Genomic DNA, 57,671 nt, shown 5'->3' with positions numbered 1-57,671 from the left:
GTCGTTGTTTTAGGATCATTATATCCCCCAACAATGGCGTTTATTTTTTTAAAAAAAGGAGTGTCTTCCGTGTACATTCTTAATAATACGTCTCCAAAAGTAGGTTCGCTCCCTTTAGCTTTCATAAGCGTGTTCTTACAGCCTGCATACAATTCAGATATCCGAATTTTTTCACGATCTTGTTTAAATTCAATTTTTGTATTTTTCATCATATTCGCAACAGATCTTAAAAAATTATCATCCAAGTTTTTTGCTATTACTGTAAGTTGGCCACGTCGAGTCATATTTTCAATTGATTCGACTGATATCCTGGATAACATATGGTGTTGCTCAGCTGGTTGTGCTAATACATGCAGTAATTTTTGCATGGTTTGCTTCACTGCTAATTCCTCTTGAGCAAACTGTTTGGGTGGTAATGTAAATTTAGATGAAATTAGTTTTTCCAAATCTTTTTTAATTTCTTCGCTGGAGATTCCCATGATCCCACCTCGCATAATAGTTACTTAGTTTTAACTAAATTTAATTGTCCTTAATTAAATCTTAGCAACGTGAAGTGAACAGTAGCTTATATGCAAGAGAAAATTTGGAATACAGTTCTCCAATATGGAATAGTTTCCTACATGGTTTGAATGTCGTATGAAGATTAGTTTGCTATAAACCCTATTAGGATTGATTTTACTGCACATCGAGGCGAAAACCACTTTGATGCAGTTGAGTAGGGTAAATTGTCGTTAAAACATGTATTCATTTTTGTTATTTTGCCTTAGGGGGTAAAGATTAATCCTCCGGGAACTGAATATTGGTGTTGTATTTCGTTCGATTCAGACAAAAACTACTGCGAAACATTTTAATGTTCGCTTCATTTGCAAATACTCGGCGTGCAAATTCATTATAATGATTCATATCTGACACATGAATGATTAATAAATAATCAGTCTCACCAGAAACAAAGTAGCATTGCTTTACTTCTTCTTGCTCTGCCATTTTACGCTCAAAATGAGCTAATAAATCCTCTCTTTGTTTCTCCAAGGTGATATTAGCAAACACAATAAGACCTCGCCCTGCTTTAAAAGGATCAACTAAAGAAACATCTTTAACAATAATACCCTCGTCCCGTAATCGTTTTACACGTCTAAAACAAGGAGGGGCTGAAATTCCTACTTTTTCTGCTAAAGAAAGATTCGTAATTTGATTGTCTTTTTGTAGTAGATTTAAAATTTTTCGATCAATTTTATCCAAAAAGACTGCTTTAGCGGGTTCAGTTGTTGGCTTTTCCTCTTTATTCTTTTTCATATATTACCTAAACCATTAAATATCTAATTATAAAATGAAATAAAAACACAATAAATTAGAAATTTATTTATTTATATTTCGTGATAAATTACTCGTCAAATCAATAAGATCAAAAAGAGAGCAATTATGATAAGACCAGCACAGAGTGATGATATACCGCAACTAAATCAACTTATTGAACATTCAGCTAGAGTTTTAAGCTCTAGTGACTATACAAATATGGAAATTGAAGGAGCAATTCATGCGATTTTTGGTGTAGACAAAGAATTGATTAACGATCAAACATATTATGTTATTGAAAAAAATGAAGTGCTTATTGCATGTGGAGGATGGAGTAAACGAAAAACTTTATTTGGAGGTGATCAATGCAAAGCTCGTGAGGAGGGATTTTTAGATCCTCAGAAAGACTATGCCAAAATTAGAGCATTTTTTGTTCACCCCAATTATGCCCGCCAAGGACTAGGAAAAAAACTCTTGGAATATTGCGAACAACAAGCATTGGCTAATGGATTTACCAAGTTTGAAATGATGGCCACATTACCAGGCGCAAAACTTTATCAGATTTGTGGTTACCAAATGATAGAACCCAAATATTTCGCTCTTTCCAAGGACCAATCTTTTAAAATGCTACGAATGACAAAATATGTAATCTAAATTCTTATATAAAGACATGGAATAGCTTTTTTATTGGCTAAAACCATGTCTCTTAATATCTCTTTAAGCTTCATATCGTAATATGTTCTCAACGTAACAATCTATTATAATAATCATGCCAAAAATATATTTACTAACAGCACCATTTGATGAGGACGCAAAAACTGGAGATGGACAATATGCTGCTTCTTTAGAATTAGGTTTTGCAGAAAATTATGACATACCCTGTACCTGGTTAAAAAAAGACCAAAGACACTATAGCATCCCATTTCCGAGCGACACTACTTCTATTCCAGCCGACACCATCCCAAGTGCGATAGTCTTACAGCCAGTTGCCAATGAAAATACCCTAATTAGCGGTTATAAGTTAAAAGAAGCTCTTTCTTCAATAGAAGAAGCCCAAGAGGTGAATATTAAAACCGTTAGTCCCAGAACCCCAAAAGTTCTTGTAAAGCATGATAACAGCTTACAATCACTTACTATAATGGATATTTACTCCCAAAAACCCATCCAACTTGATGAAATAAACGTTGATAAAATAATTAACTCCTTAAAAACAAAAAAAACCAAGTTAGAAAAGGCCATAGAAGATAATAATGACGAGCTAAGTAAAATTAAAAAACCAAAAAGCAAGTTAGCGCGTTTAATTAAATTATATAATGAAAATAAAGAGAATATTAAAGATCGTTGTTCTTTAAATGAATATATTGAAGCCCATTTAATCCCCAAAGACTTTTCAACGAGACATATAAAAGCCCTCGATAATTTTTTATCCCTTAAAGAACATTTTGCAGGTCCAGTCAATTTAAAAGCATTGGAAAAATTAACGGATAAATTTACTGGAATCAAAGACTACACCTATGACTTTCACAGTAATAATTTGCCTTATGATTTAGAGCGAGATAAAAAATTTAGAAATTTTTATGGATTTGACGAATTAAAAGGCTCCATTAAAGGAATTATCACGCAGTTAGAAGAGCTTAGCCGGATCCGTCTTGCTGTAGCTGAACGATATGAGCATAGCTTTAAAGCAATTAATGAGGAAAATGAAGACTTACAAAGTAAATTAACCTTTATTAAACTTATTTTTAACGATGGCTTTAAAGAAGTCTATGACCAAGAAAAATTCATTAAGGCCTTATTAAATCCAGTTGAAGATGCGATCCGCTCTTATACAAACGTTAAAAACAAACTGGAAAACATTCAGGATATTTTTGCAAATAATGACGGCTATAGAGATAATTTAATCTTAGAATTACAAAACTTAATTTCAAATCAACAGGAGCCTTATCTTTCTGCGAATAAAATGTTGAGTGGTTTTTATGGCAAAAGAATTCTTTCCGCAAGCGAAGGATTTCATTTAGCTTATCAAGCAAACCGACGCGATCCAATCAAACCTGAAGTGATTAAAAGTATGATTGCCAGCATGCAGCCAATTGAAGAGGACACTCATCTTGATATTCATATACGTCCACCAGATTGTGGTGTATTTATTACTCCGGAAGATATCAAGAAATTTCAAGAAGCAAAGATCAAAGTCAATATCACGATCCATGAGTATAAGCAAAATTATACCCGACGTTATTTACAACAATATACCCATGACTTAATGCGCCAAGCAGATAGCGTGCAATTTTTTAACGAATCAGACCGAGATAACGCCATTATTGCCGCTACTTATGGTGATTGTGATAAGAGAAATACAACTGAATCTACTGGCGTTGCTAAAAAGATAAGAGAAGTTGGTGAAGAGTATACTTTAGATAAATATCCCGTTAAAAAATATGATTTAAAAGGAAAATCTGGATTAACCGTTGCATCGCAAAAATTAAGCACAACCCCTGATCACCCTTTGGATGTAGTGGCTAAAAAACCTAATATCTTATCTTTTGGTACGATTCGTCCAGGTAAAGGATTCGAAGAGGCCCTAAAATTGGCACAACTAGTAAAACAAAATGCATCTAGTATTGAGAAAAAAATACCGCAAATACCCATTGTAAAACTAGCAGGTGATCCACAAGATCAAGAGTTAATGCAACGAATAGTTGAAGAACGATTTGGTAGTGTTGCTGTCGAAACTTATCAAATAAAACAAGCCTATGATAGTAAATTTACTAACAGTCAACGTAGAGATTATTGGAAAAACCTAGTCAAGGAATTAAATCGACAAGTTAAGGAAGATGGAGCGACTCTTAATAATCCTTACATAGAAATACATCCCTGGTGTGAGGCACATGAGTTACTGCAATTAAAGCAAAGTTGCAAATACGTGTGTCGAATGGATGATATGGGTATGAGAAATAATGGCTCAGCAATTATCAGTGTATTAGACGTTGGCGTTGTGTATACTAAATTTGGTTCAGTTACTGATGATGTATTTATTAAAGGGGGCAAGTATGGAAATGCCGTTGATATTGGCGAGTATCGTTACGGTAAATTCAGTTTATTAAAAAAGGAAAAAGACTTTATAAAGGAACATGATAAAGAACCACTCCCCAAATGGCTTATCAAAAATCCGGATTCTGCCTATAAGCGTCAACCTGAATCAAGAGATCCACAAGATATTTTAAACTCAATTGTGGCTCGAGAAGAAAATCAGTTAGCATACAGTAAAGATATCATAAATTCAGAGAATTATAAGACCATAGTAGAAGCACAAAAGTTATTAACTGAACGATTTACACTCAAAAATGCAGTAGATCATTTATTAGAAAATGTAGGACTCCAAGATTTAATTATTAAAGAAAAAGTCGATGAGTTATTTGAGACAGAGGAACCACTCTTAGCACAAACGAATAATTTAGGAGAGCTGGCCACGATTCTCCCAGAGCGCCTTTATTTATCAAAGTCATGTCCTGAGCTTGGTTTTTTTGGCTCTCGCCGCAGTAAATTGGAAATTGAAGAAGAAAATAATAAACTTAAAAAATCAATAATAGTATTTTAATACAGGAAAAGGAAAATTTATGCCTGGCTCTATGAGAGATATTGAAGATTTAATTTGTGAAGATGGTATTACCGATGAAGTGACTCTGTTACTTTATAAGTTAAAACCAATTGACCTAGTAATGTTTAAAGTTACTGGCAGCAACACCCTCAAACAGCAACTTGAGTGTCCTGAGCTGGAACCATTCTGGGTCAACAAGTTTAATAAACTACGATTAGAAAATGATCATGCTTTTCAATTCAGAAACCCGGAATCACAATCAAAGGCTGATTTCTATTGTGGCTATGTTTTATATTTAGCAGCTTTAAAAGAAACCAAAATTAAAAACAATAATAAGTATAATGATTATCTTATTATTTCTCTGCTACAGTTTAATTGCTTTTATGCTGCTCAGGAACTTTTGACCCATCTCATTATGAATTGTAAGAATAATCTCAAACTCGAAAATGTAAATACTTTGTACGACTTTCTGATTCAGATAAATTCTCAATTACAACAACACCAAACACCAGGCTGTTTGTTACTCGCCAATACCTATTTTTATCTTGCAGGATTTTATCAGCGTTTAAATCTTAAGAGAGAAAGTATTGAATGTTATAAATCATGCTGGGAGCAACTTCATTTGGCGGAATTGTTGGAATCAACATCTGAGAGAGAAATTCACAATGCCTATTTTGGGCGAGGATTAATGCTGAGTAATGCCTTGGGATTAAATACCATAGCAGAAATTAAAGATCGCTGCAGTCAATTCAACTCGGAACTATTTACTGATGCTTTTCGACTTGCTGCTGAAGCAAAAGCTGAAAAAACGTTTAACAGTAAATTTAAAAGTAGTTCAAGTATAGATATGGAAGATACACGTCCCAATAATATTCCGTCAAGGTTCTAGCATCTAGTCCCTGCTTATTTTTTAGGATGATACTCGGGAATTTCCTTGGAATAACGCCCTTTTATCGTTCTAAAAAATCTAGAATGAGCGGAAAATCCTTGTTAATATCGCCTGATGGAAGAAATGCTTCATGAATTCGAAGTTCTTTAGTTGCATAATCAGGACCCACCATAACTATAGGTAGTTTTGCTTGGCATGCAATATGATAAAATCCCTCTTTCCAACGAGTAACTGGACTACGAGTACCCTCTGGAGTAATTGCTAACTTAAACGAATCACGAGAACGAAATAATTCAACCACTTGGTCAACCGTCTTATTTTTTTTGGAGCGATCAACAGGCGCTCCCCCTAATACTCTTAAGAGCAGGCCTAAAGGAAAAAAGAAAAGCTGATTTTTAGCTAAAAAGTGAATCTTAACTCCTAGTTCGAAGCGCGCAAATAAACCAACTGCGAAGTCCCAATTACTGGTATGAGGAGCGACAACAACCAGATACTTTTTATCTTTAGGTAGTTCACCTACAATCTTCCAACCAAATAGTTTTAAAATAAAATGACCAAGTCTTTGCATATTCACAATCTATAATTATTTTCATTAAGTATCGTTGACATCTGCATCGTTTGTCCGCTTTCATTAATGACCATTCACTTCGACCATTTTAAAATAATAACGATGTTTATTAGGTAAATCCTCTTAATCTTAGGCATAAACCTTGAGCGTTCTTCAAAAAATTTAAACTAGAAATGCTTTTGAGCCATTCGTTTCTTGCAACATTCGGACTGAGGATGCTCGAGAATCGGTCTCGAAGCCTTAGAGATAAGGCTTTCGCCCTTCCTCAGACTGAACAATTCTAAGTAGCGACTGGCTCCCAATGTTTAAATTTGCAAGAGATCTCTTAGGCATAGACCGCAAGATCCAGGTCACTTAAATAAATTGTCAACACACCTTAGTATATACAAATTATTATTTTGATACACCTGAAATACTTTGCATAAACACAATTTGCCTAAGTTATTCAAAATAAAAACTGCTAAAAATAAAAAAAACATTCTAGAGTTTAAAATTATACTAAAATGATACATATATAGGCGTAGCTATGGAGTGCTCAAATGAAAAACGAAGATCCCGCACTTACTATTTCGAATCCGCGTTTACTCGCCGCTGTTTACTATGGATTGCTCTCTGTTGTCGGCACCATACTGATAGACGTATTGCTTACCTCACTGGATATTATGGAAATTGTTCCTCTTTTCCAATCAATAGTCCTAGGAGTAATTGTTGCTGCAATCACTGGAGCAATATTTGGTGAACTTATCGTTCATTGCCCTAAACCTTATAAACTTAAAACCTTTATGTTAGGTTTCGTCATGGTTCTTCTTTCCTTACCTTTTTTTGATCTGGGCTTGATGTACTTCATCGAAGAATCAGAAAGGCCAATATTCAAAATAACCAACTTTCAGGATCTTTTTCTTTCTTATCTGTCAGTATTAGGCCACAGCTATATTTTGTTCGGATTTTTACTTGCCATTGCAGCAGGCGTTGCTTCTATGTATTTACGCGGCCTGTTCGTCTATCAAATCTTGCATACAGATAAACGCCGAAGTCACCGTTTACCGCGATATATAGGAGAATTAGACAAAGTCAAAGCAAAGCCCACCCCAAAAAAGCGTACTATGCAACGGAAAAAAACTTCAGTAAAATAATCTAAAATGAGGCATCTATGAAAGTGTACTCCTACATCTGACGACTATCATCATGTTGAGTAAGTAAGTAACAACAATATAAAATTCACATTTTCAGATCTCATAAGAACACTTGTAGCGATTATCAGCCAATGCACATTTAAGATAATCTTATTTTGTAATAGCCCAGCTACCTCTGTTGAATTTGGCACAAATGGTTATCTTGAGCTCAGGTTGTGAGAAAATTTTGACAAACCAGAGCAGCATGTCAGTGAGTATTGGTTTACACAATTTCTCGCAAGATGAGCCAAATACGGCCGTTTACTGAATGGGGTTGGGTTCTTACCTTATTTTTGGATATTTATGCTCCTCCATAATTTCAGCAATAAAGATCAACTTTTTTTTCTTTTAGCTCAAGGAGCAACTGTCCTCACACCTAATAACCGATTGAATGAATCAATAATTCAACAATATTTTGCTCATTGTAATACCCAGACTGTAGATAAACCCAAATGCATGCCTTATCGAACTGCACTAATCAAAGCCTATGAGCAACTTAATTTTATTCATGCAAATGGCTCTTATCCTATATTATTAAGTGATACCCAGTGCCAGTATTTATGGCGTAAGATCATCAAATCTGAACCATCCATAACCTACAGCGAAGGCTTACTCAAATCGATTATCACTGCCTGGGAGCATTGCCAACAATGGCAAATCAACCCCGAAAATCCAAAATTTCTCTATACTCAGCAAACACATCAATTTCAGCAATGGTGGCTAGAGTTTGAGAAACAATTAAAACAGCAACATTTGACTACGGAACATCAATTAATCCCCCACCTACTTAATGCCCAATACCCGCTGTTTTCTGATTCGATTATTTGGGTATGTTTTGATGACTTTACTCCTCAGCAATTGCACTTGCAAGAACAGCTAATCAATCAAGGAATTACCCAATACCGATATGATTTGAAAGAAAAATCTTCTAAAATTGAAATGCTGGCAGCTCAGGATGATAAAGAAGAATATCAACAATTAATGTTATGGCTGCATTTAAAAATACAAGAAGGTCATCATCGTATAGGCGTAGTCGTACCTAATTTAGAAAAAGAATCAAATTTATTACAAAGGATGTTAGCTCATCATTTTGATTCAACGTTCTTCAATGTTTCTTTAGGCCAACCTTTAAGTGATTTTCCCTTAGTTGCACATGCCTTGTGTTGGCTCAATTTAGATGATTTTACATTAACTCAGCACCAAGCAAGCCTGCTTCTCCAATCTCCTTATCTTGGTTATTCTAAAGAAGAGTTTATTGAGCGAACTGAATATCTGCAAGAGAGCAATCTACTCGAAAAGCAATTAGTTTTATTAAAAGATTTTATAGAGGAACTTCATTTTTATACCCCGAAACTATCTAAATTATTAAGTCTTCTAATCCCCTATCCGCCAATGGCTACCCCTCAAGAATGGGCAAGCCTGTTTCAAGATCGCTTAAAGACGTTAGGGTTTCCCGGTGGCTATGGACTTAATTCAGAAAATTATCAATGTCTTAATCGTTTTATCACCCTTTTTGATGAGTTGAGGCAACTGGCAGTGTTCAACTCTTATTTGACTAAGACTGAAGCCCTTGAAGCATTATACCATTTGGCCCAACATACCATTTTTCAAGCACAAAAAAACAACGCGCCAATCCAAGTTTCTGGTCTTTTGGAGGCATCTGGGTGCGAATTTGATAGTCTCTGGGTTATGGGGTTAACTGATCAATGTTTGCCACAAAAGGTTCATTTATCTGCTTTTGTTCCTTCATATTTACAACGGGAACTCCGTATGCCTCATAGCTTGCCCGAACGTGAACTGCAATTTGCGCGTCAAATACTCCAGAGACTACAAAGAAGTGCTGATTCTGTAGTATTTAGTTTTGCACAGTTACAAGGTGATAATCCTAATTTACCTTGCTCCTTAATAACCAAATTTCCCCATTTTAACTTATTACCTGTACCTAACTCGATATATAAACCTCAATATGTAACTGTAGAGGAACAATTTTCCCTACCCGTATCACCAGAAGAACGTATCACGGGAGGTACCGCAATTTTGGCAAACCAAGCAAAATGCCCTTTTAAAGCGTTTGCGGAACACCGCCTGCGTGCCAAAGCACCTTTGCAAACAACTGATGGTTTGAATCATAAGGAAAGAGGAAAGATAATTCACAAAGTGATGGAGTTATTATGGCAAGCATTGGAGACCCAAGAGAAACTCCAGCAGTTAGCGCCCCAGATTTTAGATGAATACATAGATAAGGCAATTCATACCGCTTTAAGTCATCTGAATCAAAGTACTAATTTCCTCTGTGCGCCAGTTCAAGAAGTTGAAAGTACACGGCTAAAACGCCTGATACACATCTATCTCGAATGGGAAAAACAACGAACCCCATTCACAATCGCAGCATTAGAGCACTCTTATTCCATTAATTTAGCCGGGCTTGATATTCAAGTACGAATCGATCGTTTGGATCAAGTAGCAGATAAAAAATGGGTTATTGATTATAAGAGCACCCTTCCAGCGAGTAGACCCTGGCATGAAGAGCGGCCGAAAGAACCCCAGTTACTTCTTTACGCGCTACTTGATGATCAAATTAATACCTTTTTACTGATGCAGTTAAAATCAGGAAAAATATGCTGTGCGGGCCTTAGTGAAGAAAAACAGACTATTCATGGAATTACTTCATTAAAAAAGATGAGACATGGGCTGAATGCCGAAAAACGTGGCAAAAACAATTAACTCATTTAGCAATGGAATTTCAACAGGGATATTGCCCACCACAACCCGCTCATCCAAACATTTGTCAGCAATGCGACTTTCAAAATTTATGTCGTATTCAAGACAATGAATAGATTCTCTTCCTTTAATCAAACAGCTTCACTCATAATTAAATAAATAAAAATATCATGATTTTTCTATGTAAATTATGTTATAAGACGTTAATTTAGCATGAGTTATAGTAAGGATTTTATTAGAATCAGAGTCTCTCTGACTTCCACTCGTGCTGGGAAGCGCTGCTATTACTCCAATCAACGTCCCAAACGCATCGCGGGAGCCACGATGGTGAGGGGAGTTTGGATCTCGCGAACAAGTTGCGGGATGCAGGAAGAAGAATAGACTATCCCGAATACACTTTAGTTTATTAATTGAAATGGTTTTAATTACATGTTTTCCTAAATAATTATAATAAGAGATGAATCATGCCTTATAATCATAGAATATTAGAACAACGTTTAAGCACTTGTGACGACCAATTATTCGCACTTTTCGCCACTGAAAAAGAACTAGACGACCAAATTAAGCAACAGATAAAAGCAGTCCAAGATTATTATAATCTCTCTTACACTAAAGCAACTTCAGCAAAAACTGTTGAAGCAATTGCAAAAAGTTATGAATCTTTTGTTGCATTACTCACTAAGGTAAAAAATAAGGAAATGCCCCCCAAAGCAGCGATGGATGCATTGATAAACACAAGCCAGTCTAGAAAAGTTAATGTCTTATTCAGCAATCTTACTAAAGCATGTGAACTATTATTTTGGTCCGCGACTGCATTTTCTTTGTATATGGGGATTTTTGGAATTGCTTTACCTGTACTTGTTATCCAACCTGTTCTTGGTATTGCGGTGTCAATAACCATTGTTGGTGCAATGCTTGCAGCCGCATATAAAGCGCTTTCATGTTTTAGTGAATTTAAATCATTGAGTAGGCATGACACCGAACATACTCACGAAGCAAGCCTGGTTTCATTTTTTAGGCCAATACCCCAAGAACGAGAAGTAATTAGCCCGATTAATGAGGAAATAAACGAACTAGAAAACATATGTTGTTAAAATAACGTGACGCGATATAAACGAAAATGATTTTTTATATCGCGCTGTTTTTATTCAGGGCTGATTCCCTTATCGATTGGACATCCACCACTTTCGCCAGGGAAATACTTTACAGAAAAAAGTTCATGTGAGTAAACATTCGCTATAAAGGCAGTTATTGTTGATCTGGGTCAAAAGATAAGTTTTCTTTATCCAGAGTATTGTAGATATACCTTAACTCTTTGCGTATGCTCATTTATATACTTTATAGATTAAGAAGTTACAATTGCGAAATTTAATCAGATGTTTAATAATGATTAAATCACAGAACAAGGGAGTGAAGATGTCACTCAAAATAACTAAAAGAAAAATTTTATATTGTGGTTTTATTACATGTTTACTTAGTAGTTGTGTTCATCCACCCTATAACAATTTCAAACCAGTACATCCTATGCCTAAAAGAGTTGTGACCGGGGCAGTCGTTGGCACTGCAGTGGGGGCTGCGACTACAGGTACAGTAGCCGGAGCACTTGTAGGCACTGCAGCTGGAGGGGTGGCTGGAGCCGTTGTAGGTTTTAACAAAACGAGTAGCCGCAGTATCATTAAAGAATTAAATAATGAAAATATTCAGTTTGTGCAATATGGCGATACCATGACCCTTATTGTACCCGTTGATAAATATTTTATGTTTGAAAGTCCACGCCTTAATGAAATTTGTTATCCTGGTTTGATTAACATCGTAAGACTATTGAAATTTTATCCGGTTAGCCCAGTCTATGTAGCAGGATTTACAGATGATGTAGGTACTAGATATCATAAAAAATCATTATCTCAAGCACAGGCAGAAACAATGCTTACCTTTTTATGGGCAAATAATATCCCCGCGCAACTGCTTAAAGCAGAAGGTTATGGTGATAAAAATGATGTGGGTGATAACAAACTCATTCATGGTAGTGCATTTAATAGACGCATTGAAATTCAATGGTTCAGCAGTTTAGGAACTAAAAGATGCGCAACGTGTCCTGCGCCGGTACCACCACCTAAGATTTATGCAACCAAGTAAGGCGATTTAATGCGTACATCAAGATTTATTGGAGGAATTCTTTTAATTGTTGGGACGTCCATTGGGGGCGGAATGCTTGCGTTGCCTGTTGCTAATGCCGCGACTGGTTTTTGGCAGTCCTCTATTTTTTTGTTTCTGTGCTGGGTTTTTATGACCTTAGGCGCTTTTTTTATTCTTGAGGCAAATCTTTATTTGCCTCGAGGAAAACATATGGTTTCCATGGCACAAGCTACTTTAGGTAACTTTGGCTTGCTCATTGCCTGGGTAAGCTATCTATTCTTACTTTATACCTTATTATCAGCTTACATTTCTGGTGGAGCTGATGTATTAAACAGCCTTCTTTTTAAAGTGGGATTGCACTTAAAAGACTGGCAAGCAAGCTTTTTATTCACACTCATTTTTGGACTTGTAGTCTATGGCGGTATTTACTATGTAGATTATGTAAATCGTGGCCTAATGTTTGGCAAATTAGCTGTTTATTTTTTGTTAATAGTGCTAATTGCACCTCATATAGAAATAGAGCATCTTCACCATGGTGATATGGGTTACATTGGAGGATCGATCATGATTTTGATTACCTCCTTTGGATTTGCCATTATTGTTCCCAATTTAAGAGATTATTTCGATGATGATATTAAGCAACTAAAAAAAGTAATCTTTATTGGTTCATTAATTCCGTTATTTTGCTATCTAGCATGGGATGCCGTCATTATGGGTGCTCTTCCCTCCGAAGGCAGCCAAAATCTAGAAAGCCTGATGAGCAATCCGCATACTACGAGCGCCTTAGCCAGTATGCTCTCAAATAAAGTACAAAACACAACTATTAGTGCCCTATTTAATTTTTTCACCTCCATTTGTATGTTAACTGCGTTCCTGGGAGTGTCCCTATGCTTATATAGTTTTCTTGCCGATGGTTTGAAATTACGTGAACAAGGGACTCATGGTTTAGGATTATTTTTACTCACTTTTACACCACCATTACTAATTGTCATTTATTATCCCGGCGCATACATTCATGCTTTAGGTTATGCGGGAATTTTCTGCATCATTTTGCTACTATTTTTACCCGCTCTTATGTGCTATTTTGGTAGAAAATACTATAGCCCTGCTTTTCGTGTACCTGGTGGTAAATTGACTCAGATTGGTGTCATTGCTATTTCAGTTGGGCTATTGGTGCATGAACTTTGGAAATTAATAGGCTAAACGTACAAAATCTCGAGGATTGAGGGCATATACCTCAATCCTCCCTATCATTTTCAGCCTACACTACTTGATTGTACTTGGTCATGATGCAATTGACTCAAAATGAATAATATTGTATCATATTGAATTATTTTTGAGCTGTTTTTTGGATTACTTCTTATGAACCATTCAAAGCTAATAGGTGGAATATTACTTATAGTAGGGACTTCAATTGGTGGAGGTATGCTGGCATTACCTGTATCCACAGCAGAAGTAGGCTTTAGTAATTCAATTTTTTTCCTATTTTTATGTTGGTTTGTTATGACAGCAGGGGCATTATTAATGTTGGAAGTTAATCTGCGCCTTCCTGCAGGAAGTAATATGATTTCCATGGCTAAATCTACATTAGGTTTACCAGGACAGATTATAGCCTGGATTACTTATTTATTCTTACTGTACACCCTGCTCTCTGCTTATATTTCAGGCGGAAGTGATGTATTCAATAGTTTATTGCATAAAATAAACATTAATTTACCTAACAGCGTCACAGCAATACTCTTTACCTTTTTATTCAGTTTAATCGTTTATAACGGTATCCGTTCGGTCGATTATGTTAACCGAGGTTTAATGTTTGGGAAGTTAGGTATTTATATTTTGTTAGTTGCGATTATCAGTCCACATACATCAACTCTCGGATTGACGGGGGGATCTGTACGTGCTTTTGCTGGTACTTTAATGATTCTTATTACTTCTTTTGGTTATGCAACCATAATACCTAGCTTAAGAGATTACTTTGGAGATGATATTCATAGTTTAAGAAAAGTCATTCTCCTTGGTTCTCTCATCCCCCTATTCTGCTACATTATTTGGGATGCGGTCATTATGGGTGTAGTGGCACGAGAAGGAGATAATGGATTAATTGCGCTTATGAGTTCAGATCACGCGACAAGTGGTTTAACTGAAGCGTTGAGTCAATCCGTTCAAAATCAATGGATAAGTGGTTTTTTTGGATTTTTTACTTCTATTTGCATGCTCACTGCATTTCTAGGTGTTTCTATAGGTTTATTTGATTTTCTAGCAGATGGATTAAAGCTTAAAAAATCAGGCCATCAAGGAAAATATACCTTGGCATTAACGTTCCTCCCTCCTTTGGCAGTAGTTTTACTTAATCCAGGGATTTACCTCCATGCTTTAAGCTACGCTGGAATTTGCTGTGTTATCTTATTACTGTTACTTCCCGCAGTTATGGCCTGGAAAGGGCGTCAATACCTGGTAAGCACCGATAGCCATTTGGTCCCAGGAGGTAATTCCAGCCTCGTCATAATTGGTTTTGTCGCTATAGGTTTACTCATCATTGCCATGATGTATTAATCGTTGAATGATAAGCTTGTATCAGAGAACAACGATATTTGAAACTTTTACGAGGGATATTGTTAATTAATACTCGCGCTGTGTTGTCATCAGCCTCTCATTAAAGCACTGTTTCGCATGGACATACTCGCATCATAAAAGAACAAAGTATCCTACAACCAATTGCTCATTCAAAAAAATGGTTAATTAATGATCTATAATATAGGAAGGAATAACTTGTATCTGTTCAAAGGGTATACTTAAACCTTGATGAAAGGCAAATTATCAGGTTGCACCAAATACAGACTTTCATCGCATGGGCCACGAACGGTTACGATAACTTTACAGCAATAAGTACAAGGAGGTTATCATGTTAGGTTGGGCTCTTACATTTTTTATTATCGCAATTATTGCTGCAGCTTTTGGTTTTGGAGGCATAGCTGTAGCTGCTGCAGGAATTGCAAAAATTTTATTCTTCTTATTTCTAGTTATCTTTGTCGTATTTCTTGTTATGGGTTTGCTGGGACGCCGTCCACCTCCCCCCCTGTGAGAAACTCATAAAAATTTTAATTCACCTGCGAAAAGGGCTTCTTTAAGCTCTTTTTTATGCGTGTCAATTTAAACACCCTATCTCCATTAATACTTTATCCTTCATTTGTAGTTCTATTTTTCTGATTCATAAATACTCTTAAAAACCATAGTAAATTTAATAAGTTAATATCAACTTGCTTAAATTGAAAACATAAATACTTCGATTTAAGAATTATTGTAAATAATAAAAATATAAATTATCCTAAACGCAACTTAAAAGTCTAAAGGAATAGAATGAAAACTATTTAATTGCCAGTACGCACATCTTATTGTTTTCTTTGGTGAGCTCAGGTTATTGTTCCTCAAACCAATTATCGATTCTCTATTCATTTGATAGTTATGGTGAAGGCCGTACAGGAACAAATTTGATTACTAATAATGATGGTTTAACCTTTTATTCTCATAGCGATTTTCATATTTTTAAAATTAACACTATTTGTATGGTATAACGACTTATGCTAGTTGACCTATCCCCAAAAAATAATGCCATGACATAGATGAGATTTCCGATAAACTAAACCAAAAGGAGATCTCAAAGTGAAAAAGCGTTACACAGAAGAACAAATTATAAAAGCAATCAAATCGCATGAAGCAGGTATAAAGGTCGAAGAGATATGTCGAGACTATGGAATTTCGTCAGGCACATTTTACAATTGGCGAAGTAAGTATGCTGGCCTTGAAGTGAATGAGGCCAAGCGTCTTCGTGAGCTTGAATCAGAGAATGTTAATCTTAAAAAACTGTTGGCAGATAAGCTCCTGGAGCTAGAGGCAATGAAGGATGTATTATCAAAAAAGTGGTGAAGCCAGCAGCAAGAAAGTCGATCATCGAGCACCTAATATGTTTCTTTAAGTTGAGTGAGCGAGTAGCTTGCAAGCTGGCAGGATTAAGCCGCACAGCATTTCGTTATCAATGTAAACCACGTACGGATGAGAAGGCCAGAACACGACTCAAGGTTTTAGCCGCACAATATCCGGCCTATGGTTATTTAATTCTTCATGGACTACTTAAAGCTGAAGGCTTGGTTCAGAATAAGAAGCATACTTATCGATTATACACTGAGGAGGGACTTCAAGTTCGAACAAAGAAAAGGAAAAAACTGACTCGTCCTCGCCAACCAATGGAAGTTCCTTCTGCACCAAACCAGCGTTGGTCGATGGATTTTGTATCGGATCAACTTAGCAATGGGAGACGATTTCGAATATTGAATGTAGTGGATGATTATTCTCGTGAAATGGTTGGCCAGCTAATATCTACCTCAATCAGTGGCAAACAAGTGGCTCGCTTTTTAGACCAACTTATTGAGCAAAGAAATAAGCCTATTAAAGTGATTTGTGATAATGGTACAGAATTTACTAGTAAAGCGATGTTTTTCTGGAGCAAAGAAACGAATGTCACTTTAGGGTTTATTCAACCAGGAAAACCAACTCAAAATGCGTTTGTTGAGAGCTTAAACGGGAAATTCAGAAATGAATGCCTTAATCAGCACTGGTTTCGAACAATGGAGGAAGCACGATTTGAGATTGAACAATGGCGTAAACACTACAATAATGTTCGACCTCATAGCTCTCTAAATTATATGCCTCCTGTTGAATACGCAAGAAAGGTGGCATAGGATAATGAATCTCATCAAAGAAGTGGTACTAATTTAGGGGATAGGTCATAGTGAACCTAATTATTGCGGTACTCTTTTTAGAATCAACCTGGACGAATCAGAAAATCAATTCTTTGAAACATTAAGATCATTTGATTGCTCCCAAGATCAACCAAAGCTAAACACACTGCTTATGAGCAAGGACGGTAATAAATTATATGCTACATCGACAGATAACTACGGCTCAGTTCTTCAAATCGAATTAAATAAACCCAATTATCCCACCACAGTGTTACATCGCTTCACAAGAAACACCCAAGGACAACATCCAATTGATCTTATATTGAGCCAAGATGGGCGAACTCTTTTTGGTGTAACAAGCGGGTTGGATAGCAAGCATTATCATTACCCTGCAAATATTTTTAAAATTTCTTTAACTGATGAACCTGTTTACTCAATTTTATATATTTTTGATGAAAACTTACAGCACACACCGAGATGGCCTAGAAAAATTACGTTAAATACTCATGAAGATTCTCTTTATGGAATCAGTGAATATGGTGGAAAATATGGTAATGGAACTTTATTTAAATTTTATTTGAAGCGTTAAACTCTATTTTGCAGGGGGAAGAAATTAGTACCTGTAGCCCGGATCAGACATAGTAGTAATCCGTTTTTTTGCCGCCCTCCCTCCAAATTACGACTTCGTCTAATCCGGGTTAAAGAAGAATAGGAATCAATTTTCCTTAAGTTAATGCTGTAATGTAAACGCTTATTGAGAACTCTTCTGCTTTGTGGAAAATGGGGGTATTTGGTTACATTAATCAAAAATTTTAACCTGAATTGTTTGCTCGGAACTTTTCCAAGCTCTTTTCATAATCTCTGTGTTAAATGAAATACCAAAATTACCACTTCGATTAAGCGCAATAACCCCCATCTCCCCATTTAATTCTTTGTTTCGTTCATGAATTACATAATCACAAGCTTGTTGCAAGGGCATATTAAATTCAACCATCATGGATATAGTATGACCTACCACATTTCTTATTAAATACTCTCCTTCGCCAGTTCCAGAAACCGCACATGTATTATTATTGGCATAACAACCTGCACCAATAACACAACTATCTCCTATTCTTCCAGGAAGGCAATTACTTGTTCCTCCCGTAGAAGTTCCAGCAGCAAGATTTCCATGCAAATCCAAAGCTACGGCACCTACAGTTCCAGTCATTTTCTTATTGTGGATTACTTCCCTTGTCTCTAATTCATTGAGCCTTTGAAACATTTCATATTGATGAGGGGTTATGAAATAAGACTCATTTTCAAGTTCAAGATTATATTTTTTTGCAATTTCTAAAGCACCATATCCAGAAAGAAAAACGTGATTTGTATGTTCCATCACTAAACGAGCAAGATGTATTGGGTTTTTAACGGTACGCACCATAGAAACGGCTCCGGCCTGTAACCTAGCACCACTCATAATAGATGCATCCATTTCAACGTCACCCTGACAATTTAATGCAGAACCTTTTCCCGCATTAAATAATGAATTATTTTCAAGAACTTTCACAGCCTCCTCAACAGCGTCTAAAGCCATTCCTCCTTGATGAAGCACGGCATAGCCTTTTTCTACTGATTCAATCAATCCTCGTTCAACGTCTTTCTGATATTTTTGTAAGAAAGGGTAGTTTTCACTGGCACCACCATGTACCGCAATTGCAATTTTATTCATGCTTTGATCCCAAATTTGAATTTTTTATGGGGATTGCTGGATTTGCAAGGGTTCGATCTGCAATTGAAAATTGACATCCCTTAACTAAAAGGTGCACTATTAAATTTTCAACAAACACCGCCTCGCCCTCTTCAACATCAGTAATATTAGTTTGATCTATATTTCTTCCATCAATAATCACCACCATACCTGAACCATAACATTCTGCTTCTGCTCCATTACGTATCACTAAGGCCGTATCTTCTCCTAAACCAATTCCTAGTTGTTCTGGATTCATAATAATTGCATGTGCAAGACGACTGAAGCGCCCGCGTTTTATAAAATGGGTATCAATAATACACGACTGCAAAATTCCTAAACCCGAGGAAGTTAATAAATTGCGATATCTTAATGCTTCAGATAATCCTCCACCCGTAATCATTACCGAGGCCATTACCATAGCCCCAGCACTTGTTCCTGCGATAATGAAGTCACTATCTTCTACGTATCGTTCTTTAATAATATCAACAATGGGTGTACCACCAAGTATGGTCGATAAACGAAATTGATCGCCCCCCGTAAAAAAAAAGGCGCCCGCATTTTCAGCTCGTTTTAAATACTCGTTATTACGCGCTTCGCTTCTGTTCTTAATGGGAATAAAACCTATATTGTTATAACCCATATTTTGAAAAACATTTTGATAAACCTTTTTCACTTCCTCCTGAATTTCTGAGCCTGTCGTAATAATTTCTATTTTCTTATTCGACGGAGGTAATAATTCACTTAGAATTTCATAGCGAGTAAACTCTTTTTTTTGTTCCGTATCGGTGGATGGGCCATTACCTTTATCCTCTGCGCCGCCGATAATCAGTAACTTAGCCTTGGGTACCATTATAAACCTCGCTGACCGACTTAAATTGTTTTTCCTTTTGCTTTAAAAAATGAACTGTTTCAAATACATCTTCAATGGCACAAAAGATAAAAGAATTCACATCCGCAACTTCTAATACATGCTCAAGAGCTGCCAGCTCATCTGAAATAATATTTAATGAAGGTTTAAATTCAGAGCGAAGAATTCCAGAAACAAGAAGACGATTAATTTCATTATGAGTTCTTCCTCTTCCATCTTTATCATGTCGGATCACGATCTCATCAAACATAGAGGCAGCATGGAAACCTAATTTTTCTATATCTTCATCACGCCGATCACCAACTGCACCAATAATCCCTATTTTTTTAGCACAATACACCGATTCAAGATAATTTTTTAACTCACAAAAAGCACCTTCGTTATGTGCATAATCAACCATAACCTGGCAATGAGGAAATTTAAAAAGGTTCATACGTCCCGGTAAATTTTCAAATGTAGGATAAAAAACATGTAACGCTTCTTTTATTTTCTCAAACGAAAACTGACTAATCACTCCAGCTAAAGTAGCAGCCAATATATTGGCTATCATGCTGGTAGCCGCTCCATGAAAACTTAGAGGTATTGATTTAATATTCGATAAAAAGGTTCGTTCCGAGCCTCTTTGCACCACGAGCCGACCCTGGTCCACATATGCCGCTAATCCTCCCTCCCTACAATGCTTTCTAATACGAGGGCTTTCATAGAGACTAAATAAAGCAATATTACAATCAAAATCGTTTTTTAAATCATAAGTTAAATTATCGTCTGCATTTAAAATGGCATACCCAGACTTTTTAGTACTATGAGCAACAACTGCTTTGACTTGAGCAAGATCCTCAAGTGTATGGATGTCATTTAATCCCAAATGATCACCACTGATATTGGTAATAATGCTAATATCACACTCATCAAACCCCAAACCCGAACGCAAAATTCCACCTCGAGCGCATTCTAATACAGCAAAATCAACTTCAGGATCATATAAAACGACTTGTGCACTATTAGGACCGCTGCAATCCCCACCATGAATCAGTTTATTATTCAAATAAACTCCATCGGTTGTAGTAAATCCTACATGATGATTTGTGTAACGTGCAAAATGAGCAATCAAGCGAACAACCGTTGTTTTTCCATTAGTACCAGTAACGGCGACGATTGGAATTCTTGCACTTAAATGGGAAGGGTAGAGCATATCAAGAATAGGTTTGGCAACATTTCGTGGTTTTCCTTCATTAGGTGATAAGTGCATACGTAACCCAGGCCCTGCATTAACCTCAATCACTGCACCATTATTTTCATTTAAAGGGATGCTAATGTCCTTTGAAATAATATCTATTCCACAAATATCCAAGTTCATAAGACGAGCTACACGCTCGGCAAGATGTACGTTAAAAGGATGAACTTCATCAGTAACATCTCTGGCTGTTCCCCCTGTGCTTAAATTTGCAGCTTCTTTTAAATAAAGAATTTGATTTTTGGGTAAAATACTTTCTAAACTCAAATTATTTTCATTTAAAATAGAAAGAGTTGCTTCATCTACTTTAATTGAAGTTAAAGTATTTTCATGAGACTCACCTCGATTAGGATCGTTATTGACCTGCTGAATAAGTTGGTTTATTGAAAGTTCCCCATCACCCACCACGTGAGCTGGAGTACGCTTTGCTACTGCAACTACTTTATAATTAATCACCAAAAACCGATAATCGTCGCCTGAAATAAATCGTTCTGTAATGATTTGATTTGAAATTTTTTTTGCTAACTTAAAACCAATATGGGCTTTTTGCTTATCAGTAATATGAGTCATCACTCCTTTTCCATGATTACCATTAAATGGTTTAATCACTAAAGGAAATCCTAATTGTTTGATTGCTGCATCGAGTTCCTCTGCAGATTCAATCATCAAACCTTCGGGAATTGGAATAAAATTTGCCTTAAGAATCTGCTTCGTCAGGTCTTTATCTGCGGCAATATCAACACCAATAGAACTTGTCTTAGAAGATACGGATGCCCAAATTTTTTTTTGATTGCGACCATATCCTAATGTAATTAAGGAAGTATATTCATAACGCCTATAAGGTATTTTTCTGCTTTGTGCTTCCGCAATAATTGCTCGAGTACTAGGCCCTAGACCTTGCTCCCTGAAAATTTCTTTTAAACGAGCAATCACTCCATCTAAAGAATATTCCTGACCTTCCGCTAGTGCGCTAATGAACTCCACAGCAGCAATCCCTGCATATAAACCAGCCTCTTCTATCTGATAGGCAAACAGTACATTATAAACTCCATACTCCTGGGTTCCATAAGTTCTACCAAATCCACAATCCATACCTGCGAGACATTGCAATTCTAATGCAACATGCTCGATAACATGTCCTAACCAAGTTCCTTCTTCAACTCTTTTTAAAAATCCACCTTCAAATCCCAAGGAGCAGCGATGACTTAATAAGCTGGGTAAATAACGAGTCAAGCGCTCCTGAAAGCCAACTAAGAGATTGGTAGGTAATTCCTCATATTTTCCGAGATCCAGCTTGATAACAATAAGTTCTTTTCTGGAGTTTGACCAATAATTGGGCCCTTTTAACACTTGGGTTTTTAAAATGTTCATCTGCATTCCTTGGCATAAAATGAATAACTAAAAACTCTTTTTAGAATAGGAGGAATTATTTAATTCTTCAAATTTAATCTTAAAATAACTGATAAATTATTTATTGTGAATTAGGGATGATCTTAATTATTTGAAAATTGAATAATATCGCCCGCGGTTCTAAAGAAAATGCGGGCGAACTGGGTTATCTATATCAAGTAGTACCAAACAACAAAAATTTGATTTTAAGATGTTTTATAACTTACCACCTGTATAAAATCCACTTATAGTAGTGGTAAACTCCGGAGCAGAAAAATTTGGCCAATGATCTTTGTCAAATCCCGGAGCATCTTTTAATCGTTGTTTGTCCACATTAAGAATAAAACAATCATCCTTATTGTCGTACAAAAACAAATTCCAAGGTACCGCAAAAAATTTATTTCCAAACCCTAAAAAACCGCCAAAATCAAGCACCAGATAATTCACTTTTCCAGATAGTTTATCGATAACAACTTCGGCAATTTCACCTAAATTCTCATGTGTAGGATTCATTACTTTGGTACCGGTAAGTTCCCCTGATTTAACAATTCCCTTGTTTTCCATGTCAGACTCCTTGTAAAAAATAACACAATGACTAATTATCAATGGTGAGTTTTACTTCGAAAGTCTTTTATTGCTTTCTCTACTTGTTCTTTGCTATAGCCATAGTGTTTTTGAAGTTTTCCGAAAATTTCTTGTTGATTCCCTTCAATTTGTTTTAAATCATCATCAGTAAGCTTGCCCCAGGTTTTTTTCATGTGCCCTTTAACTTCTTCCCATTTACCCTGAAAAATATCCTTATTCATTTCATATCTCCTTATTGTTGAGGTTTTAACTAATAAAAATTTAGTTATTTATTAAATGTAGTTCTTAATTTCAAAAAATTCAAAATTTGTTTCGTTTTCAAGAAAAGTTAAATATTATTTTTCACCATTCATTGAGCACATGATCAAGCACTTTATCTGCGAAATCTCTAGTACATTTTCCATACAACTTCTTTTACCAATCAGCTCAAATAGACTTAAATAAAAGTTAAGTATTATAATCATTTCAAATTTGTCCCAAATCCTCTATTTTTTATCTGGAATCATTGCATGAAATTTTCAACACTATTAAAAATGATGCGATTTTGGCCACCTTTTTTAGGTGCAGGAATTCGTGTAAAAAATTTCAATCCTGAGGGAACATCTATTATTGTCCAAATGAAAATGCGCTTTTGGAATAAAAATTATGTAGGCACTCATTTTGGAGGTTCTATATACTCCATGACTGATCCATTTTACATGCTCATGTTATTGAATTTATTAGGTAAGGGATATATCGTTTGGGATAAATCAGCCTCTATTCGTTATAAAATACCTGCTAAAGGTACTCTTTATGCACGATTTGAATTATCAATGGATCAGGTTGAAAAAATTCGACTCCAGGTAGATGAAGCTAAAAAAATTGAATCAGAATTTTATATACCTATTACTAATGAAGAAGGGAATACAATTGCCGAGGTAAAAAAAATTTTATCCATTGCTGCAAAATAACAATTTTAGATACAGTTAACCTAATTTCCAAAAGTAAAGGTATAGAGTTGAACGCCAGGATCATTAACAATCATGAGCAAGTATCCATTGGTAAATTTATTTTGTGCAACAAGTTGATAAATAGAATATTTATCGACTAATACATTATTCTCCTTTATTTTTTTGCCGTTCGAATCACTTAAAATGACCTTAACCTTAATCGGTTTTGCAGTATTATTTCCCATAACAGCATACACTTTACCTGCTTTGAAATGTATTTTTAGTGCCGCATTCACCTCTTCTGCACTTATATACTCCTCATGAACTTGCCATAAGCCCTCCAAACTCCAGGCATTAACAGATAACTTTGGAGAAAAATGATATTGCGCTGTTTTATCTTTTATGAGTATTGGACTGTAAGAGGTATCTGCTCGCCCATATCCTAAATAAGTTTCAGGAGTTTGTGTGAAAGAAACCGCATTATCTTGAGTAGATTCAAAAGTAGTTAAATCCTTCACACCAAGTAAAAAACGAATATTATTTTCGGTAATATCATAATCTCCTTCCCCAAAGTGCTTATAAACTACATCACCTTTTTTATTTATTAAATAATGGGCTGGCCAGTAATGATTCTCATAGTTACTCCAGGTAACATACTTATTATCAAGCGCTACAGGATATAAAATTCCATAGAGCTTTACAGCAGCTTCCACATTAGTTAGTTTTTTTTCAAAATCAAATTCGGGCGTATGAACGCCAATGATCACCAATCCTTGCTTGTGATAGCGCTTATACCAGTCTTTAACGTAGGGTAAAGTACGTAAGCAATTGATACACGAATACGTCCAAAAATCCACTAAAACCACTTTTCCCTTCAAATCTTTAATGTGTAAGGGGGGAGAATTTATCCACGCATCGATACCCTCTATGGGTGGGGCGGGGTAAGTAAGCCACAATCCATCAATCAATGAAGTTGAAGTTTTAATACCTGTTTGCGGCGTAACAGAAGTAGAAACAACGACTCCCTCAAAATAAAGCATGTAGACCACGCTTGCAATAATCAAACCACCTAGAAATTTACGAAAAATAATCGACCTAGTTTTAAAGAAAGTAAAAGTATTAATTAATTTTTTTCCATACAGAGAAATAATCAACATCGGGATTGCCGCGCCTAAAGCAAAGGCTATAAGAGTTAAAAAGCTAACGAATGTTGCTTTTTGCAAGGCTGTTTGAACGATTATTGCCGCCAAAATAGGTCCCGCACATGGTGTCCAAATAATTGCAATTATGCATCCAAATAACAGCCCATTCCAAAATCCTCCTTCAGAATTATTTGCCGTAGAAAAAAAATTTCCTATGCGGGTAAATCCTTGGGTTATTTTGCTAAATTGTTCTGTTAAATAATTAGAGAGCATAATGCTCCCCAATAGTAACAAAATAGCATAACCAAAATCGCGGACCCAATTAAAATCAATATCAAAGTACTGAACTAATTGATGTGAAAAAAATACCAAGAGAGAAAAAAATAAAGTAAAACCAATAATGATGCCTACAGGCCTTTTTTTAGAACCCGTCAGAGATCCTGCCAGAAAAATAGGTAAAATGGGCAAAATACAAGGAGAAATAATCAGGCCAAAGCCCTCAATAAATCCTAATATTATATTAATAAAATGAGTTCCCATTTTTTATTTCCAGGATAATACACTTACCCCCATTTTTTCTACATGCGGACATAAACACCACTTTCTTGTAGACGCTTGGCAACAACTAACTGAATGTTGTCACGTGCTCTTGCAGGAAAATATTGATAGACATCTAAAAAATCTTTGGCATTAATTGTAAGAAACTGACAAGCAGTAATTGTGACAATCCGCGCCGTTCTGCGTATATTACGTAAGATAGCAATTTCCCCGAATACATCTCCTGGCCCCAGGGTATTGACGCGTTTCCATCCCTTAGAGTGTGTTTTCACAGAAACTTGTACCGTACCTTTGATAATAATATAAAGCCTATCCCCAATTTCTCCTTGCTCGATAACAGTCTCTTCAGGTTTATAGGCAACAACAGTACATTTATCAGCAAGCATTTTTTGCTCAATAAATCCAACACCTGTAAAAATGGAGGCTCGAGAAAGTATGGGTATCTTATCTATTTGCGACAAACTATTAATCGTATCCATATACTTTCTCCCTATTAAGATAAATAATGTAGTATGACGTACTTAACTTATAGTATAGATTGTATTTTTTAAATTTTAAGAACTTGTTTTATCCAAAAATAATAAAATAACTGCCTCGGTGACTTTTCAATTTCTGACGAACTATAATGCCTATTTTTAATACAACTATTTCCTAAGATATTCTCAAGATTTCATGAGATAAACCTATTGTATGCAATATAATTCGCATTTGGTTATTACTAATTTATTACTTTAAGTGAAACAAAGACATGAAGCTGAAGATTTCAGATTGCTGCAAAGTGGTGAATTTTTCAACATAAAACTATAAAAATATGCCCTTTTTATATTAACCAGAAAGGCTAATTTATATTATGGGCATAGATCTTCAAAAGCTAAATCAAATGTATTCAGAGCCATCTATTGATGGAGGATGGCTAATTATAGGTAACTCGAAATAAAATGTTATAGAATGGAGAGCTGGAGCAGCCGAAGGAAGCAATGGACACCCCGATAATGTATGGAAAATTCATATTAGTATCGATCCCAATAACATGCCTAAGTCTGTTGCACTTATTGGAGAAATTTTAAATGATAGTCAATCTCCTAAATTAACTATAAAAATAGCTCATCCCGAACAAGCACATACTGGCCAACCAAGTAAACAAGTTGCTTTAAAATTTTATTCAGAACATTTACAAGATAAAGTTTTAATAAAAAATTTCCTAGAAAAAATAGATCAAATACTTTGGGAAAATGGAATAGGCCAAGATCCAAGCTCCATAAATTCTGATCCAAACAGTGTAAAAGCAAAATATGATGCACCGATTTTACATGAAAATACTAGGGTCTGTTGACAATTCACCTGCCGCCTCGTGCTGCTTCTTGTCCGCGGCATCCATTCGATCTAAATCATTGGCAAATTTCTTCATACAGGTCACGCGATTGAGGGTTTAGTTTCTCTATTAAATTTATTTTCCATTGTCTTGGCCAATTTTTGAAACGTTTTTCACGTCGTGCTGCTTCAACGTATAATTCACATGCTTCATGATAGACCCGCATATGTACGTTATACTGAGCAGTGAAACCAGGACTGACTTTATTTTTGTGTTCCCAAGTCCGTTTAATGATGTCTGACGTAGACCCTACGTAAAGAGTACCATGATGCTGACTCGCAAGAATAGAAACATAAGCCAGACTCATCGTACTTCCTTGGATGTTGGGCAAACACTGAGATAATACCGGAAGCTGCGCTACATAGGTAGCCATAAAAATGCGCATGCCATAGCAACAACAGAAGCATCGTTTCGCTTTAATTTATCAACTCTTGTGGCGATTGCACGAACGTGTTTTATTCTGACAAAAAAATTTTCAACTCGATGTCTGTATTTATAAATACCCCAATCCATATCTGCATTACCAGTTTTAGAATTGCTCTTTCCTTGAATCACGGGAATGGATGATTTTTTTCGAATGGTATCTCGAACCTCTTCGCTATCATAACCTTATCTGCAATAGTATGTTCTGCAGCAGGTAACTTTTCGATAAATTCTGGTGCCACTTTGCAATCATGCACTTCGCCACCTGTTATTTCAAAATCAATAGGTAATCCGTGAGCATCAACGGCCATATGAATCTTCGTTGTATTTCCAGCAGCCGACTTACCAATGCCTTGTTCTTCCTTATTAGGCGCGCCAGCACTATGTTGATGAGCTTTGACAATACTGCCATCAATAAACTCCCATTCTAAATCGGGCTCTTGCACAAGCGTTTTAAAAATTTGAATTAACTTTTTTGAGATGACCATCGATTAAATTGTTGATAAATTCAATTCCAGCATCCAAAATCTATCGGTAGGTCACGCCAAGGACACCCAACCCGCATGCGATATAACATTGCCTCAACTATCCTACCAAGATTGGGCTTGTCATAAATTCTGTGCTGTAGCATGATCTCCCTCAGCTTTGACCAACGCTCGTCATTGAGCATAAGTCTAAGCATTGCAAACTCGTTTTATACTTGGTATCTGAGCCGTTATATTATGAGTTCGCTTTCATTAATCAATCAATTAGGTTGTTCAGCTTTTAATTTGACCATCTACTGGATGCCGCGGACAAGCCGCGGCACGTAGGCGGCAGGTGAATTGTCAACTGACCCTACTCAGTAGTTGATTTAACTATAGATTCGAAAATGCAATTGTGATGGAGGATGCACTCTATCACGAATGTGGTGGCCAAAACGATATAACTAGAGTTAACAAGTATGGGTGAAGCAAAGCTATTATGAGCAGTTGGACAATAAATATAAACACAATCCATCAGGTGAAAATGACCCATTTAGCGCATTGGGATTACGAAATATAAATCAAATAATTGAAGTTGAGTCTAACTCTAATACGGTGGCTACTGCGCCATGGGGTTCTCTTGAGAATGATTTCCAAGCCTATATTTCTACTAGAGAGGTGCGAGTTGGCTTTTTTGATCATATGGCAACCAGTAATTACTGGTCAATAATAGGTGAACCAGAACGATTACAATTACATTCTGACTATTTAGCTCAAAAAGATTAAGGTAACCGAGTCCAAAATTCATCAACCAAAATTTTGGGATTATTTTCTAACGCAGAATGGCGATCATTAGATAATGATTTTAAAGAATATGTTTCAGTTTCTACTCGAGATGTGCGTCATGGCTTACTCGATGGTATTGCCACTAGTGATTATTGGAATATGATGGGAGAACCAGAGCGTAAAAATTTGATGAGTGAATACTCAAAGCACACAGCAGGAAATTCGTCCTCATTTCATTATTAAAAGATCCTCAAAAGTTATTCAAGTGGCTTTCTGCATTTTGCAGAAAGTTCATGGCAATTTCATTGATCCTAAAAAATGCTCCAAAAAAGCGCTTATATTCCAAAAACGACTTACCTTACTAAGCTCTCCTTTTTAAATCTTTATGCGTGATGGAGTCCGCTGCTAGGCACCTTCATTTTAAAAAATCGAATATCTCTAAAAGACTGACAAAATAATTGCCCAAGAAATAATAAAACACCAATCAAATCAGCCACTCCACCAGGACTAATTCCTATTTCTGAAAAAAGCTGATGTAGTTCCAAAGCCCTTTGTCTTCGAGTTTGCAAACAGGGGATGGCCAATAATTCTGTTACTTTACATTGCGCATAATCGAGTCCTGTTTTCCCTTTTTTGTAGAGAATGTTGGTATCATCGATCCGCCCTAAAAGCGCTCCATAAGCAAATAAACAGACTGTGTCTAATGATTTTGTTTTAACAAAAAGCGCGATAAATTCTGGAAGTAATTGAAAAAGCAGATTATAACCTTGGATGGCCATTTGCATCGCATCCACCACCTTATATTTGCGACGTACTTCGGCTCCATGACTTTCAAGATTTCCAGCATGATTTCTTAAATGTATTGGCCAATCGCTCAATAACTGCAAATGTACATCAGCAGGCGTAAAAGATTTTTTTTTGTGGGCTAATCGCATCACAGAGACACAGAGAAGACCTAAAGCAAAAATAGCACCACGATGGGTATTGACGCCAAAGGTTTTTTCAAGCATCCGCTGCTCAGCTTGAATCGCTATTTCTTTTAACTCCTCAAAAGAATTGCTTGTTAGCCCTTTTTTTGAGATTTGATAAAAATAATGGCGTAAGGTAAACAAACTACGATAAAAAGTTTCCCCGTTCATGTCATGGTGTGCTCCTGAATCAATAAAACTCACTAATCCAGGTTTTGGATAAGCCTTAACCTCAAAATAAAGCGACCTAATCGCCATTCTCGCTAGAGTTCGTTCACAACAAGGAATAATGTTCATAAAGTTCTGTTCTTGATAATAAGATCACCTGGTCCTTAGTCTTACACAATACATTTTTTGTGGTTGTATTGAGTAATTCTTTAATCGAAATATCTCCTAGTCCTTGAAAACGTATTTCTCCATCTATAATTCGATTAAATTTTTGAGTTAAAGCATCCAAAAGATCCTGCAAGTGATTTAATGAATATTCGTGATAATGAATAAGCAAATCAAGATCGGAACTTTCCGTGACAAAATCATATCCTGATAAATATTGGGACAAAAATGATCCATATACGGCAACATCAGATATTCCATGTGATCCTAGAACCCTATTTAAATCCTCAACTCCATAATAATGTAAGAAGAAATCCTGCATTTCTAGAAGTTGTGGTGGAGAGTTGGTCTTTTGTACCGCTGAGGGGATAACGCGAAGACCCACTCGATGTTTTTTATTAGCATACCAAAGTGGTAACCCTAAATTAATGAATTCGTCATCAGGTAATTGTTTTGCATAAATACATGGCAACCCTAGTGCCAGCCAGTTAGAAACCTGCTCTTTAATTAATCCTTTCTTTTCATGACAGGACACAAGAAAAAAATCAGTACCCGGCTCAAGATAAATTAAATGATGTCGTTGTAGGATCATGGATGAGTGGCGACTTGATTAATAATTGAAAAAGCCAACTTTCTTCCTCCGCGTGTATTCCCTAAAAGAGCCCTATCATCGGAGATATTTTTCTTTTGAATTGCCAAACTAATTTTTTCAGCAAGCTCTGATGGAACCACAATCTCATGCAACCCTCCAAGCTGATAGAAATTTTGCACTCCTGGTGCAAACACAGGAAATGTTTTGCTAAGCTCTTTTAGCTGCTCCAATTCTATCTTGGTCACTTTAGAAATACCTTCCAACCACATTACCGCTAAAGCTGCGTCCGGCAATGCTAAGATAGTATCCGCCATCAATCCATAGGCAATAAAAGCACCACCCAATGCTTGATTATAAACCAGTGATATCAATGGATTTCCCTGGTGACGTAGACATTCAAGACATTCAAGCAAATGACCAAAGTATTGCTGCATAGCCAACCATTCATCACGCATCGATAATTCTTGTCCTGCAACATCCACTAAAAGCAATACGGGATCTTTAGATTGACTTTCAAGAATTTCGATTATATGTTCCGCCATAATCAACGCTTGTTCAGCACCAAGAAAAGTTGATTCTTTAACTCCGAGAATATGGGTAAGTTGGTTATTTAATCTTGCTTGTCCATAAATCACAGATTGATGCTCACTAAACTCAATTTTCTGAGAAAAAATTAATTGTAAAATATCATTTAATGCAACCATTTCTATTTCCTTCTTCGCAATTCATAGAACCAAGACTCGATAGGATTCATTCTAAGTATCATAAGTTTGTTTTTATTTCTTTTGCTGCCTCTAAAAACTCATCATCCTTCATATTAAAAAGAGTTGCAGCATACTTTGGCGCAACGTGACTTAAATAAGTGCCTTCTTCCTGATAGCCTACTGTATCCTGAAATCTTTTTTTCAAGAGATTATGTTTTTGTTTGATTGAATTAATATCTAGAGGAATCTTTTTATCAAGGGCAGTAATAAGCTTATCACGAATTGCTGCGATGTCCGAACTTACATAACTTTGCGCAACATCTTGCAAATAGCGTGTTTTTCCTCCATATACGCGCCATACCAATCCCCTATCTAATGCATTAAAAGCTTCTATACCTGCTACTGCTTGAATCACTTCCGGACCAGAAACTCCAATACGCCCCACTTCATTTATAATCAAATAATCCAAGCAAGATGAAATAATGCCCATACCTCCAAAAGCACCATTTTTACCGCAAACCACACCCACAGTCATTATGCCGTTATGTCTTGCGTCAAAAATAGCACGAATCGTCTCGGAAATAGCTATTTCTCCGGCATTAGCTTCGTGTAAACGGACTCCACCACTATCAATGAGCAAAATAACCGCTTTAACTTTGCTTGCCACAGCTGCTTTGAATAAGCCAGTGAGTTTTGCTCCATGAATTTCGCCAACTGCCCCACCCATAAAATCTTTTTGCTGAGAAGCAACGAGCACTTTATTTTTTCCTAGAACAGCAGAACCAATGACAACGCCATCATCAGCCTCTCCCGGCAAATTTAACGCGGCTAAATAAGGACTATAATGTTTTTCTTCAGCAAGCCACTCGACAAATGAATTCGTATCAAAAAGAGCTTGAATTCGTTCACGCGCGCTTAATTCCTGGTAGTTATTACCTATTTTGTAATTACCCTGGAATTCTTCAAGGGCTTGGGCTAAACGCAACAGCACTACAGCGGGCATTGCTCCATTATCATTGAGTGTAAATTGCAAGCCTATTGGTGCGTGTTGTCGTACAAAATCAGCGATCACCATTTTCCATACAGGTTTATAATGATCCACTGCTGTTTGAATCATAAATAAGGTTTCAGAAGTGTGATTTTCTTCAATAATCACTTCCAGATTACCTGAACCCACAACGCCACAAACTGTTCTTTTACCCCGTAACCTATTGCCGGAAAGAGTAAAACGAAACTCCATATTTTCCATAGTTATTACCTCTACCAATTTCTAAATTTTGCGGGTGGCTCATATAAACCATGAGAACAATCAACTAGATCTCGAATAGACTTGGCAGCTAAAAGATCCCTTGTTGCATCCGATACCTTAATGCCTAAATCTTCAGGACGTGTTATGATACCTCGCTGACGCAATTCTTCAACTTTTGTCTTATTTCTTTTCATTCCAACTTCTGTATAACCAGCAATCCCACGAATTGCCTGCTCGCGCTCTGCCATAGTCCGACACATTAAGAGGTTTGCAATACCCTCTTCAGTCACAATATGACTTACATCATCTCCGTAAATCATCACCGCAGGCAAGTCAGCATTCATTGCTTTTTGTAATTCCCATGCATCCAATTTTTCTACAAAAGTAGGCCGTGCTGAACTTTGAAATGTTTCAACCATTTGAATCACTAGTTTTCTTCCTCGAGGCATTTTCGTTGTTAATGCTTCACCACGCTCTTGGCCTGCTTTAAGCCAAGCATAAGAGGAATGGCGGCGTCCAGGAGCATCACAACCCATATTTGGAGCACCACCAAAACCTGCAATTCGACCTTCAACAGCAGTTGAACTATTTCCCTCAAGATCCATCTGCAATGTAGCACCAATAAATACATCGCATGCATAATGGCCTGCAAGCTGGCCTAACATGCGATTAGAACGCAAACATCCTTCTTTACCTGTAAAAAACACATCCGGGCGAGCAGCAGCATAGCGATTCATACCCACTTCCCCACCAAAAGGGTAAATGGATTTTACAAATCCAGCTTCTATAGCGGGAATTAAAGTAGGCAAGGGATTCACAATCCAGTGCTGTGCTATTTTACCTTTTAATCCTAATGATTCTGCATAGGTAGGTAAGAGCAATTCTATCGCGCATGTATTAAAACCAACGCCATGATTTAGAATATTTACTTGATAAGGCGCATATATTCCTTTAATGACCATCATAGCCATTAAAATCTTGATCTCATCTATTTGCGCAGGATCTCGGGTAAAAAGAGGCTCTATATAAGAAGGTTCCGGACCTTTAATAATAACATCAACCCAATCGCCTGGAATATCGACTCTAGGTAAACGATCAACCACTTCGTTTACTTGAACCACAACAATCCCGTTTCTAAAATTTGTTGCTTCAATAATTGCAGGGGTTTCTTCAGTATTCGCTCCGGTAAATAAATTACCTTGTCGGTCAGCTTGATCTGCCATAAGCAAACAAACATTGGGTGTTAGATCAGCAACCAATCGACCAAAAAGTTCATTATAAGTATGAATATTTCCGATCTCGATTGTTTTATTTTTAACCATATTAGCTAAGCGTACTGATTGTGGGCCGGAATAAGAAAAATCAATTCGCTTAGCAATTCCTTTTTCAAAGATATCAAGATGCTCAGGTAATGCAATAGCAGATTGAATCATATGCAAATGATTCACCTGGTTGGGATCTAATTGGGACAGCGCAGCAGCTAAAAAGCTGGCTTGCTTTTGATTATCGCCTTCAATACATACTCGGTCGCCGGAACAAATCAGTTTTGAAAGCACGGCTACTAAATCATTTGCTTCAATAAACTTGCCCTCTTTTAGATACTCTTTAATCTTGAATACACGATTTAAATATTCTTTTCTATTGCTATCCCACATTATTGCTTCCTAAAGTGTTTCTTTTTATTTATATCAGGTTTTATAATGTATATGAAACGTTCTTAGGCTCTTAATTTATGATTCAGCTTGGCTCTGTGCGATACTTCAACAACCGAATCAATGATGAAGAATTTAGTATTCTTTGCCATCGAGCTATCAAAAAAGCACGCCCTGAATTGGAAACCCATAGAGGATGGAAACAAGTATTGGGCAACTTGGCTCTCGCAATTATCGGACTTGGTATTGGTTATGTAGCTGCTGGCCTGATTAATTTAGCATTTACTGGACACTTCCTATTCTTTAATACAGATTCCGCTAATAAGCTGAACGATATGGAAAAAGTAGTGAACCAAACTGTTCCTGTAGTTGCTTAATCATTGATATTCCAACCGGGATAACAAGAACTGAAATCCCGGTTTTTTTTGCGTACTTTTAAACTTGATAAGATATTCATACCCAAATACTTTCTTCGCACCTTACCTATTCAATTTTCTTTAATGACAAATAAACCTGCGCGCTTTTGAACCCAGATTAGGCTAACACCCTCAAATTTTTATTTTTTTTGAGCGTTATAGTCTATTCCTATGTTTCATAAATTGGTAAGTCCCTGGTAAGGCGCTAATTAAACAATAAGAGCATAATTGAATCACAAGCCTATTTGGAGATTAATTATGCCAATTGAAATCTATACTTGGAAAAGCGGTTCAAAAGGTGTTGGATTTAGCAAACCAGTTAAATCGATATTGCTAGGAGGAAATGTTGGACATGCTGCAATTGAGTTAACCTTTCCTGCTGATGCCAAAGGGAATGAACTCGCAAAAAAATATCAAGATGTTCCTGGTCTTTCAATAAGTAAACGCACAGAAATTGTTCCTGAAAAAAAAGCAGATGGAAATTATGCTCCTAAAGAACAAGTAAGCTATTTCGTCTATTTTAGCTGGTGGCCTGGGCATACTAATGGCCATCATATTAACAGCCATAGAGATGATTTAGAGGCAGAATGGCGCCATGAACCTTCTCAAAAAATTAAGCCTCACGCACATGATCATATATTTGGCGACGAAGTTCCTGAAAAAAATAAAACTAATGTTAAAGGCGCGTTTATACGAGAGAAAACAATTACTAAAATAAAAGAGATTTCACATACAGTACTTCAAAAAAATATTGGCGATGATCCCGCTTATAAAGAGTTAAAAGCTGACGAAACTGCATTAAAAAATGAACTCGAACAATTGAAGAATAAGCTAAAAATTTATAAGGATGAAGTTTTCAATGCTCGCCGTGAAAATAGGGAACCTAATAAAGATCTTGATTTAAATGAAGCCGAAAATGTTCGCTATCATGAGATTCATAAAGATATAGCTAGAATAGATGCACAAATTAAATTATGCCAAATTGATTTTGAAGAACGACATCTCAGTGTAGGAGAGCGCCCTTCCTCAGTCATTAGAATCTCTACCTCCAATGATCATAATGCACCTGTTTTTGCGCTTGATGCTGAAAATGTTCTTGATAAGATGGCAAGTTTAGCTCAAAGCAATTCCGCTTATAGTTTTTATAAGTTTAATTGTTCTACTACCGCTACAGAAGTACTCAAAGCAGGGATTAGTAATGAGTTAAAAAGTACCATGAAAGCTGATGGATTTAATGTAGAAAACGCCTCTAAGGCGACTATTTCTACACCTACTTCCTTTAGTAACTTTGGTCGACAATTGCAAACAGAATTGATTCACCTTAATACAAAAAATTCTACTTTAGAACTTGACACAACAGCCGCAGAAGCAACAGCGATAGCTCGTATTTCTGAAATATCAACTTTAACAACACCATCTTTTAAAGAAAGATTCCAAAATGCAGTTAAAGAGCGGGATAAAACAATAGATATAGATGAGAGCCATAATAGTAATTTGAACTTCAGTATGGATTAATAACGATGCAAATCACTAGAGCATCACATTCAATAAGTTGGTGAAATGCATTTGCAAATCACCAATTACTTTAGAACATAACTTCAGTTTAATAACTTAGATTACCGTGAGTTATGGATAAGAATGAGCACTCCCGGGCTCAGCAAGCGCAAAACGCCGTCCGAAGCCTTGATATACTCGTGTTAAGGCTTCGTGATGATGCTAACGCATCTTTTCAGCTCGAGCAGAGTCGGTAAACTCTGGTTATAATATAATCCTTATCCTTAAACTAACATCTACACTGCATTCTAACGAGATGAATAATGCCGAAGATTCCAGAATCTTCTATTCTTTATCTCAATAAATTTTTATTCTTCTACCGTAATGTCTATTTTTTTCTGAACTGCCGTTTGTTTCTTGGGAATCGAGATCTCGAGCACTCCTTGTTTGTATTTCGCGCTTATTTTTGCATCGTCAGCTGTTTGAGGCAAACTAAAACGACGATAAAACTGTCCTTGCGAACGCTCTATACGCGTATACCCTTCTTTTTTTTCTGTTTTTTCGAAGTGGCGCTCACCACGAAGCGTTAATACATTATGTTCTAAAGATATTTGTATGTCTTCCCTATTTACTCCAGGGATATCTGCAAGTACTAAAAAGCGATCTTTTTCCTCTTTTATATCTACTGGAGGAGCCCATGAACTAGTGTCAACAAAAGAAGCATCTAATTGTTGCCCTTTAAAAAATTATCTAATAAAGAGCCAATTTCATTATATACAGGAAAATAATCACGTCTAATGGTACTCATATTCACATTCTCCTTTTAGTGGTTGCGATACATAAGAAAATAGAGGCAATTTATTAAAATTCAAGGTCACAAAAAAATTATTTTTAGACGTGTGCGATCATTTTTATTACGTTATCATTAAGAAAAGGAAGATTTCTCATTTAAACGGAGCATTGTAATGCAACATCTCACTAAAATTTTGATCTTAGTCTTCATAAGCCTTTTGGGTAACTACACCTATTCTGCAAATGAAGAATCCCTTCTTCTGGGTAAAACATTAAGTCAAACAAAGCAACAACACATGACACCCAGGCAAGCACTGCAACGTTTAAAAGATGGAAATCAACGTTTTTTATCGAATCAACAAATAACTAGAGATTATTTAAAACAAGCACATCAATCTTCATTCGGACAATATCCTTTTGCAGTAATTCTAAATTGCATGGATTCTCGAAGTGTCCCTGAATTATTCTTTGACCAAGGTTTAGCTGATTTATTTACCTTACGTGTCGCAGGAAACGTGCTTAATGACGACAATTTAGGCAGTATGGAGTATGCAACCAAAGTTATAGGCGCTCGTCTTATCGTGGTCTTAGCCCATACCTCTTGCGGTGCTGTAGCAGGAGCTTGTGATGGCGTTCAATTGGGGCATTTAACTGATGTTTTGCATAAAATTGAACCTATGGTTCAACCCAGCATGCAAGAGCAAGGAACAAAAAATTGTAGCGATTCTAAGCTCATTGATGCCATCGCCAAAGCTAATGCCCTAAGAGTAGTTAAAGAGATACAAGAAAGAAGTCCTATAATTCAAGATTTAATTCATAAAAAGCAGATAGGAATTGTCGCTGGACTCCATGATATAAAAACGGGGCAAGTACATTTTTTTGAAGAAAAGCGTTCTATCCCTGATTAGGGCGCTCCGGTGAATCTAGCCTGGATGAAACGAAGCGAAGCACGAGCTTCGCTCCATAGAGTCTTTGTCCTGGCCAATTAGCTCATTAATCAAGATGTAGCCTTTAATGTATTCATTAAAATATGTTCCAATCGTTGCTTATCTACAGTAGTACAGACGCGAATATTATTGCCATTTTTATCCACTACTGTAGTACCCGATTGCTCCTCCGGACTTAATAACACACGTAATTTTTTATTGCTTGCCTGGACGATTGAATCATCGTAAGCAACAATGGCGGAAAGAACATCCCAAAAATACCATTTGTGATCGATTATTTCAGCTTCATTTTGATGAAAAAGCTCATAAAAAAATTGATTCGCCAAACTGTTTTGATTTTGCTTTAATTTTTGATAAAAAGCTGGAGTCACAGGAACTTGATTGGTCACATCTAATCCTACCATGGTAATTGGTACCCCAGAACGAAATACATTGTCCGCTGCTTTAGGATCCACATAAATATTCCACTCTGCGGTAGTATTTTTAATAGTTTGATCAACCTCAATTAAATTTCCACTACTTTCCACCGCCCCACCCATAATATAAATCATTTTAATTTTATTTTTTAACTCCGGAGCTTTATTTACAAGTGCACCGAGATTCGTTAATGGACCAATTGCTAAAATCTCAACAGGTTCATTGGCACTACGTAACGTGGATTCCAGTAATTGCACTGCCGTTTGCGATGTTTTAACGTCCACTTTAGGCAATAAATCAGCAGCCCCTGCTAAATTGTCTGCTTGTTTACGTAACCAATCGGGAAAATGATGCTCTCCAGATAATGGAGTAACACGTCCACAGGCCAAAGGAATTTTTTCTTGATGCATTAACGCTAATAATCCAGCAACATTTTTTAATCCAGCGGGGCAGTGAGACTCTCCGGTACCCACTACAGTAATGGCCTTAATATCAATATCCTTTTGTGCCAATAAATAAAGTAGCGCTAACTCATCATCAGTTCCAACATCCGTATCAATAATAAAAGAGCGGGTTGCATGTGCTATAGAAAATAAAAATGAACAACAGATAATTAGATATAATTTCACAGCAAACCTCATGATTGGATCTCCGATTCTAAATAGAGCTTCTTAATGGTTAATACAGCTATCAAACAAAGTACAGCGCTTAAAATAAGATAAAAGCTTGGGGCAAGATTATTGTTATATGTTTCAATAAGGTAAGTAACGATAAAAGGAGTTAAGCCACCGAAAAAAGCAAATGCAAGGTTATAAGAAATAGCAATCCCCGTATAGCGAATAGAGACAGGAAATAATTCCACTAATAGGCTGGGATACACCATAATAAAACTGCTTAAAAAGCCTAAAATAGATAAAGCAATGATAAGTGACTGTGTTGTTTGCTGAGACAAAGTTGCGAATAAAAAATAACTCAATAAGATAAAACCTATAGCACCGATCAACAGAATAAGTTTTCGTCCATATCGATCACCACACCAGCACAGAAAAATTAACAATAAGGAATAACAAGCTAAATTGATTGTATTAAACAAAGTCGCTTGTTGTAGAGGATAAGCAAGAATCGAAGAAAGATAAGTAGGCATATATAAAAACACAAGATTAATCATGACAGAACCTAAACAGGTTAAGCCGACACCTTGCAAAATTTTTCGCCAATACCCACTGATAGCCTCAGCAAAAGGAATTCGTTTACGTTCTGCAGTATGTTGAAATGCAATAAATAATGGGCTTTCTGATAATTGCTTACGTATATAAAAACTAAATATACCAAGACATCCACCAAAAATAAAAGGGATACGCCAGCCGAAGCTTAATAATTGTTCATTTGAAAGTTGTTTGGTTAAAATTAAACTAATTACTGATCCAAGAAAGATACCAAAATTGAGGAAAGAAAAGATAACACCACAAGCCAATGCTCGTGAACGTGGGGTTACATGCTCACAGGTAAACGTTAATGCTCCTGGAATTTCACCCCCGATGGACAATCCTTGCAATAAGCGTAAAAAAATTAGCATGATGCTGGAAAAAATACCAATATGTTGATACGTCGGTAAAAATCCAATAAGTAATGTGGGAACAGCCATTAAAATTACGGAAACAATAAATGTCTTTTTACGCCCATATTTATCGCCAAAATGACTAAACACAATCCCACCTAAAGGGCGAATTAAGTATCCAATCGCAAAAACAGCATACACACTCATCAATGATGCGAGTTTATCTGTTTCTGGAAAAAAAATCTGACTCATTATAGGTGCAAAAATAACGTAAATGACAAAATCATAAAATTCCAAGGCACCACCTAAAGAGGCAAGAAAAATAATTTTTCGCTCATTAGCTTTTAACTGCAACTCAGGCACTCTAAATCCTTTTCTAATGGAAAAGAGCTAAAATAGCATAACTTTTAGCACTCATGAATTTTTTAGTTATACACGTAAGCTCGACAAAAAAGGCATGATCGTCAATCAATGAGATCGCGAGTACACGTTGAAGATATAAATGAAAATCATAACTTAAAAATATAAGTTGATTGATTCCAAGATGCGTAGCTCCTTTTATTAAATTTTAGTAACATCAACAAAATTCTTTACATTTTCTCATGGAACATGCACTCTCATTTTATTTCTCAAGAAGTCCTGCAACGTGTTAAAAAATTCGTAACTCAGGCACATGTTGATGCTTATAAAAAAGATGGGGCGATCTGCATTCGTCAAATTCTAAATCCTGAAGAAATTACATTACTTCGTGAAGGCATTGAGCTGAATCTGAAATCACCTAGCCAGCGGTCAAAAATTGCAAGTAAGAGTGAGGATCCAGGGCAATTTATAGAAGACTTTTGTACTTGGCAAACCAATCCAAATTATCAACAATTTATTTTTGAGTCACCTGCTAGTGTGATTGCAGGAACACTGATGGGGAGCAAAAAAACACGGCTTTACCATGATCATCTCCTTGTTAAAGAACCAGGAACACAACAGCGTACGCCATGGCATCAAGATCAACCCTACTATAATATTGAAGGGTTTCAAAATTGCAGTTTATGGATACCAGTGGATCCCGTATCCCGTATTTCCAGCTTGGAATTTGTTGCAGGCTCCCATTTAGGGCCTTGGCTTATGCCTCGATCTTTTATGGATAACCAAGCGAAATGGTTCCCAGAAGGAAGTTTAACCGAGCTTCCTGATATCGAAGCACAACGTGGAGCCTACCCTATTCTTGGTTGGGAAATAGTTCCTGGGGATGTGATATGCTTTCATATGTTAACACTTCATGCGGCATCAGGCGTTCCTGGAACACAACGACGCAGAGTTTTTTCCGTGCGTTTTTTAGGCGATGACATCACTCATGCCCCACGTAAATGGGTAACTTCACCTGATTTTCCAGGATTAATCAACGAACTTCCAGAAGGAGCTCCTATGAATCACTCTTTATTTCCTGTGATTTGGGAAAGTTAATTTAGCGCAACTAAAAAATTCATGAATAAAACCTTCTAAGCAGAAGGTTCTGCATCATACCAACATGCTGCAATCCTATAAATTTAGACTCCTATTCTGACTAATAAGCTCTTCCAAAACCCAATAACCCATTAAATGCAATCAATTATTTAATAATCTTATATGTGAGCTCAAAATATTTGATTGGATATCATTTAAACAAGATGGTTAATATATGGAGAAATAAAATGTCAGAGTAACTAATTATGAAGAAAGGCATAGCGATAATCCAAACATGGGGAACGAATAGCCAAACTAAATATCTTGACAAAGATACTGGCCACGCGTCTATTGAGTTAAGATTACCGGCTACTGAGGAAAACTATAATCTCATAATGAACTATTGTGCACCAACACCTCATATTCCCTGTGACATGGAGACTGAAAAAAATAAGGATGGTACAGAACAAGAAATATACAGAGTTCGATTTAGCTTCATACCTAATGAGCTTAATGTTATAGAGCCTTTCCGTCTTAATTCTACTTATAAAGCAGATGCTCTTTATGCAGGAGACATACACCCTGATCCATTCTTTACTACATGTACCTTAACAGAAAAAGGTCAACGGACTGCAGACAATAATACAGTTGAGGGCCAATATATTAAGAATCTAAAAGCTATAGCAGATTATAAAGATTTAATAGATGCAACTGTTGAAATAACGCATAAAACAAATAACTTACTTCAAAGAGCCCCTCTATTACATCGTCTTTACCCTAGTTATAAAAAAATTTTAAATGCCATTGAACGATTGGATCAAGAGTTAGGTGGAAACAAGATATTAGCTGAACCATTAAATAACTTGTCTGATAGATTAAGCAGTATTATATCTACACTAAGTGGATCAATCGTTCATTTAGAATTTAGTAACGATCAATTAAGAAGAGACCACCCTTACAATTTTGAAACTTTTGATGAGAATGAATATTTATTCTATGGTAGACCCTGTGATAAGCAAATAAAACTTTCTATAGGTTCTGAGGAAAATGAATTGAACGCAGCTTGCATGCTGGAGCAAATGCGTAAAATAGTCGATACGGCTTCTGACTCTCATACGCCTAATGGGGCAAATACAATACTGAGCATCCTAAGTGCAGGTAATAAAGGGAAAACACTTGAATTTTCTTTTTCCAAAAATTTCCAGAATGATGCTACCCCTCAAATGGTGTACACTACAGCGATAGAACTTAAACATAAATCTCACACAGACTCCGCAAAAATCAGTCAAGCAAATACAGGAACAAATCCACAATCCTCCTCACAACAAAAATTGCTTATTGTCGGTTTATTGGCAACAGCAGGCTTGGTGATCGGAGCAGGTATCGGCGTGACATTAGTTGCCACAGGTGTGTTTGCACCTTTGGGGGTTGGCTTATTAGGACTAGTTATGGTCGCGGGAACAATGGGAGGAGGTTTGGCATTAATTAGTGGAGCTTTGGGATTAAGTATCACGAAATCAGATGCGCCGTCGGCAATAGCAACTCAAACATCCCAGAATATAGAAGTAAGTGGATCTCCAAGCTATTTATTCGCTACAAATAGATTGAGGGAGCAAGGCGCAAATGCGGACAACTCTCAAAAGCGCGCCAACACTCACGTATTAACTCCGATGCCATCAACACCATCTATTACAAGTGACATCATGAGTCAACCCAATCTCTTCTTTCACCATAGGAATAGCAGCCCTAATAATCAAGCGGATTTGTCTTTGGAAGCAGATGATGACCACATTCGGAGCTCTGTTTAACTCAACCCCATCAAGGACATAAAATGCCGTTGATGACGCCAGCCAAACTATATAAGGCAGGTAATTTATACACGAAGATTCAGTGCAAATACAAACAGTCCAATACAAAAAAATTCTGTTTTTTTTCTTAAAAATAAGCAATACTTCCTCCTGAATCAATCGTGGTACTCTCTATGATTAAAATAAGACCTTTCCTAAAATGGGCAGGTAGTAAATACAACTGTTTGGAAAAAATTATTCCTGCTCTCCCTCCGGGCAAACGCCTAATTGAGCCGTTCACTGGTTCTGGTGTTGTCTTTATGAATACAAATTATCCTTCTTATCTCCTTGCCGAAAGTAATCTTGATTTAATCCATTTATTTACTCTATTACAACAACGAGGTGATCCATTTATTGAGTATTGTGAATCTTTTTTTAACCCTGAATTCAATCGTAAAGAAAAATATTATCAAATAAGATCTGATTTTAATGCCTCTCCTTATTCCTTACAAAAATCGGCTTACTTTCTTTACCTCAACAGACATGGTTATAATGGCTTGTGCCGCTATAACTCTAAAGGCATCTATAACGTTCCTTTTGGACTTTATACAAAGCCTTATTTTCCACACAAAGAAATGCATCTTTTTCATCAGAAAAGTCAATGTGCTGAATTTATTCATAATGATTTTAGAAAGACTTTTGAGCTTGCAGAGCGCGGTGATGTAATCTATTGTGATCCTCCTTATGTACCACTTTCAGAAAAAACGCCCCATTTACCCTACAATCAAAAATTATTTACTAATGAAGATCAGATTGAGCTCACTGAGCTCGCTAAAGAATCAGCAGCAAAAGGTATTCCAGTTATTCTCTCCAACCATGATACAGAATTTACCCGCCATCACTATAGAAAGGCGGAAATCAAAAGCTTCCGAGTCGCCCGTTTTATCAACTGCCAGGGATCGATGCGGCAACCCGTCAATGAGTTAATTGCCATATTTAATTAAATAATCTAAGCATGACTAAGCATCACCCAACGCTGGTCTTAAATTGAATAATTACTCACTTTTGAAATAGAAAAACATGTTTTTTAACTATTAAATCAAGATTTTTTACACATAACTTTTTGAAATAAAATAATTATTGAATCGTTTCATATCATATATAAATCCAATGAATTGGACTGGTTGTGTTCAAAATGATTAAATATGATTATTACTTGAGCGCTATCAAAAATTCGCACTCTATTGAACCAAAGCAAAATATGTGGAGAAGCAAATGGTTACTACAGCACAAGATATACAAAAAGAACTAAACCAAAAACAGCACAGCAACTACAAGAAAACAACCAAAAAAAGATGGAGCAAGATCTAGCAAATATGTCAGCTAACAACCAAGGAATGCTAAATCCAAACCAGGAAACGGAACAAAATACAAAAATTATGGACGTTAAAAAGGATCCTAACAAAAATCTTGATCTTAACCAAATGTGTGATGACTGGCTTAAAAGATACAAAAAACAAAAACCTGATTTTGATGAAGATGAAAATAAATTTAAAGTAGACCAAGCTAACGGCAGGATAACGCTGCAATTTAAGAATTCTCAAGCAGAAGAAGATTTTCTCAGAGATTTAGCAAAACAAGGAGCGGATGGAAGAGTTTCCATGGGAGGTGATGTAATTGCGCTTACTAAAAATGGTGAACTGATTGATCCAAGAACCAACAAAGCATTCCCAGAAGGTGGGTATAAGGAGCTTGTTGACCAACTGAAAGCAGGAAAAAATTATAACGATATCCCAATACCAACCCCTTCTAAGAATTCAGCTCAATTCACAGAGAACGCATCTAAATTAGAGAACTCTCCTAAGGCAGCGAAGAACTCTCCGGAACCTGTTGCGACATCACTTGATAGTGAGCCCTCCATGACCGCTCCTCGTTCAAGCAAATCTAATATGGAAATGCCAGAATCGCCCCAACAAGAAATAACAGACAATGCTCACTCAGAAGTCAATGCCCCATCAATGTCACCCTGCCAAAACTCATAATGCTACTTATGTGCTTTGTTGGGTGTGGCTTCACAAAAGCAGAATGCAAAGGCATGAAATAACGAGTCACTCAATTATGAGCTCCCATGTCGCTTTATTCTCAATTTCGAAAAAAATCACCCTCCGCAAAAGCGGAGGCCTAAAACAAAAAAATGTACTAGAAACCTCGAGTTACAATATACATCCTGGAAACGATCCTCTTTAAAACACGGCCATATTGGCCGTTTAACCAAGAGTCGGCAGGTTACCGGACATTTTACTTAAACAATTGGGTGATCTTTATGATCTTTAATAAAAAAAGCAAGAATAGTAACTAATAACAATGAAAGGGGTAATATGGATAAAGCCACTTGATAATCTACGACAGTGTAAATATGTTCTCCCTTAACAATACCGCTATCCCCAAACGTATCCAATAATTTACCCACTAAAGGTTGGAACACAGCCCCAGCGAGAGAAATTATCATATTAGTCGCTGCAAAAACAGTACCTGATAATTGAGCACCGCTGCATTCTTTAGCCATAATAAACACGATAATTTCTGTAGCGCTAAACACGCCATATAAAAATAATAAAACATTGAGGCTAAAATAAGACAAACCTGGACAATACAAAACAAGACTAATACAAATTAAAGCAAAAATAGCACCTAAAACCAATGGTAATAAACGTTTTCCCGAGCGATCTGATAAATATCCCGCTACAGGAGCTCCAACTGCCCAACCCAAAAATACTGCAGAAACCGTCTTCGCTGCTTCAACCTTAGTTAAATGATGGGCTTGTTCCAAATACGTTTTTCCCCATAACTCACCAAACACGGATAAAGAAGTATATAAACACGCCCCCACAAAACCGATAACCCAAACTTCAGGAGCCACAAGTACTTTAAGCACATTTCGAAAAAACTCCGGTAAAGGATGGTTATTCGATTGATGGCCTTCTGGTCCATCACGAACCACAAGCAACATCAGTACACTTAAACCAGCACCAACAATGGCGATCAGGATTAATACTTGCTCCCAACCTATACTCTGAGACCATTCAGTAATTTTTACTTCACCATAAACAAGACCTAACATTCCAAGAGTAGTCATTAGACCCGCAACTAAAGAAAAATAACGTCTGGGTAACCAATGCAATGCAAGGGAAAGCACACCAACAAAAGCAAAAGAAGAGCCAAACCCTACTAAAAAACGTCCTGATCCTACTAAAAACATAGATGAAGTTAATGTAAACATCCACGAACCGACGGTACAACATAGACATGCAAACGTTAAAAGTCGTCTTGGGCCAAATCTATCCATTAACATCCCAACAGGCATCTGCATAGGGGAATATGCAAAATAATACAGGGCAGATATTTGACCAAAAGTTGTGGCTGAAATATGTCCCAAAGCAGTACTAAGCTCAGTCTGTAACACGCCTGGAATGATGCGTAAAATAAACTCATAGCAATAAAACACTGCCCCAACAAAGCAGATAAACAGGCCTAACAGCAGCTGTTTTCTTGAAACAATTTCATTTAGGTGCATGAGCGTGTGTTTCCTTTAAGAAGAACGTTAATAAAGCAGCAATACACATACCGATAGGTATAAATGCCAAAGCAATACGATAGTCAGTCATGTTATAAAGTTTATGTACATTCTCAACTGCTAATGCCGTTGAAAGAGAAGCACCACTACGTAAAGAATAACTAAAATCTAATAAGTATCCGACTAAAGGCTGCAATAACATACCGCCTAACATAACGATCATGTTAGTTAAAGCCATTGCCGTACCTGCGGCTTCACCTGGACTCAACTCCCGACCGACTGCGAATACAATCGCTTGTGCACTATAAAACAGTCCTAAGAAAAACATGAGAATCTGTACATTACTCTCGCTCAAACCAGGAAAATACAGAATAACTACCATCAATACCGTGGCTACACTAGACCCTAAAAGCATAGGCAATTTTCTGCGCGCGATGCGATCAGAAAAGTATCCCATCAATGGGGCTCCTAAAGTAAACCCTAAAAAAAGCAACGAATTCGCTAAACCAGCGCCATGTGCAGATAATCCATGAGCATGCCTTAAGTAAGGAATTCCCCACAATTCAGCAAAAACTGTTGTAGGTAAATAAACCAAACAGCCAAATAATCCGTTCACCCATATTTGTTTATTACGCGCAATAATACCTAAGTCAATCATACCGTTCTTAAAAGAAGAAACAGTGCCACTCTGTCTGTAACGACCTTTCTTATCATGGATACCTAACCACAAGATAAAGGTTAATACAATACCAAAAAAGGCGGTCATATTTAGAGTCCGGATCCAACCTAATCTATGAACAAATATTTCTAAAAAATTATCACCTAGCATCGCACCAACAGTTCCTAACGCCGAAGTAATTCCTGAAACCATGGCAAGCTTATTTTCCGGCAACCAGATTGTTGCTAGCTTTAATACACCGACAAATGCAAATGCGGATCCTAACCCAACCAAAAATCGCCCCGCAGCTGCAACCCAAAATGAGGTTGTTCCTGTGAATAAAAAAGTTCCGATGACACAAATGAAACATGCAAAAGTTAATAAACGTCTTGGACCGTAACGGTCCATCATGATTCCCACAGGTAACTGCATGGGAACATAAGCATAATAATAAACAGATGAAATATTCCCAAATCCTGTAGCTGACAAATTAAAATGTTCACGCAGTGCCGTTTCCATCGCACTAGGCGCGATCCGCAGCAAATATTCGTAACTATAAAACATGGCTCCAAGACCACAGATAAGCCATCCAATTAATGCGTAATTTCTACGGTTTTCAGAAAGCAAGGTTATCTCCTTAACATTGGTTAAGCAAAAGCATCTACAGTCTTAATCTAAGGCGGCAAATACTCTTTTATTTAATTCACCTATTTATCCTAAACGCAATCACTGCCATTAACTTAAGGGTTTGTCATTTTCGCGAAAGAGGAAATCCATTTTAGGAGTATTGTACCTCCATCAACATGGGTCCCTCTTATGCGAGGACGACTACAAGCTTCTTATATCAATGGTAATGAGGACATCTCATACGGCATACATCTACACCCAGAGATCCCTTATTGCATATGGGATGCTACTTTTAAATTTAAATTACATACAACTTATTGACTTACGCCACTTGCTATTGCAGCTTGGGCTACAGCAGCTGGAACTCGCTCTCGCAAACGAGGATCTATAGGCTTTGGAAGAATATAGTTAGGACCAAACTCCCAATACGTAACACCTGGGTAATTATCCTTCACTACCTGGGGAACTGGCTCATGCACTAATTGGCGGATTGACTCAACTGCCGCAATTTGCATGGATTGATTAATACATTTAGCACGCACATCCAAGGCGCCACGAAAAATATATGGAAAACATAATACATTGTTTACCTGATTAGGATAGTCACTACGTCCAGTAGCTATGACTATATCATCGCGTACCCGATGAGCTATTTCAGGTCTGATTTCAGGATCCGGGTTGGATAATGCAAAAATAATGGGTTTAGCTGCCATCAGTTTTAATAAATTAGCATCTAATAAATCTGGTTTCGCAACACCGATAAATACATCTGCGTCAACTAATGCATCAGCCAAGGTTCTGCATTCGGTCGTACGCGAAAAAGCAAACTTATAAGCATTTAGATCGGTGCGGCCCGAATGAATGACGCCTTTAGTGTCCAAAAGCAACATATTTTCTTTAGGAGCACCCAAGGCAGCAAGTAAGCGCATTGAAGCGATGCCCGCAGCACCAGCCCCTATACAAACAATTCGTGCTTCAGATAATTTTTTGTGTTGTAACTCAAGAGCATTTAGTAAACCCGCAGCAACTACGATAGCAGTTCCATGTTGATCATCATGGAAAACTGGAATATTTAATTGTTCGATTAAAGCTTGTTCAATTTCAAAACATTCGGGAGCTTTCAAATCTTCTAAATTAATCCCACCAAATGTCGGAGAAATTCGTTTTGCTGTAGCAATAAAAGCTTGGGGGTCATGGGCATCAATTTCGATATCAAATACATCAATACCAGCAAAACGCTTAAATAAAACTGCTTTTCCTTCCATAACAGGCTTACTAGCAAGAGGCCCAAGATCGCCTAGACCAAGAACCGCGGTACCATTAGTCATTACTGCCACTAAATTTCCTTTATTAGTGTAACGATAAGCGTTTTCAGGATTTTCTGCTATAGCAATTACAGGAGCCGCGACACCTGGTGTATAAGCCAAAGATAAATCACTCTGAGAGTCTGTTGATTTGGTCACATGAACACCGAGTTTCCCAGGGGTAGGAAATTCGTGATAATCCAATGCACATTGTTTCAAAACTTCGTTATCCAAAGTACTTGCTCTCTTAAATAAAATGAAATTTATTTTAAGTAAGATTCGGAATCTTACAACCATTATCAATTCATCGCTTATTCCAAGCTCTTAGACATAAGCATTCGAGCCACTCCTAATTCTAAGAGAAATAGCTAAGGAATAATATGGACTTAAACAAGAATTGAATTATCTAGACTGAACAACCAACAAAAATTTACAACGAAGGCAGCAATCTGTCAATAAGTTATACTTCGAGTGAAGCATAAATAAATAAGGCGCAAAACAATGCGCCTTATTTACTTTCTTCTTTATTAGATGCAGAACGTTGGCTGTAACGATCACGAAACTTCTGGACTCGTCCACCAGTATCTACTAATTTTTGCTTACCCGTATAGAAAGGATGACATTTTGAACATACTTCAATGTTCAAGTCTTTACCTAATGTTGATCTAGTTTCAAATTCCTCACCGCAACTACACGTTACTTTAACTTTTTTATATTCAGGATGAATTGATGCCTTCATAATACGACTCTCTATAGTTATGAGTATCGCCACCTGATCCACTGCCAGGCACCATACTCGACACAAATGACGCGAAACAATAGCAGAAAATCTTCTTTAAAGCAATTTTTCTGATCATCATCCCCGTTTTAACCTTTCCCAGCCTTTAATTTTTGTATTTTCAACACAGGACGTACAATATTTAACTCATTACTCATAATAATAACCTACAATTCTTAAGATAACCTAATTAAAACCAAAGGAGCTTAAAATGAAAAAAATGGAGCTTTATAAACTAGATACTCCCAATGATCTTGATATTAAAGATAGGCGGAAAATCGCTGAAGCGATTAATCCACTTGTTGCTAATACTTTTGCCTTATTTGTCAAAACAAAAAATTTTCATTGGCACATGACTGGACCACATTATCGCGATTATCATCTTTTGCTCGATGAACAAAGTGAGCAAATTTTTTCAATGATTGATGTTCTAGCAGAACGAGTCCGAAAATTAGGAGAAAAAACAATTCAATCTATCGGACAAATCAAAGAACTGCAGACAATTAAGGATAATCATGAAATATTATCCGCGGAAGAAATGCTTCATCAACTCTTAAAAGATAACGAAGATTTCTTAAAAAGTATGAGGAAAGCGCACGAAATATGCAATAAAGGAAATGATTTTGCTACAACTAGTATTCTCGAAGAGTACATAGACGAAACAGAGAGAAGAATTTGGTTTTTATTTGAAACACTTCAAAATAAATGAAGTAAAACAAATAAATACCTTTTTCTATAACTCACGTTTATGACTTATGCACCAAAACTAAATTTGGTGCATATTAACATTCTTAAGGAAAAGTACTGCGCCATCCACTAAGCAAGGAAAGCAAGATGAAGGAGTATACTAAAATACATGACTGAATCGAACAAGCTTGCAACGAGATATAGAACTTAGGAGCACTATAGAATATACAATTACAAGCCTCAACGTAATTAAACCTTATTTAACTCCAATGCAACCCAAACAGGAGCATGATCCGAAGGTCTCTCTACTTTTCTAGGTTCCTTGTCAATCACTGATTGTCTGCATAACTGATTCAGTTCTTTATTTAATAAGATATGATCAATACGCAAACCCCGATTACGTCTAAAAGCCGCGGCACGATAATCCCACCAACTAAACGATTGCTCTTCTTGAATGAAGTTTCTAAAACTGTCATGAAATCCAAGCTGTAGCAGCTGGGTAAAAGCATTTCGTTCAGCGGGACTGACCAATACAGAACCTTCCCATGCAATAGGATCATGCACATCTCGATCTTCGGGAGCAATATTAAAATCTCCAACTACTGCAATTTTAGGATAAATACTCATTTGTTGTTGAATAAAATGAGTAACTTTTTGTAACCAATTCAATTTATATTGATATTTATCTGAGGTAAGCTCAGAACCATTAGGGACGTATAAATTGATCAAACGAATTCCAGCGACAGTTACGATCAAAATCCGTCGTTGGGGATCATCTAAATCAGGAATATCTGTAAGAATATCAGAAAAAGGATATTTACTAATGATAGCAACACCATTGTATGTTTTTTGCCCAGAAAATACAACATGATACCCTTTTTCTACAAATACAGCCCTAGGAAAATTCTCATCGATTAATTTTGTTTCTTGTATTGCAAGGATATCCATATCAGAAGAATCCAACCAGGACACTACTTGCTCTAATCTAACCTTAAGTGAATTAACATTCCAACTAGCCAATTTAATCACACCAATCTCCTTTATATTCAATTAATAAAGGAGCGTGATCCGATAAGCGTATGTCACGAAAAATATGACTATGAACCACATCTTCAATAAATCCGGGAGTCACCACCTGATAATCAATTCTCCATCCTACATTTTTCTCCCAAGCTCGCCCTCTAAAAGACCACCAAGTGTATTGTTCTTCTTCTTGATTATGAACTCGAAATGCGTCTATAAATCCCATATTCCCAAACAACTTATCCATCCAAGCTCGTTCTTCAGGTAAAAAACCTGAATTTTTTCGATTGCCTTTCCAATTTTTTAAATCAATTTCTTTATGCGCGATATTATAATCCCCACATATAATTAATTCGCGTCCTTCATTTTTTAATTGCATTAAATGTTTAGCGAATTGCTCTAAAAATTGATACTTCACCTCTTGGCGTTCTTCACCACTTGTCCCAGAGGGTAAGTAAAGTGAAACAATACTAAATTTCGGATAATCAAATTGAATATATCGCCCTTCATTATCGCAATAGTCGAAACCTATTCCTTTAATAACGCGAATGGGCTTATGACGGGCATAAATTGCTACCCCACTATATCCTTTCTTTTGAGCTGAATAATAGTCACAAAATAATCACGGGGATAATATGTTTCTTCTGGAATTAATTGATCCGGCTGTACTTTAGTTTCTTGGATACAAACAAAATCTGCATCTTGGGTTACAAGCCATTCATAAAAACCGTTGCGTGCCGCCGAGCGTATCCCATTGGCATTAAAACTAATAACTTTCATTTATCTTCACTCAATTTTAAAGCGGTTCTAGCTAATCGTTCACCCAAATGCTTCGCTAAATTAATTTCATCCTGGCTTAAAGGGCGATCATTTGCTACACCTGAAACATGGGTTGCACCATAAGGTGTGCCTCCACTGATTGTATCATTTAATGCAGGCTCAGAATAAGGTAATCCTACTAAAATCATACCGTGATGCAGCAAAGGTAACATCATACTGCACAGGGTTGTCTCTTGACCTCCATGCATACTCGCAGAAGAAGAAAATACACAGGCGGGTTTATCCACTAAATCCCCTGCCAACCACAATGAAGATGTGCTATCTAAAAAATACTTCATAGGAGCAGCCATGTTCCCAAAACGAGTTGGGCTTCCCAACGCCAAGCCATGGCAATAACGTAAATCATCCAATGTGGCATAAGGTGCACCAGTATCTGGAACCGCCTTGTCTACTGCTTCGCATGTTGCAGAAACTGGGGGAACTGTTCTTAAGCGTGCTTCAATACCTGTTACATGCGCTACACCACGTGCGATATACTGTGCTAATTGCGCAACAGAACCACTGCGCGAGTAATACAAAACCAAAATATAAGGATCTGACATCAAACAACTCCATACTAATAATTAAAATAATACCTTAGATTCTCTTCTAATTTCATTTCAATAAATTTAATTCGTTGATATAAAGATCCTCCTATTTCAGGTTTTAGTGCTTTTAAATCTGCAACAACATCATCAGCTGACTCATAATAATTTTTCACAGAAATATTTGCGATGATTTTACTGACTGCACTAACATGATGTCTATTCCAATGCCCTGAAATAATAAGGCCAATAGAGGAACCCAATAAAAAATTCTCTTTGGTGTAATCTATGAGCAATGATTTGATTCTTCGTATGTTTGAATTTTCTTCAACCCTACTCCAGAGTTTGGAATAAGAATCTGGAAAAACCAAATTAGCTTTTGAGCGTTTAAAAAATGAGTTTGTGGTTAATCCAATACACGAAAAAGGAGAGCTTATCGAAGAATCATCAGCCTCTTGCAAAAACTCAACATCTCCACTTTTGATTGTAGCAATAGAATCCGATCCATGTGACATTTTTTCTCTCCTTGAAGACATATAGTTTTTATTTGACACAATTGAGTGAAAATTGCAACCCAGGATTAGAGTAGCAGAGCACAGAGGAACGTGCCTAGTAGAATTATTTCGAGATCCAAAGCATAGGTTATTTCTGGATGGCATCAGAGTGTTATTCAGAATATCAGGTCAATCATTTTAAATTAACCTGAGATTCTTAGAAGAGTGCATGGTTTTATTTCGAACCGTTCGGGCTGAGAAACGCGAGCAGTTCGAAGTGGAGACTGGATTTAAATAGGCACTTTATCCCAAACGCCCCCTCATTAACTTATGATAATACTTAAGGCAGCGGGTATCTTGTTGAACTATTAAATTTTAAAGTATATAACGAGCCAAATCTTCATCTGCCACAAGCTGTCCCAAGTTTTTATCTACGTAGGCCTTATCAACATATACAGATTCGCCTGATTTGTCTGTAGCTTCAAACGAAACCACTTCCAGTAGTCGTTCCATTACTGTATAGAGTCTGCGCGCGCCAATGTTTTCTGTGCGCTCATTCACTTGCCATGCTACCTCTGCAATACGTCTGATGCCTGATTGATCAAAAGTTAACGTGAGACCTTCTGTTGCCATCAAAGCACTGTATTGTAATGTTAAGGATGCCGTAGGTTCTGTAAGAATGCGTACAAAATCCTCAACGGAGAGTGCGGATAACTCAACGCGTATGGGTAAACGCCCCTGCAATTCAGCGATCAAATCAGATGGTTTCGCTACATGAAACGCTCCGGATGCTATGAATAAAATATGATCTGAGCGAATCATGCCATATTTAGTGGTAACTGTAGTGCCTTCAACTAAGGGCAACAAGTCTCTTTGAACTCCTTCACGAGAAACATCTCCGCCGCCTCCATTTTCAGCACGTCTGGCTACTTTATCCAATTCATCAATAAAAACAATACCATTTTGTTCTACATTTTCTATGGCGCGGGTTTTAATATCATCTTCATTAATCAGTTTAGCAGCTTCTTCTTCACGCAATATTTGCATTGCTTTAGCAATAGTCATTTTTCGTGTTTTTGTTCGATGACTACCCACCTGTTGGAACATTGATTGTAATTGGCTTGTCATCTCTTCCATACCCGGAGGAGCCATAATTTCAATGCCTATTGGAGTTGCTGAAACTTCTATTTCAATTTCATTATCATTAAGTGCCCCTTCGCGTAGTTGCTTACGAAATACTTGTCTTGCAGTGCTGTCCTTTTCTCCGGGAGTTAAACTACCGCGGGGAGGAGGAAGCAACACGTCGAGAATTCGTTCTTCAGCTGCATCTTCAGCCAAATGTTCCACTTTTTTCATAGCAAATTCACGTTCTTGCTTCACCGCAATATCTGCTAAATCACGCAGAATAGAATCTACATCGCGTCCAACATAACCTACTTCGGTAAATTTCGTAGCTTCTACTTTGATAAATGGGGCACGTGCTAATTTCGCTAAGCGGCGTGCAATCTCTGTTTTACCTACTCCGGTTGGCCCTATCATAAGGATGTTTTTGGGCATAATTTCATTTCGTAAAGCAGGATCTTGAATTTTCATCCGACGCCAACGGTTACGTAAAGCGATAGCCACAGCCCTTTTAGCATTATCCTGGCCAATAATATACTTATCTAATTCTTGGACAATCTCTCGAGGAGTCATCACTTCTCGAACTTCGCGAGGATTAGTCACCATACTGTTATTTGTTGACATTATTTAATTCTTCTAAAGTTAAATGGTTATTGGTATAAATACAGATGTCGCCAGCGATCGTTAACGCCTTACGCACTATTTCTAGAGCGGATAAATCTGTATTTTCCAGCAATGCTCGTGCAGCAGCCTGTGCAAAAGGACCTCCAGAACCAATAGCAATCAAACTGTGCTCAGGCTCTATTACATCACCATTACCTGTAATAATTAAGGAGGATTTGACATCTGCTACAGCAAGAACGGCTTCCAGTCGACGTAACATTCTATCTGTTCGCCAATCTTTAGCAAGCTCAACTGCAGCACGCACTAAGTGCCCCTGGTGCATTTCCAACTTGCTCTCAAAACGTTCAAAAAGGGTGAACGCATCTGCAGTTCCTCCAGCAAAACCAGCGATGACCTGGTCTTTATAGAGTCGTCGTACTTTACGGGCATTTCCCTTCATTACAGTATTACCCAAAGTCACCTGACCATCACCTCCAATAACTACCTGATTACCACGTCGTACTGAAAGGATGGTTGTTCCACGAAATTGTTCCAAAATTAAATCCTCAAATCAAATCGGAACATTGAACATGGGGATGATTGATAAAAAAACAAGAGTAGCGTGTAAATTTTATTGGAGAAAACAAAGTTTTATTGATTACTCATAAAGGATCTACAAAACCCGTATTGATTAAATTTAGATCACCACCTGGAGTTGTGTTTTTTTAAATCACTTGCTATAAGATTAATCCATGAACACAAAACAAGATAAATCACTTCAAATTCAACTTATTACGCTTTGTGAAGAAAAAATTACAACACTACCAGCAGGTGAAATAAAATATTATTTGTTTATTCTTCTTCATTCAATCAAAGAAAAATTCATCAAATCCCAAAAAAATTCTTAGAAACTCTTTTATCATTTGTTGATAATCCCGATAAACCACATCAAAACAGTTCATCTAATCTCAATTTTTTTAATGAACTTATAGAACAATATAATACGCTGCAAACCATTGCCCAATTAAACACTTTTAGCATCCAATTTAAAATTATTCTCCTTCATGTCGTAGGTGCGCTTGCTAGCCTTTTATGCAGTATTGCTGGTGGACTACTAGGTGGTCTGGTTAGCATTATCAGAGGTGCTTGGAATTATGAGCCTTTTAAAGGTCTGGGCATAGGCCTAGTGACTGGTTATTGGTTAGGAGCTATCTTGGGATTCAGAGATCCAAAAAAATTATTTAAAGATGAGTTTCTTCGTCAAATTGAGTTTGGCCTTAATGGTCTTTATCGATGCATGGAAAATTTACAACAAACCATCACTCCTAATCATTCAGAAAATAAATCCTTTAAACATTACCTTAACGAAGAAAAAATTCTACAGCAATGTTTTGAAAATAACATACAAAGATTTGAGCAGTTTCTTGAAGAAAATATTACTTATGAAATTAATAGTTTTAAAGCCGGATTTATAGGTGGTTCATCACTTCATGGCTACTTAGGCCATCATTTCTATATTGTTATTAAAATCGAAAAGTCTGAGTTTTTATTTGAATTCACCCAAGCACCTGCTGATACCGGCGAAAAGCCTGATCAACAAGAACTAAGAACAGTGAAAGGGAGAAAAATAATTGAGATGCTCGCTCTTCATAATAAATTACAAGAAACTATGCCCTGCACTGTTGGTCACGTATTAAAAAGCATGAAACCTGGTGATAATGATTGCCAGACATTCATTAATAAAGTACTCCTTGGCACAAACCAACCAGCCACCACTTTAAGCCGCTATAACGACATGAATTCAGTAGGCTCTATGATTGGCTTTTTTATAAAAAACTCAGTCCTTTCTCCGAGGTTTTTTTAATACCTCTCAATCAACAGAGAGTTTAAGTATCACAGCGACGAGACCATAACAAAAGCGTTTATCAGGACTTTGAGACGACGTAAACACCTCTTTTGCCTGACAAGAATCAGTAGTTAATAGGTAACGAGATTCACCGCCTTCTTAGCCCGCACGCACATTAAATAATCAATTTAAAAAAGAGATACCATGAGATAAATGTTCCAATCCAAGATGTTCTGCGATGCTTTGTCCGACATCTGCGAAGGTATCTCGACGACCTATAAATTTACTTTTAAGACTTGGACCATATACAAGTACCGGAATATGTTCCCGCGTATGATCAGAGCCAGGAAATGTTGGATCACAACCATGATCTGCTGCAATAAAAACAAGGTCATCAGGCTGCAATACCGCATCGAGCTCTGGAAGACGGGCATCAAACGCCTCGAGCGCATGAGCATAACCAATTACATCACGTCTATGGCCGTATGAAGAGTCAAAATCCACAAAATTTGTGAAAATTAAACTTCCCTCCGGCGCTGTCTTCATTGCCAACAAAGTTGCATCAAATAAAGCCATATTTCCATCAGCCTTAATGGTTTGAGTAATACCTTGGTGTGCATAAATATCGGCAATTTTTCCAATGCTAATCA

General features: G+C 36.8%; 53 protein-coding genes and 4 pseudogenes (2 of these 57 only partly in view). 26 read left to right on the top strand and 31 right to left on the bottom strand.

The genetic code is table 11. The annotated features are described in order from the left end of the window. Positions 1-368, bottom strand: partial view of a hypothetical protein gene (locus EL220_RS05850; protein ID WP_128130843.1) — the 5' end (the start) only. Its footprint begins 1,309 nt before the window's first position; only the first 368 of its 1,677 coding nucleotides appear in the window; the start codon lies at positions 366-368; its stop codon lies beyond the left edge, outside the window. Between the two features lie 409 nt (positions 369-777). Further along, on the bottom strand, positions 778-1,293 hold the full coding sequence (locus tag EL220_RS05845; protein WP_027271631.1) for an Lrp/AsnC family transcriptional regulator: 516 nt from the start codon (positions 1,291-1,293) through the stop codon (positions 778-780). A 126-nt stretch (positions 1,294-1,419) separates the two neighbouring features. On the opposite strand from EL220_RS05845, the gene EL220_RS05840 reads away from it, so the two are divergent. From EL220_RS05840 to mesI, 3 genes are all read left to right on the top strand, one after another. Beyond that, a complete protein-coding gene (locus EL220_RS05840; RefSeq protein ID WP_027271632.1) occupies positions 1,420-1,947 on the top strand; it encodes a GNAT family N-acetyltransferase in 528 nt (175 codons plus the stop codon). A gap of 115 nt (positions 1,948-2,062) precedes the next feature. Beyond that, positions 2,063-4,891, top strand: coding sequence for a Dot/Icm T4SS effector Ceg32/SidI (gene sidI / locus EL220_RS05835; protein WP_027271633.1), 2,829 nt, complete (start codon positions 2,063-2,065; stop codon positions 4,889-4,891). Between the two features lie 19 nt (positions 4,892-4,910). Next, entirely contained in the window at positions 4,911-5,780 is an 870-nt protein-coding gene (mesI, locus tag EL220_RS05830; protein WP_027271634.1) for a Dot/Icm T4SS effector metaeffector MesI, read from the top strand. Between the two features lie 14 nt (positions 5,781-5,794). Here the strand turns inward: mesI and EL220_RS05825 are convergent. Beyond that, positions 5,795-6,348: pseudogene (locus tag EL220_RS05825) on the bottom strand (1-acyl-sn-glycerol-3-phosphate acyltransferase). A 539-nt stretch (positions 6,349-6,887) separates the two neighbouring features. On the opposite strand from EL220_RS05825, the gene EL220_RS05820 reads away from it, so the two are divergent. The 9 genes from EL220_RS05820 to EL220_RS05780 all read left to right on the top strand — a co-directional run bounded on the left by EL220_RS05820 (position 6,888) and on the right by EL220_RS05780 (position 17,702). Beyond that, positions 6,888-7,481 (top strand): hypothetical protein, encoded by a 594-nt coding sequence (locus EL220_RS05820; protein WP_027271636.1) that lies wholly within the window; start codon positions 6,888-6,890, stop codon positions 7,479-7,481. A 342-nt stretch (positions 7,482-7,823) separates the two neighbouring features. Next, positions 7,824-10,244: a PD-(D/E)XK nuclease family protein gene (locus EL220_RS05815; RefSeq protein WP_414973827.1), complete on the top strand. Its 2,421-nt coding sequence runs from the start codon at positions 7,824-7,826 to the stop codon at positions 10,242-10,244. Positions 10,245-10,705: 461 nt separating this feature from the next. Beyond that, positions 10,706-11,335, top strand: a complete 630-nt coding sequence (locus EL220_RS05810; RefSeq protein WP_027271638.1) for a DUF5638 domain-containing protein — start codon at positions 10,706-10,708, stop codon at positions 11,333-11,335. 322 nt (positions 11,336-11,657) lie between these two features. Then, entirely contained in the window at positions 11,658-12,377 is a 720-nt protein-coding gene (gene cmpA, locus EL220_RS05805) for a C-OmpA-like family protein CmpA (RefSeq protein WP_027271639.1), read from the top strand. Positions 12,378-12,386: 9 nt separating this feature from the next. Then, positions 12,387-13,580 (top strand): amino acid permease, encoded by a 1,194-nt coding sequence (locus EL220_RS05800; protein WP_027271640.1) that lies wholly within the window; start codon positions 12,387-12,389, stop codon positions 13,578-13,580. 159 nt (positions 13,581-13,739) lie between these two features. Continuing rightward, a complete protein-coding gene (locus EL220_RS05795; protein WP_027271641.1) occupies positions 13,740-14,930 on the top strand; it encodes an amino acid permease in 1,191 nt (396 codons plus the stop codon). Between the two features lie 349 nt (positions 14,931-15,279). Then, positions 15,280-15,459 carry a DUF1328 family protein gene (locus EL220_RS05790; protein WP_027271642.1) on the top strand — a complete coding sequence of 60 codons (180 nt, stop codon included), beginning with the start codon at positions 15,280-15,282 and terminating at the stop codon, positions 15,457-15,459. Positions 15,460-16,037: 578 nt separating this feature from the next. Then, positions 16,038-17,113 (top strand): IS3 family transposase gene (locus tag EL220_RS05785; protein WP_128130830.1). Its coding sequence is split into 2 segments (ribosomal slippage): positions 16,038-16,287 and positions 16,287-17,113, totalling 1,077 coding nucleotides; the frame shifts between segments, so codons are not numbered across the junction. Positions 17,114-17,285: 172 nt separating this feature from the next. Then, the gene (locus EL220_RS05780) at positions 17,286-17,702 is read left to right on the top strand and encodes a hypothetical protein (RefSeq protein ID WP_027272386.1); all 417 of its coding nucleotides are present in this window, start codon (positions 17,286-17,288) and stop codon (positions 17,700-17,702) included. A gap of 210 nt (positions 17,703-17,912) precedes the next feature. Here the strand turns inward: EL220_RS05780 and EL220_RS05775 are convergent, their stop codons facing one another. The 5 genes from EL220_RS05775 to EL220_RS05755 all read right to left on the bottom strand — a co-directional run bounded on the left by EL220_RS05775 (position 17,913) and on the right by EL220_RS05755 (position 23,142). Then, entirely contained in the window at positions 17,913-18,824 is a 912-nt protein-coding gene (locus EL220_RS05775) for an isoaspartyl peptidase/L-asparaginase family protein (protein ID WP_027272387.1), read from the bottom strand. After that, the gene (locus EL220_RS05770) at positions 18,817-19,695 is read right to left on the bottom strand and encodes a cyanophycinase (protein ID WP_027272388.1); all 879 of its coding nucleotides are present in this window, start codon (positions 19,693-19,695) and stop codon (positions 18,817-18,819) included. The genes EL220_RS05775 and EL220_RS05770 overlap by 8 nt, the downstream gene beginning before the upstream one ends. Continuing rightward, complete coding sequence (cphA, locus tag EL220_RS05765; RefSeq protein ID WP_027272389.1) at positions 19,679-22,318, bottom strand: cyanophycin synthetase; 2,640 nt, start codon at positions 22,316-22,318, stop codon at positions 19,679-19,681. Before cphA ends, EL220_RS05770 begins: the two co-directional genes overlap by 17 nt. 234 nt (positions 22,319-22,552) lie before the next feature. Beyond that, positions 22,553-22,900, bottom strand: coding sequence for a PRC-barrel domain-containing protein (locus EL220_RS05760; RefSeq protein WP_027272390.1), 348 nt, complete (start codon positions 22,898-22,900; stop codon positions 22,553-22,555). A 38-nt stretch (positions 22,901-22,938) separates the two neighbouring features. Next, on the bottom strand, positions 22,939-23,142 hold the full coding sequence (locus tag EL220_RS05755; protein WP_027272391.1) for a CsbD family protein: 204 nt from the start codon (positions 23,140-23,142) through the stop codon (positions 22,939-22,941). Positions 23,143-23,430: 288 nt separating this feature from the next. Between EL220_RS05755 and EL220_RS05750 the strand changes: the two genes are divergently transcribed. Beyond that, entirely contained in the window at positions 23,431-23,871 is a 441-nt protein-coding gene (locus EL220_RS05750) for a DUF4442 domain-containing protein (RefSeq protein WP_027272392.1), read from the top strand. Positions 23,872-23,891: 20 nt separating this feature from the next. Here the strand turns inward: EL220_RS05750 and EL220_RS05745 are convergent, their stop codons facing one another. Further along, a complete protein-coding gene (locus EL220_RS05745; protein WP_027272393.1) occupies positions 23,892-25,532 on the bottom strand; it encodes a cytochrome c biogenesis protein DipZ in 1,641 nt (546 codons plus the stop codon). Positions 25,533-25,570: 38 nt separating this feature from the next. Beyond that, positions 25,571-26,029, bottom strand: a complete 459-nt coding sequence (locus tag EL220_RS05740) for a cyclic nucleotide-binding domain-containing protein (RefSeq protein ID WP_027272394.1) — start codon at positions 26,027-26,029, stop codon at positions 25,571-25,573. A gap of 551 nt (positions 26,030-26,580) precedes the next feature. Here EL220_RS05740 and EL220_RS05735 point away from each other — a divergent pair. After that, on the top strand, positions 26,581-26,883 hold the full coding sequence (locus EL220_RS05735; protein WP_027272395.1) for a hypothetical protein: 303 nt from the start codon (positions 26,581-26,583) through the stop codon (positions 26,881-26,883). Positions 26,884-26,938: 55 nt separating this feature from the next. Here EL220_RS05735 and EL220_RS05730 read toward each other — a convergent pair whose 3' ends face one another. Both EL220_RS05730 and EL220_RS05725 read right to left on the bottom strand, forming a co-directional pair. After that, positions 26,939-27,229, bottom strand: a complete 291-nt coding sequence (locus EL220_RS05730; RefSeq protein WP_128130974.1) for a GIY-YIG nuclease family protein — start codon at positions 27,227-27,229, stop codon at positions 26,939-26,941. Positions 27,230-27,279: 50 nt separating this feature from the next. Beyond that, positions 27,280-28,027: pseudogene (locus EL220_RS05725) on the bottom strand (IS5 family transposase). Between the two features lie 265 nt (positions 28,028-28,292). Here EL220_RS05725 and EL220_RS05720 point away from each other — a divergent pair. Together EL220_RS05720 and EL220_RS05715 are read left to right on the top strand one after the other, a co-directional pair. Then, the gene (locus EL220_RS05720) at positions 28,293-28,595 is read left to right on the top strand and encodes a hypothetical protein (RefSeq protein WP_027271770.1); all 303 of its coding nucleotides are present in this window, start codon (positions 28,293-28,295) and stop codon (positions 28,593-28,595) included. A gap of 33 nt (positions 28,596-28,628) precedes the next feature. Beyond that, complete coding sequence (locus EL220_RS05715) at positions 28,629-28,838, top strand: hypothetical protein (RefSeq protein ID WP_027271769.1); 210 nt, start codon at positions 28,629-28,631, stop codon at positions 28,836-28,838. Positions 28,839-28,978: 140 nt separating this feature from the next. Here EL220_RS05715 and EL220_RS05710 read toward each other — a convergent pair whose 3' ends face one another. Genes EL220_RS05710 through mdcA form a run of 5 tightly spaced genes read right to left on the bottom strand, consistent with a single transcriptional unit; the run spans position 28,979 to position 34,096 of the window. Beyond that, positions 28,979-29,860 (bottom strand): triphosphoribosyl-dephospho-CoA synthase, encoded by an 882-nt coding sequence (locus EL220_RS05710; protein ID WP_051544750.1) that lies wholly within the window; start codon positions 29,858-29,860, stop codon positions 28,979-28,981. Further along, positions 29,838-30,488: a malonate decarboxylase holo-[acyl-carrier-protein] synthase gene (gene mdcG, locus EL220_RS05705; RefSeq protein ID WP_027271768.1), complete on the bottom strand. Its 651-nt coding sequence runs from the start codon at positions 30,486-30,488 to the stop codon at positions 29,838-29,840. The genes EL220_RS05710 and mdcG overlap by 23 nt, the downstream gene beginning before the upstream one ends. Beyond that, on the bottom strand, positions 30,485-31,192 hold the full coding sequence (locus tag EL220_RS05700) for a biotin-independent malonate decarboxylase subunit gamma (protein ID WP_027271767.1): 708 nt from the start codon (positions 31,190-31,192) through the stop codon (positions 30,485-30,487). Before EL220_RS05700 ends, mdcG begins: the two co-directional genes overlap by 4 nt. A 58-nt stretch (positions 31,193-31,250) precedes the next feature. Continuing rightward, a complete protein-coding gene (locus EL220_RS05695) occupies positions 31,251-32,441 on the bottom strand; it encodes a biotin-independent malonate decarboxylase subunit beta (protein WP_027271766.1) in 1,191 nt (396 codons plus the stop codon). 11 nt (positions 32,442-32,452) lie between these two features. Beyond that, positions 32,453-34,096, bottom strand: coding sequence for a malonate decarboxylase subunit alpha (mdcA, locus tag EL220_RS05690; protein WP_027271765.1), 1,644 nt, complete (start codon positions 34,094-34,096; stop codon positions 32,453-32,455). A 77-nt stretch (positions 34,097-34,173) separates the two neighbouring features. On the opposite strand from mdcA, the gene EL220_RS05685 reads away from it, so the two are divergent. Together EL220_RS05685 and EL220_RS05680 are read left to right on the top strand one after the other, a co-directional pair. Next, the gene (locus tag EL220_RS05685; protein WP_027271764.1) at positions 34,174-34,470 is read left to right on the top strand and encodes a hypothetical protein; all 297 of its coding nucleotides are present in this window, start codon (positions 34,174-34,176) and stop codon (positions 34,468-34,470) included. Positions 34,471-34,767: 297 nt separating this feature from the next. Further along, positions 34,768-36,024, top strand: a complete 1,257-nt coding sequence (locus tag EL220_RS05680; RefSeq protein ID WP_027271763.1) for a mitotic spindle assembly checkpoint protein MAD1 — start codon at positions 34,768-34,770, stop codon at positions 36,022-36,024. A 347-nt stretch (positions 36,025-36,371) separates the two neighbouring features. On the opposite strand, the pseudogene EL220_RS05675 reads toward EL220_RS05680, so the two are convergent. Further along, positions 36,372-36,811: pseudogene (locus EL220_RS05675) on the bottom strand (Hsp20/alpha crystallin family protein). A gap of 157 nt (positions 36,812-36,968) precedes the next feature. Between EL220_RS05675 and EL220_RS05670 the strand changes: the two are divergent. Beyond that, complete coding sequence (locus tag EL220_RS05670; RefSeq protein WP_027271761.1) at positions 36,969-37,703, top strand: carbonic anhydrase family protein; 735 nt, start codon at positions 36,969-36,971, stop codon at positions 37,701-37,703. Between the two features lie 89 nt (positions 37,704-37,792). Here the strand turns inward: EL220_RS05670 and EL220_RS05665 are convergent, their stop codons facing one another. Then, positions 37,793-38,788: a nucleoside hydrolase gene (locus tag EL220_RS05665; RefSeq protein WP_232002647.1), complete on the bottom strand. Its 996-nt coding sequence runs from the start codon at positions 38,786-38,788 to the stop codon at positions 37,793-37,795. A gap of 8 nt (positions 38,789-38,796) precedes the next feature. Next, a complete protein-coding gene (locus tag EL220_RS05660; protein ID WP_027271759.1) occupies positions 38,797-40,080 on the bottom strand; it encodes an MFS transporter in 1,284 nt (427 codons plus the stop codon). Between the two features lie 246 nt (positions 40,081-40,326). Here EL220_RS05660 and EL220_RS05655 point away from each other — a divergent pair, with 246 nt between their 5' ends. The 4 genes from EL220_RS05655 (at position 40,327) to EL220_RS05635 (ending at position 44,983) form a co-directional block, all read left to right on the top strand. Continuing rightward, positions 40,327-41,175, top strand: coding sequence for a phytanoyl-CoA dioxygenase family protein (locus EL220_RS05655; RefSeq protein WP_027271758.1), 849 nt, complete (start codon positions 40,327-40,329; stop codon positions 41,173-41,175). Between the two features lie 245 nt (positions 41,176-41,420). After that, positions 41,421-42,962 (top strand): hypothetical protein, encoded by a 1,542-nt coding sequence (locus EL220_RS18670; RefSeq protein WP_232002646.1) that lies wholly within the window; start codon positions 41,421-41,423, stop codon positions 42,960-42,962. A gap of 173 nt (positions 42,963-43,135) precedes the next feature. Further along, positions 43,136-43,945 (top strand): Dam family site-specific DNA-(adenine-N6)-methyltransferase, encoded by an 810-nt coding sequence (locus tag EL220_RS05640; RefSeq protein WP_027271757.1) that lies wholly within the window; start codon positions 43,136-43,138, stop codon positions 43,943-43,945. 240 nt (positions 43,946-44,185) lie between these two features. Further along, complete coding sequence (locus EL220_RS05635) at positions 44,186-44,983, top strand: hypothetical protein (RefSeq protein ID WP_232002645.1); 798 nt, start codon at positions 44,186-44,188, stop codon at positions 44,981-44,983. Between the two features lie 260 nt (positions 44,984-45,243). Here the strand turns inward: EL220_RS05635 and EL220_RS05630 are convergent, their stop codons facing one another. The 4 genes from EL220_RS05630 to rpmE form a co-directional block, all read right to left on the bottom strand. Continuing rightward, positions 45,244-46,515 carry an MFS transporter gene (locus EL220_RS05630; protein ID WP_027271756.1) on the bottom strand — a complete coding sequence of 424 codons (1,272 nt, stop codon included), beginning with the start codon at positions 46,513-46,515 and terminating at the stop codon, positions 45,244-45,246. Further along, positions 46,502-47,800, bottom strand: coding sequence for an MFS transporter (locus EL220_RS05625; protein WP_027271755.1), 1,299 nt, complete (start codon positions 47,798-47,800; stop codon positions 46,502-46,504). Before EL220_RS05625 ends, EL220_RS05630 begins: the two co-directional genes overlap by 14 nt. 314 nt (positions 47,801-48,114) lie before the next feature. Next, positions 48,115-49,338, bottom strand: coding sequence for a malic enzyme-like NAD(P)-binding protein (locus EL220_RS05620; protein ID WP_027271754.1), 1,224 nt, complete (start codon positions 49,336-49,338; stop codon positions 48,115-48,117). A gap of 274 nt (positions 49,339-49,612) precedes the next feature. Further along, positions 49,613-49,843, bottom strand: coding sequence for a 50S ribosomal protein L31 (gene rpmE / locus EL220_RS05615; protein WP_027271753.1), 231 nt, complete (start codon positions 49,841-49,843; stop codon positions 49,613-49,615). 250 nt (positions 49,844-50,093) lie between these two features. Between rpmE and EL220_RS05610 the strand changes: the two genes are divergently transcribed. Beyond that, positions 50,094-50,591, top strand: a complete 498-nt coding sequence (locus EL220_RS05610; protein ID WP_027271752.1) for a Dps family protein — start codon at positions 50,094-50,096, stop codon at positions 50,589-50,591. A gap of 227 nt (positions 50,592-50,818) precedes the next feature. Here the strand turns inward: EL220_RS05610 and xth are convergent, their stop codons facing one another. The 6 genes and pseudogenes from xth to hslV all read right to left on the bottom strand — a co-directional run bounded on the left by xth (position 50,819) and on the right by hslV (position 55,731). Continuing rightward, positions 50,819-51,598 (bottom strand): exodeoxyribonuclease III, encoded by a 780-nt coding sequence (xth, locus tag EL220_RS05605; RefSeq protein WP_027271751.1) that lies wholly within the window; start codon positions 51,596-51,598, stop codon positions 50,819-50,821. Further along, positions 51,591-52,372 (bottom strand): annotated as a pseudogene (locus EL220_RS05600) (exodeoxyribonuclease III). The gene xth and the pseudogene EL220_RS05600 overlap by 8 nt, the downstream one beginning before the upstream one ends. After that, on the bottom strand, positions 52,369-52,974 hold the full coding sequence (gene wrbA / locus EL220_RS05595; RefSeq protein ID WP_027271749.1) for an NAD(P)H:quinone oxidoreductase: 606 nt from the start codon (positions 52,972-52,974) through the stop codon (positions 52,369-52,371). The pseudogene EL220_RS05600 and the gene wrbA overlap by 4 nt, the downstream one beginning before the upstream one ends. Before the next feature lie 14 nt (positions 52,975-52,988). Beyond that, complete coding sequence (locus EL220_RS05590) at positions 52,989-53,471, bottom strand: DUF5617 domain-containing protein (RefSeq protein WP_027271748.1); 483 nt, start codon at positions 53,469-53,471, stop codon at positions 52,989-52,991. 354 nt (positions 53,472-53,825) lie between these two features. Then, positions 53,826-55,196 (bottom strand): ATP-dependent protease ATPase subunit HslU, encoded by a 1,371-nt coding sequence (gene hslU / locus EL220_RS05585; RefSeq protein ID WP_187326702.1) that lies wholly within the window; start codon positions 55,194-55,196, stop codon positions 53,826-53,828. After that, positions 55,183-55,731, bottom strand: coding sequence for an ATP-dependent protease subunit HslV (hslV, locus tag EL220_RS05580; protein ID WP_027271746.1), 549 nt, complete (start codon positions 55,729-55,731; stop codon positions 55,183-55,185). The genes hslU and hslV overlap by 14 nt, the downstream gene beginning before the upstream one ends. Positions 55,732-55,927: 196 nt before the next feature. Between hslV and EL220_RS18145 the strand changes: the two genes are divergently transcribed. Together EL220_RS18145 and EL220_RS05575 are read left to right on the top strand one after the other, a co-directional pair. Next, a complete protein-coding gene (locus tag EL220_RS18145; RefSeq protein ID WP_164838757.1) occupies positions 55,928-56,083 on the top strand; it encodes a hypothetical protein in 156 nt (51 codons plus the stop codon). Positions 56,084-56,388: 305 nt separating this feature from the next. Then, on the top strand, positions 56,389-57,039 hold the full coding sequence (locus EL220_RS05575) for a hypothetical protein (protein ID WP_128130840.1): 651 nt from the start codon (positions 56,389-56,391) through the stop codon (positions 57,037-57,039). A 165-nt stretch (positions 57,040-57,204) separates the two neighbouring features. Here the strand turns inward: EL220_RS05575 and EL220_RS05570 are convergent, their stop codons facing one another. Then, positions 57,205-57,671: the end of a phosphopentomutase gene (locus EL220_RS05570; protein ID WP_027271745.1), read on the bottom strand. 757 nt of this gene lie beyond the right edge of the window; the window shows 467 of its 1,224 coding nt (coding positions 758-1,224); its start codon lies off the right edge, out of view; it ends in the stop codon at positions 57,205-57,207.

The sequence above is a fragment of the Legionella sainthelensi genome (genome assembly GCF_900637685.1).
In the GTDB taxonomy this organism is placed as follows: Bacteria; Pseudomonadota; Gammaproteobacteria; order Legionellales; family Legionellaceae; genus Legionella; species Legionella sainthelensi.
Note: the sequence above shows the minus strand (reverse complement) of the source record. Positions and strands in the feature narration are given on the sequence as shown.

Excerpts from the sequence above, each read along its gene's own strand:
- EL220_RS05845 (WP_027271631.1), bottom strand. The coding sequence starts at position 1,293 with ATGAAAAAGAATAAAGAGGAAAAGCCAACAACTGAACCCGCTAAAGCA.
- EL220_RS05840 (WP_027271632.1), top strand. The coding sequence starts at position 1,420 with ATGATAAGACCAGCACAGAGTGATGATATACCGCAACTAAATCAACTT.
- sidI (WP_027271633.1), top strand. The coding sequence starts at position 2,063 with ATGCCAAAAATATATTTACTAACAGCACCATTTGATGAGGACGCAAAA.
- mesI (WP_027271634.1), top strand. The coding sequence starts at position 4,911 with ATGCCTGGCTCTATGAGAGATATTGAAGATTTAATTTGTGAAGATGGT.
- EL220_RS05820 (WP_027271636.1), top strand. The coding sequence starts at position 6,888 with ATGAAAAACGAAGATCCCGCACTTACTATTTCGAATCCGCGTTTACTC.
- EL220_RS05815 (WP_414973827.1), top strand. The coding sequence starts at position 7,824 with ATGCTCCTCCATAATTTCAGCAATAAAGATCAACTTTTTTTTCTTTTA.
- EL220_RS05810 (WP_027271638.1), top strand. The coding sequence starts at position 10,706 with ATGCCTTATAATCATAGAATATTAGAACAACGTTTAAGCACTTGTGAC.
- cmpA (WP_027271639.1), top strand. The coding sequence starts at position 11,658 with ATGTCACTCAAAATAACTAAAAGAAAAATTTTATATTGTGGTTTTATT.
- EL220_RS05800 (WP_027271640.1), top strand. The coding sequence starts at position 12,387 with ATGCGTACATCAAGATTTATTGGAGGAATTCTTTTAATTGTTGGGACG.
- EL220_RS05795 (WP_027271641.1), top strand. The coding sequence starts at position 13,740 with ATGAACCATTCAAAGCTAATAGGTGGAATATTACTTATAGTAGGGACT.
- EL220_RS05790 (WP_027271642.1), top strand. The coding sequence starts at position 15,280 with ATGTTAGGTTGGGCTCTTACATTTTTTATTATCGCAATTATTGCTGCA.
- EL220_RS05780 (WP_027272386.1), top strand. The coding sequence starts at position 17,286 with ATGAGCAAGGACGGTAATAAATTATATGCTACATCGACAGATAACTAC.
- EL220_RS05775 (WP_027272387.1), bottom strand. The coding sequence starts at position 18,824 with ATGAATAAAATTGCAATTGCGGTACATGGTGGTGCCAGTGAAAACTAC.
- EL220_RS05770 (WP_027272388.1), bottom strand. The coding sequence starts at position 19,695 with ATGGTACCCAAGGCTAAGTTACTGATTATCGGCGGCGCAGAGGATAAA.
- cphA (WP_027272389.1), bottom strand. The coding sequence starts at position 22,318 with ATGAACATTTTAAAAACCCAAGTGTTAAAAGGGCCCAATTATTGGTCA.
- EL220_RS05760 (WP_027272390.1), bottom strand. The coding sequence starts at position 22,900 with ATGGAAAACAAGGGAATTGTTAAATCAGGGGAACTTACCGGTACCAAA.
- EL220_RS05755 (WP_027272391.1), bottom strand. The coding sequence starts at position 23,142 with ATGAATAAGGATATTTTTCAGGGTAAATGGGAAGAAGTTAAAGGGCAC.
- EL220_RS05750 (WP_027272392.1), top strand. The coding sequence starts at position 23,431 with ATGAAATTTTCAACACTATTAAAAATGATGCGATTTTGGCCACCTTTT.
- EL220_RS05745 (WP_027272393.1), bottom strand. The coding sequence starts at position 25,532 with ATGGGAACTCATTTTATTAATATAATATTAGGATTTATTGAGGGCTTT.
- EL220_RS05740 (WP_027272394.1), bottom strand. The coding sequence starts at position 26,029 with ATGGATACGATTAATAGTTTGTCGCAAATAGATAAGATACCCATACTT.
- EL220_RS05735 (WP_027272395.1), top strand. The coding sequence starts at position 26,581 with ATGCCTAAGTCTGTTGCACTTATTGGAGAAATTTTAAATGATAGTCAA.
- EL220_RS05730 (WP_128130974.1), bottom strand. The coding sequence starts at position 27,229 with ATGAGTCTGGCTTATGTTTCTATTCTTGCGAGTCAGCATCATGGTACT.
- EL220_RS05710 (WP_051544750.1), bottom strand. The coding sequence starts at position 29,860 with ATGAACATTATTCCTTGTTGTGAACGAACTCTAGCGAGAATGGCGATT.
- mdcG (WP_027271768.1), bottom strand. The coding sequence starts at position 30,488 with ATGATCCTACAACGACATCATTTAATTTATCTTGAGCCGGGTACTGAT.
- EL220_RS05700 (WP_027271767.1), bottom strand. The coding sequence starts at position 31,192 with ATGGTTGCATTAAATGATATTTTACAATTAATTTTTTCTCAGAAAATT.
- EL220_RS05695 (WP_027271766.1), bottom strand. The coding sequence starts at position 32,441 with ATGGAAAATATGGAGTTTCGTTTTACTCTTTCCGGCAATAGGTTACGG.
- mdcA (WP_027271765.1), bottom strand. The coding sequence starts at position 34,096 with ATGTGGGATAGCAATAGAAAAGAATATTTAAATCGTGTATTCAAGATT.
- EL220_RS05685 (WP_027271764.1), top strand. The coding sequence starts at position 34,174 with ATGATTCAGCTTGGCTCTGTGCGATACTTCAACAACCGAATCAATGAT.
- EL220_RS05680 (WP_027271763.1), top strand. The coding sequence starts at position 34,768 with ATGCCAATTGAAATCTATACTTGGAAAAGCGGTTCAAAAGGTGTTGGA.
- EL220_RS05670 (WP_027271761.1), top strand. The coding sequence starts at position 36,969 with ATGCAACATCTCACTAAAATTTTGATCTTAGTCTTCATAAGCCTTTTG.
- EL220_RS05655 (WP_027271758.1), top strand. The coding sequence starts at position 40,327 with ATGCACTCTCATTTTATTTCTCAAGAAGTCCTGCAACGTGTTAAAAAA.
- EL220_RS18670 (WP_232002646.1), top strand. The coding sequence starts at position 41,421 with ATGAAGAAAGGCATAGCGATAATCCAAACATGGGGAACGAATAGCCAA.
- EL220_RS05640 (WP_027271757.1), top strand. The coding sequence starts at position 43,136 with ATGATTAAAATAAGACCTTTCCTAAAATGGGCAGGTAGTAAATACAAC.
- EL220_RS05630 (WP_027271756.1), bottom strand. The coding sequence starts at position 46,515 with ATGCACCTAAATGAAATTGTTTCAAGAAAACAGCTGCTGTTAGGCCTG.
- rpmE (WP_027271753.1), bottom strand. The coding sequence starts at position 49,843 with ATGAAGGCATCAATTCATCCTGAATATAAAAAAGTTAAAGTAACGTGT.
- EL220_RS05610 (WP_027271752.1), top strand. The coding sequence starts at position 50,094 with ATGAAAAAAATGGAGCTTTATAAACTAGATACTCCCAATGATCTTGAT.
- wrbA (WP_027271749.1), bottom strand. The coding sequence starts at position 52,974 with ATGTCAGATCCTTATATTTTGGTTTTGTATTACTCGCGCAGTGGTTCT.
- EL220_RS05590 (WP_027271748.1), bottom strand. The coding sequence starts at position 53,471 with ATGTCACATGGATCGGATTCTATTGCTACAATCAAAAGTGGAGATGTT.
- hslU (WP_187326702.1), bottom strand. The coding sequence starts at position 55,196 with ATGTCAACAAATAACAGTATGGTGACTAATCCTCGCGAAGTTCGAGAA.
- EL220_RS18145 (WP_164838757.1), top strand. The coding sequence starts at position 55,928 with ATGAACACAAAACAAGATAAATCACTTCAAATTCAACTTATTACGCTT.